The sequence below is a fragment of the Deltaproteobacteria bacterium genome, assembly GCA_016874755.1.
Lineage (GTDB): Bacteria > Desulfobacterota > Binatia > UBA9968 > UBA9968 > DP-20.
Window position 1 is genome coordinate 171312 of the sequence record VGTH01000001.1, and the last position, 56123, is coordinate 227434.

Below are 56123 nucleotides of genomic sequence, written 5' to 3' on the forward strand. Positions count from 1 at the left end.
TGGCGCGGCGCTTGGGATTGACGCGCCAACAAGATCCGGTCAAAGTCGAACACGACCTGAGTAAGATTCTGCCGGCGCAAGAGTGGACCGACTTCTCACACCGGCTCATTCTCCACGGACGACAGGTTTGCTACGCCAGAAAACCCGCCTGCGAGCGGTGCGTGTTGAGCGACCTGTGTCCGTCGAGCGGCGCCAGCGACCGCTAACCATTGCCATGAATGTTCAACCAACCGCTGCCCAGCGGCTCGCCCAATTTATTTGCCAGCTCAAGTATGGCGAGATTCCGGCTGCGGCGGTGTCGCGCTGCAAAGACCTTTTGTTGGATCAGCTCGGCTGTCAGTTAATCGGCTCGCTCATGCCGTGGAATCAGCCGGTCTATCGGTTTGTCAAAGCGAACAAATCGGGCGGGCCAGCGCGGATTGTGAAAACCGGCGAGCCGGTGCCGCTCGACGACGCCGTGTTGGTCAACGGCACCTACGCGCAGGGTTGTGAGCTTGACGACTACTACGATCAGGGCGGCGGCCATCCTGGGGCGGCGTCGGTGCCGGTGATTCTTGCTTTGGCGGAGCAGCAGCCGGTGAGCGGTCAAGAACTGGTCACAGCGCTGGTCGCCGGCTGCGAAGTCGGCTGGCGCGTCGGCCGCGCGCTCTTGCCGGAGCTGATGCGGCGCGGCTATCACGCGCAAAGCGCTGTGGGTGTTTTCATTGCCGCTGCTGCGGCGGGAAAAATTCTTCGGCTCGATGCCGAGCAGATGACCCATGCGCTGGCCATTGCCGGCAGTCACGCCGGCGGGACGATGGAATATGATCAGAGCGGCGGTGAGGTCAAGCGCGTGCACAACGGCATGGCCTGCTGCGGCGGGCTGCGCTCGGCCATGTTGGCGCAGGTCGGGCTGACTGGGCCGCCGACGATTTTCGAAGGGGAGCGCGGCATTCTCAAAGTGATGTCCGGCGCGTGCAACGTTGAGCCGCTCGTCAAGGATTTGGCCGTGGGCGATCATCTGGGCATCTACCACGCGGCGATGAAACGCTTTCCGGTAAATGCGAGCCAGCACGCGCCCATCGAGCTGCTCGACAAGATAATCCGCGCCAATGGAATCGCTGCCAAACAAGTCGTCAAGATTACGGCCGGCGTCAACGAAGGGATCTTGCTGCACGGCGGCACGATTTACGAACCGCAGGAAGTCATCGAAGCGCAGTTCAGCTTGCGCTTTTCGCTCGCCTTAAGACTGTTGAAGGGCAACAACGATTTGCAGAATTATCTCGATGAAAAGCTCTGGCACGATGCCGCGATGTTGGATATTGGCAGAAAGATTGATTTAATCGCCGACCCGAACGCAGTCGGGCCGCGGCGCTTTGCCTGCGCGATGACAATCGATCTGAACGATGGACGACAAGTGAGCGACCAATTGGCCGCGCCAAAAGGCAACTATCGAAATCCGTTGACGAGGGAAGAGCTGGTGGACAAGTTTAATCGGCTCGGACGCGGGGCGCTGGGCCAAGACCGGCTCACCGGCATCGTAGAAAGCGTCGCTGTCATCGAGAACGCGCCCAACGTTGCTAGTCTTTGCGGAAGCATGGTTGCGGCTTGAGAGCCGGTGCAAGGGAGAGAAGGAAAATGGCAGGAACAACTTACGACGTGATTGTAGTCGGTGCCGGCAATGCCGGCTTGACCGCGGCGCTGGCGGCGCGTCAAGGCGGCGCACATGTGCTGCTCTTGGATAAATGTCCCAAAGAAGTACGCGGCGGCAATACGCGGTTTTCCGGCGGCGGCTTTCGCTTTACCTACAGCAGCATGGACGACATCCGGCCGATGGTGCCGCAGGTGACCGACGAAGAAGCCTCGCACATGGAGACGGGTACCTATTCGACGGCGGATTTTTTTGATGACGTCATGCAGGTGACCGAATATGCGGCGGACAAAAAGCTGACCAATATTTTGGTGGAAAATTCTTATGCTACCGCCCGTTGGCTGACTGACATGAACGTCAAATGGATTCTCGCGACGAGCACGCACGCGGTCAAGACTGGCGGCAGGATCAAGTTTCCGTCCGGCCGCGTGATCTCCGTCAACGACGGCGGCCTTGGTTTGGTGGAGATGTTGTTCCCCACAGCGGAGAAAAACGGTGTGGAGATTGTCTACGGTGCCAATGCCAATGGCTTTATCGCCGATGGCAAAGGCGCGCTCGCCGGTGTGCATGTGCGCAGGCGTGAAGGCATAGTCGATTTCAAAAGCAAGGCAGTGGTCCTCGCCGCGGGCGGCTTTGAGGCCAATCCCGAGATGCGCGCGCGCTACCTCGGCACCGGCTGGGATTTGGTCAAGGTGCGCGGCTCGCGTTACAACACCGGCGAAGCGTTGAATATGGCGCTGGGCCACGGCGCCCAGCCGGTCGGTCATTGGAGCGGCTGCCACGCCGTGTTGGTCGATGCCGAAGCGCCCGACGTCGAGTGCGCCTACGAGCACCGCTATTCGTACCCCTACGGCATCATGGTCGACATCAACGGCAAACGATTCGTCGACGAAGGCGAAGATTTTTTCAGCTACACTTATGCCAAGTGCGGGCGCGAAGTTCTTCGTTTGCCCTGGCGCACGGCGTATCAGATCTTCGATAGTAAAACTCGCCCGCTGCTCCGCTCGGAATACAATCGCGGTTTTCACGTTTCGGCTGACAGCATTGAAGCCCTGGCGAAGAAATTGCCAGGATTGGACTGGGAGAATGTCGTGAAATCGGTGAGCGCGTTCAACGATGCTGTCAGCGATGCGCCCTTCGATCCAGCCAAGCATGACGGCAAATGCACGAAGGGGATCACGCCGGTGAAATCGAACTGGGCGCAGCGTTTGGACACGCCGCCGTATTATTTGTTTCCCGTGACCTGCGGGATTACGTTTACTTTCGGCGGCATCGGCATCACCGAGAAGGGCGAAGTCAAAGATACGAGCGGCAACGTGATCAGCGGGTTGTTTGCCGCGGGCGAAATCACCGGCGGTTCGTTTTTTAACAATTATCCTGGCGGCTCAGGCTTAATGAAAGGCGCGGTGTTTGGACGATTGGCGGGAACCAGCGCGGCAGAATATGCCAAGGCGAAGAGAGTTTGATGCATTGATTCCGAGCCTCCTCTCCCTCTGGGAGAGGCTAGAGGTGAGGGTGCGTTGCTGAACGCAAGCGCGCGAAAAGCAGATCCTTCGCTTGCGCTCAGGATGACAAAACCGGCGATTTAAGCGTTGCGACACAGTTTCACAGGGCGAGGGAATAACTACGGAGTGATAGAAGGGGTTAGCGTGAATCAGCCAACAGCATCTTTGGTTTCTACGGTGATCATCGCGTTCGCGATTTTCCTGGCAGGCCGGCTCTCCGCCCAAGACCGCGACGCAATCATCGCCAAGGCTAGGCAGGAAAAAGAGCTGGTTTACTACAGCACCGCCGATATCCGCGATGGCACGGCGCTGGTGCACGCGTTTCAGAAGAAGTATCCCTTCGTCGAGCCGAAGTTGCTACGGCTCGGCAGTACTCAAGTGGTCACCAAGGTCTTGCAGGAGCACCGTGGCGGCGCACGCTTGTTCGACGTGATCTCGGCAACCAGTTTTCAATTCTACGAGATTCACAAGGAAGATCTGTTTCAGAAACACGAGTCGCCGGAGCGGCGTGCCTTTCACGATGACTTCAAAGATAAAGAAGGTTACTGGGTCAGTGCTTATCACAACGCCAGCGTGGTGGCCTACAACACCCACCTAGTCAAGCCGGTGGAATTGCCGAAAAGCCTAGACGACCTGCTCGATCCCAAGTGGAAGGGCAAGATGTTGATGGACAGCCGTGAGACCGAATGGTACGCCAGCATGATTCAAATTTTGGGGCGAGAAAAGGCGCTGCGCTTGATGCGCGGTTTGGCGAAACAAGATTTGAGTTTTCGCCCGGGCCGGACTTTGATCACTCAAGTGCTGGCCTCGGGGGAAGCGCCGCTGGCGGTGAACAATTACGATCACTTGGTCCAGGCGGCTAAGAAGCGCGGCGCGCCGGTGGAGTCGCTGCCCTTGACGCCGGTGGTGAGCCGGGTGACGCCGATCGCATTGGGCCGCTACGCGCCCCATCCGAACGTGGGCCGATTGTTCATCGATTTTTCGCTCTCCGAAGAAGGGCAAAAGATTCTCCGCGGCTTCGGGCGCAGCTCGGCGCGCCGGGGCATCGAGCCCGACGACTTGCAGCGCAAGGGCATTAAGCTCTACGTCAGCGACATCGCGCTGGCGAAGGACTACGCGCGTTACGACAAAGAGTTCAAAGAGATCTTTGGGCTGAGATAGGCAAGAGGAAACGCAGATGGAAACTGGCATCACGGCAAGGTTGGCACAGCATACTTCACACGTTCGCTACGAAGATATTCCGCCCGAGGCGATCGAAAGAGCCAAGGACTGCATCCTCGATCAGGTCGGTGTCGAGCTGATCGGCTCCACTCTCGACTGGAACAAGATCGCCTATCGCTATGTCACCGACATGGGCGGGCGCGGCGAAAGCACCGTAGTCAATTATGGCACCAAGGTGCTGGCGCAGGACGCCGCCTTCGTCAACGCGACCTTCGGTCAAGGCTGCGAGCTCGACGATGTCGGTTTCGCTGCCGGCGGTCATCTCGGCGCCGCCACCGTGCCGGCAGCGCTGGCGGTGGGCGAAAAGCAGCACTGCAGCGGCAAGGATTTTCTCGCCGCCGTGGTGGTGGGCTGCGATGTGATGTATCGCCTGCTGCGCGCGGTGCGGCCGTCGTCGGGCAAGCGCGGCTTTCATAGCCACGGCATCGGCTCGCCCTTTGGCGCGGTGGCAACCGCAGCGAGATTGCTGCGCTTAAGCGATGACCAAATGCTCCACGCATATGGCATCGCCGGCATGCATTCGAGCGGCACCATGGAATACGACCAGACCGGCGGCGAAGTAAAACGCGTGATCGCCGGCATCGGCGCGCGCGGCGGCGTGCAATCGGCCATGCTGGCCCAACTTGGCCTTACCGGGCCGCCGACGATCATCGAAGGCAAGCGCGGTTTCTTGAGGGTGTTTGCCGATGAGATCGAACCCGAGGAAATCACCAACGACCTTGGCAGCCATTTCAAGATCATGCGCGTCTGGTTCAAGCTCTACCCCTGCGTCGCCACGGTGCAGGGTGTTATTTACACGCTGACCAAGATGGCCGACGAGCACAAGTTTCGCGCCGAGGATATCGAAGAAATCCGCGTCGGTATTTCCGAGACCTCACTGTCTCACGGCGGCGCCATTTACGAACCGCACGATACGGCCAGCGCGCAGTTCAGCCTGCCGTTCTCGCTGGCGATCCGTTTGCTGAAAGGGGACAACGACCTGAGCTATTACATGGACTCGAAATTGTGGACCGATCCGAAAGTATTGGCGCTGGCGAAGAAAGTGAAAAGCTACGCCGATCCCAATGCCAAGAAAGATCAGAACTACAACACGACAATGGAAGTGAAGCTCACTAACGGCAAAAGCTACAAAGCCTTCGAAGCCTACCCGCCCGGCTCGCCGCTCAACATGGTGAGCCGCGACGTGCTGCGCGCCAAGTTCCGCAAGATGGCGCGCGCGGTGCTGCCAGATGAGCGCATCGACAAATTGATTGAAGCGGTCGACCGGCTCGAAAAAATAAAAGATGCCGCGCAGTTGTTGCCTTTGTTGGTGCGATAATTTGTTTTTAGCACGGAGCACCTAGCGCGGCATAGCCGCAACCGAACCAGGCAAGAAATTTTAACACAAAGAGCACAAGGGAGCACAAAGGCTGCTGCGCGCCGGATTCGGAATCGGACTCAAAGAATTTAACCGCAGAGAACGCAAAGGACGCAAAACTTCGGAGAGGAAATATTCACCACTCTAAGCGAGCTATTTCGAAGGAGGCCACGAAGGTAAGAAGCGAAATAAATGTTTTCTTCGAACTTCGCGCTCTTCGTAGCAATATCGGCGCAGTGAACTTCATGCAGGCTCTTCGACCAATGTCGCTCGTTCTTTGCCTTCTTCGCGGATCGCCAGGACCACCAGGTTGGCGACGAATACCGTGCCGGCGAGAAAATAGAAGGCGGTGAGAATCCCCCAACGGTCGGCGATGAAGCCGCAGAGCAGCGGCGCGATCGAGCTTAGCAAAGATTGAGCGCCGGAGAAGAAGCTCACGGTGCTGCCGCCCACTTCCTTTGGGCTCAGGTCGAGCACCCAAGCCCAGATCACCGGACGAACGGCGTAGAGGAAGAAGCCCATGACCGCGAGGCCCGTGATGAACAACCAATTCAAGCGAAAATAGGCGAGCACAATCAGGGCCAGGCTCGTGGAAATCAGTCCGGCGGAAAGGACACGCTTGCGACCGCTGCGATCGGAAATGCTGCCGGCAATGGGCGTGCCGACGAGTCCGGCGGTCTGAATCACGGATAGATAGAGCCCTGCCATGGCGCTGGAGAGTCCCAAATCATTGGTCAGATAGAGCGGAATAAACGTGTGCAGCCCTTGCTGCGTCATCGAGCGCATGCCTGCGACCAGGACCAGCATAAGAATGCTCGGGTTCTGCGCCAGCTTCTTCATTCCCGATAAGTATTCTTTGGCGGAGAGACCTTTTTTCGACTGGGCGCGGCTTTCGAGCTTGCCGAAAAGGAACTTCCACAGGACCAAGGCGATGACAATGCCAGGGATCAAATTGATAAACAGCACGTTGCGCCAAGATAGGTAGAGCAGCAGCACCCCGACAAAAAGCGGCGCCAGGCTTTCGCCGACGTTGGGCCCCATGGCATGGATCGCGATGGCGAAACCGCGCTTGTCGGGATACTTTTCCGAAAGCGTCGAGATGGCCGCCGGATGCCAAAGATAGTTGCCGACGCCGACAAAGGCCATGAAGAGGGCGATCCAAAAAAAGTTCTGGCTGACGCCGACGAGAAAATAGGGCACGCCGGTGGCGACGAGCGCGAGCGCCATGAGCAGCGCTTTTTTGCCGATCAAGTCGACGAGCATGCCTGCAGGGATGTTGATCAGCAGGTTGGCGGCGGCGCGGATGGTGACGAGAAAGCCGGCTTGGCTGTAGCTGAGCCCCATCTCTTTGACCAAAAACGGCAGCAGTAGATAGAAAGTCGCCGGGCACCAGTGTGTGAACGTATGGCCCAGGGCGATCATCCATAGAACCGAATCGGTTCGGCGCAGCTCGCGAACCTGATCTGAAAACTTTTGCGTGAGTGACATGGGAATGAGTTCTTGAATTCCAAGATTGATTTCCAGTCATAGTCCCGCCTGGTGACTTTTACAACTGGAAATAGCCACGCTACCAAAGGGCTTTGTCTTCGTGCTAAAAAAGATCGATGTTGCTGCTCTCCGAAAAAGAAGTTGCCAGCCTGATCGACGTTGACGAACTGATCGCCGCTCTCGAGCAAGCGCACGTGCAGTACTCCACCGGCAAGGCGGTGATGCCGGTGCGTTTGGTGGTGCCGCTGGCGCAGATTCAGGGGCGCATCACGAGCATGCCCGGCTACTTGAACGAGGACAAAGCGCTCGGCATGAAAGTCGTCACTTATTTTCAGGACAATCCCAAGCGGGGGCTGCCGGCGATACTTGCGACCATCATGTTGTTTAGCAGCGAGACCGGCAAAATGATCGCGGCGATGGATGGGACTTACATCACGACCATTCGCACCGCTTGCGCATCGGCGATGGCGACCAAGGTTTTGGCGAATGCCCAGGCGCCAGAGCTTGGAATTCTTGGCGCCGGTGTGCAGGCGCGTGCGCATATCGAAGCGCTGGCGCGCGTGCGGAAACTTGAACGGATCAAAATATACAGCCCATCTGGAACTAGCGCCGCAAAGATCAAGAGCGAAATGGAGCGTCAGGTCGGTGTTCCCATCGAGGTTGCCGCGAGCGCTGAAGCGGCGGTGCGTGAGGTTGATTTGCTCGTGACCGTGACAACGGCCAAAGAGCCGATCGTCAAAGCGGAATGGTTAAAGCCCGGCGTGCATATCAACGCGGTGGGATCGCACCGGCCTGATTTGCGTGAGTTGGACGGCGCGACGTTGGCGCAGTCGAAAGTCGTCGTCGATTCGCGTGAAGCGATCATGGGGGAGTGCGGCGATATATTGCTGGCGCTGAAAGAAAAATCGGTTGGCGAGAATGTCATCCACGGTGAAATTGGCGAGGTGCTGGCGGGTGCCAAGGCGGCCCGTGCCAAGGCGAGCGAGATCACGATCTACAAGTCGGTGGGCATCGCGATCCAAGACGTTGCTACGGCGCAGTTGGTTTATCGTAAGGCTTTGGAAAGCAAGACTGGTACAAATGTGGAGATATAACGGCGCCGAGGGTTTAGCGTCTCGCGTCTTGGGTTAATCCGAATCAACGCCAAACGTTAGACGCTAGACGCAGAACAAAATGACTTGGGATTTAACTACCTACTTTCCTGAATTTAATGGTCCGGCGATGCAGCAATTTAAAGCTGCGGTGCAGAGTGATGTGGATGCCTTGAAGCGCCAGGCAGCTACGTTGGGAGTCCTGCGAGCGGACAACGCGGATGCGTGGGAAGATGTTCTTTTACGCACCGAAGATGTGGCGCGCCGCTTGTCGCATCTGGGTTCTTACATCGGTTGTCTGGCTTCGTCCGATGCGCGCAACGAAGCCTATCAGCAGGAAGAAGCGGCGTTGGTTCGTTTGCGCGCCGAAGCGGGCAAGCTGCGCGTCGAGCTGTTGCGTGCCTTCAAAGAGAGCGACGAGCAGCTCTTCGGCTCGTTCATCGCGAGGCCGGCGCTCGACGGCGCGCAGCATTATCTCAAGCGGCTGCGCGAGGACGCGCGCCGTTCGATGTCGACGGAGAAAGAAATTCTCGCGACGGAATTGGGCATCGACGGCATTCAAGCCTGGGGCCGGCTTTACGACACGGTCTCGGCAAAGCTCGAGTTCGATATGGTGTTTCCCGACGGCAAGTCGGTGCGCACGCCGATGGCGCAGCGCCGCTCGCTGACGGAAAAACCCGATCGGCGTGTGCGTAAAGCGGCGTTCGAAGGCGGCAATGCGGCGTGGCAAACGGTCGAAGACACCGCCGCCAGCGCGCTCAATGCCATTGCCGGCGCGCGGCTGACGCTTAACCGGCATCGTGGCGTCGAGCATTTTCTCGATATCGCGTTGTTTCAGGCGTCGATCACGCGCAAAACGCTCGACGCCATGTTCGAAGCGCTGTTTGCCAACTTGGATATTCCGCGGCGTATTCTGAAACTCAAAGCGAAAGCGATGGGACGCGAAAACATCGCCTGGTATGACCTTGGGGCGCCGCTCGATTTGCCGAATCAAGAAAGACTCTCGTGGGGCAAAGCCAAGGCGACCGTGAGTGAATCGTTCGGTCGCGCCTACGCCGCCCTGGGAAAATTTTTCTCGGAGCAAGTGATTGGCAAGAATTGGGTCGATTGGGAGCCACGCCCCGGCAAACGGCCGGGAGCTTATTGCACCGGCTCCATGCTCAGCAAAGAGTCGCGGGTGTTCATGACCTTCAACGACTCTCTGGGGGACATGCTGACGCTGGCGCACGAGTCCGGCCACGCCTTTCACGGCGCCGTGATGCGCGAGCTGCGCCCCTATGCGCGCGCCTATCCGATGACGCTGGCGGAGACCGCGTCGACCTTCGGGGGAAATGTATTAATGAACGGCATACTCGACGACCCGACTGTGAGTGACGCGCAGAAGGCGATGATCCTCGACATCGAAGCCGGCCACGGCGCGGTCTATTTGTTGGATATTCCCGTGCGCTATGAGTTCGAAAAAGCTTTTTATGAAGAACGCAAAGCCGGGCCGCTGATTGTTTCGCGCTTGAAGGAGCTGATGGCACAGACGCAACGAAAAATTCTCGGCGACGTCCTCGAAGTCGGCGGCGAAGACCCGTACTTCTGGGCTTCGAAGCTGCATTTCTACATCACTGGAATTACTTTCTACAATTTTCCGTACACGTTTGGCTATCTGCTAAGTCGGGGACTGTACGCGATGTTCAAAGAGCAAGGCGCGAGCTTCCTACCGAAATACGAAGAGTTTTTGCGTCTAGCGGGTAGCGATACGGCCGAGAATGTCGTGAAGCGAACAGTTGGAAGTGATATCGAGAAGACAGCATTTTGGAGTGAAGCGATTCACAGCTTGCAGGAGCCAACGCGGCGGTTGGAGGAGTTGCTGCCTAAGGTGTTGCCTCAATAGTTTCGTTGTCGTTGTCGCGCCTGCAACAATTCTGCTGCGGGAGGCTTTATGTTGTCTCGACTGGCTCTGGTCGGTGTGGTCGCCACTCTGCTTGCGGGTTGTGTTCTCAATTGACCGAGCGGCCCAAACTTTTCACCGCACTCCGTCTCCGGCGCCGACATGGCGCTGGTCTATTTCTATAGACCGAGGGGCGAATCGTTTGGCTACGATCGAACCTACTTTCTCGGAGTCAACGGGCAAATTGTTACAGATCTTTTGCACGGTGGTTACTTTCCTTACGAGACGGCCTTGCGCAGCCTATCTCTCGTCTCGGACCTGAACCGATCCGTGAGAACCTATGTCGCCGGCACCTTGTTCGCGCTGCCGACCACCCCCGAAGCGGCCCGCCTCGAATTCCAACTCGAAGCTGGGAAAACCTACTATGTGCGCATGCGTCCTCAGGCAGGCGCACTGAATTTCACGCCACATTTGACCCTGGTACCGAAAGAGGTCGCCGAAAAAGAAATCGCAGATTGCAAATTGCTTGCGAGTAGAATGTGATCCCGCACGCTAGCCCCATATGCCCTAACCCGTCGGGGTCAGGCTTTTAAACACGACAATTTTCAAGATTGTCAATAAACCAAAGTCTGACCCCCTAGCGTGCCGAGTTGCTGAGATATTCCGACGGGACTACTTCATCCCTTCCAACAAAGCGGTTCTAAGCAAATCAATGGCATTCAGCGTCATACGTGAGCGGTCGTAGGCACCGCGGCCAGCGCTGATGCTTTCCCGGCGCAGAAAGTTGGTTCCATCAGTCAGCGAAACGTAGGTTTGGCCGCGCGCGAGATTCTGAATGCCGCTGCTCGCGGGGTCGGGGATGGCATGCAACGCGAGACCGAAGTCGCTGCCCGATTGTTTTCGGACCGCGAAGGCGAGTTCGTCGGTGAGCTCCACGGGATTCTTCAACAACGCGTCGGTGTTTTGTGGGGCGCGGCTGTTGGCGAGCAGGGCGCGCAGAGATTTCTCGCCGTTGGCGATGAAGCCGGCGCCGAAGTGATCCGTGCTCGCGGTTTGCATTCTCTCTGCCAATTGGCCGCAGGTCATGTCTTCGTAGACGGCAACGGTTTTATTTTTTTCGCGCAGCAATTTGCCGGTGACATGTTCCATGGTTTCTTCGTCGGCGGCGAAGATCGCGTTGCCGAGCAAGCCGCGCACTTCGGCTTCCACCGGGGCGATCATTTTGTTGGCTTCGTCTTTGTTGGCGGCTTTGGCGGCGATGCGCACGTCGACTTGGCCGGGTAGGGCGAGCACACCGACGGTGGGGTTGCTTGAGTTGGCGATCAGGTGGCCGACTTTGTCGTCCACTGCGCTTTCACCGATGCCGATGATTTTGAGCACGCGATAGTGGATGACTTCAGCGAGGTTGTATTTTTTGCGCAGGTAGGGCTCGACTTCGTTCTCAAACAGCCACTTCATTTCCACCGGTACGCCGGGCAGTGAAAAAATAATGCCGCGCTGATCTTCGACCACGAAGGACGGCGCGGTGCCGTTGGGGTTTTTCACCGGCGTGGCGCCTTCGGGCATGTAGGACTGGCGAATATTGTTCGGCGTCATCGGCCGGCCGCGGCGGCGGAAGTGCGCTTCCACTTGTTCCAACATGCCGGGGTCCTGGATCAGTTTCCGCCCCATGACTTCGGCGACGATCTCGCGCGTCAGGTCATCTTGGGTCGGGCCGATGCCGCCGCTGGTGATAACGATGTCGGCGCGCTCGTGGGCGCGCTGGATGACCTCTTTCATGCGCCCCGGGTTGTCGCCGACGACGGATTTAAAATAAAGATTCACGCCGAGCGCCGTCAGCCGCTGCGCCATCCACGCTGAATTGGTGTCGACGATCTGGCCGAGCAAAAGTTCCGAGCCGATAGCGACGATTTCCGCGTTTGCCATGAGTAACTCTCCTTGCGAGCAAGTGAAATTTATACCGCAGCTCGCGGCTCAGCCGCAACCAGGGAACTCGCTAGGCCTTACCGCGTGGTTTCGGCAAATCCTTCCTCGGATCGAAATTTTCGCCATAGAACTTGCGAATCAGCAAACGCAGATTGAAGTCTGTGTTCCGCGGGTTGGTATAGTACGCTCGCGCGGTTGCGTGCCGTCGAAGTAAAGTTGTTCTGCTGATTTTTTCGCCCCTTATCTTCGACATCGACCTGCTGAAATCTCGACAACTTGGAAATTGCCAAGTCCAACGGCGATAGCCGGTACACTCTGATTTGCGGCGGGAAGGAAAGTTCGCGCACATACTTACACGTGCGGCGATAATCCGGATGAAGGCAAAGAAACGAGTCGGCAACTGGCTGAATGGGAAACTTCAGTGCCCCAGCTCTCTGGAGACTCGCAAAGGTATTGGCCGAGGCTAGAATATCGAAATCTTGAGTGATCCGTTCGAACGCGTGGCTCAACAGTGCGGCGGCGCCGCCAATCAAGATTAATTCAAAAGGCTGTTCGACCTTCTGACGCGCATCCTGCAAAAGCTGGCGCAGAGATTCAAGCGGCTCGTCTAAAAGCTGCACCGAAGCGCTCCAAGCTATAGGCGCCGTAGACTCGCCATTTTTTCCCAAGCGCCGGCGTCTTTTTTAACGCCCATTCGCGCAACTCAGAATCCTGAGGAGCGGGGCCTTGGTAAGCCGCGTTTCGATGGGTTTGGGCTTTTCGCGGCCCTGCAGGGGGAGCAAGCCCTTCGCTTGTCGGCACTAAACAACTTTGTCACAATGCGCCAATGATCCTGTTGCTTTCCAACGACGACGGCATTCAATCCGAGGGGTTGATCGCGCTGGAGCGAAGCCTGGCCGCGCTTGGAGACATCTACACCGTCGCCCCCGATCGGGCGCAGAGCTCGATGAGCCACGCCTTGACGCTGCATCGGCCGCTGCGCGCGTTCGATGCCGGGCCGCGCCGGCTGGCGGTGGACGGCACGCCGGTGGATTGTGTCAAGCTGGCGCTCACCGGTTTGTTGCCGGTGAAGCCCGATCTGGTTGTCTCTGGCATCAACAAGGGGCCCAATCTCGGCGACGATATCCTTTATTCCGGCACCGTGTCGGCGGCGATCGAGGGGACGCTGCTCGGCATTCCGGCCATCGCCGTGTCGCTGGCAACGTTTGAGAACTTTGACTTTCGCGCCGCCGCCGAGTTTATGGCCGAGCTGGTGGCGCACATAGTGCGGCCGAAGATTCCGCCCGGAACCTTGCTTAACGTGAATGTTCCGCCATTGCCCAAAGATCAGTTGAAAGGCTGGAAGCTCACGCGCATGGGCAAGCGCCACTACAGCGAGAATATCGTCGAGCGCATTGACCCGCGCGGCGGGAAATATTATTGGATCGGCGGCGACGATCTTGGCTTCGACCACGACGACGGCACCGACTGCGTTGCGGTGCATGAAGGATTCGTTTCGGTGACGCCGCTGCAGGTCGATCTCACCAATTACAAACTTTTGCATGAGAGTCCGTTGGCAAGTTTCAACTGGCCGTGATTGTTATGAGTGACCACGAAAACGACGAAGAGATCCGCCTCGACAAATGGCTCTGGGCGGCGCGCTTTTTTAAGACGCGCTCTCTGGCGGCCGAAGCCATTGGCGGCGGCAAAGTTGAAATCAATGGCGATCGCGCCAAGCCAAGCCGCATTGTGCGCGCCGGCGACACGCTCAGCGTGCGGCGCGGTTCCTACGAGTGGACGGTGATTGTCAAAGAGGTTGCTCGGCTACGCGGTCCGGCGCCACAAGCGCAGCTGCTCTACGATGAAACCGAAGAAAGCGTGCGTAAGCGCGAAGCCGCCGCGGCGCAGATGAAGCTCGAACGGCCAGCCGAGTTCGACTCCTATGGCCGTCCAACCAAGAAAGACCGGCGCGACATCGCGCGCTTTAAAAGAGGCTGGTAATGATCGAAGACAAAATGGTCACCACAGTGCAGGAGCTGCCAGGCTATCGGGTCAAGACCAATCTTGGTGTGGTGCGCGGCATTGTCGTACGCTCGCGCAGCATCGTCGGCAACATCGGCGCCAGCATCCAAACCTTGTTCGGCGGCAACATCACGCTTTACACCGAGCTTTGCGAAAAAGCCCGCGCCGACGCGCACAAGCTGATGATCGACCACGCAACGCAGCTCGCCGCCAACGCCATCATCGGCGTGCGCTACGACGCCAACGAGATTGCGCCCGGTGTGACCGAAGTGCTCGCCTACGGCACGGCGGTCTATATGGAGCCCTATAGAGGTTAGGGTTCTCAGCGTTTCAATTCCCACAACCGCACTCTGCGACTTTCTGGCTAGCTTCTTGACTCCCAATCGGGGAACCGTTAGTGGGTTACGCACTCCCATATCGGTATAGGAAGGTGTAATGATCCTCAGACTGTTCTTTCTCTCCCTGTTCGCTGCGGTTCTCCTGGGGCCGGCGCAGCCTCGGCCGGCGAGTGCGCAATCGACGCCTTACTTTCAGGGCAAGACCATAATGTTGATCCAGGGTCGCGAGCCCGGCGGCACGGGAGCTTTGCGCGTCCAAGCGGCCATTCCATTCTTGAAGAAGTATCTGCCCGGCGAACCTATTATTGTCACCCAGTTCATGGCCGGCGGCGGCGGGCGCAAGGCGACCAACTTCGTCGCCCGCAACGCCAAACCGGATGGTTTAACCATTGGCAACGTCGGCTCGGGGCTGGTCGCCAACGCGATTCTCGGCTCCATCGGCGTCGAATACGACCTCGACAAACTCATCTATCTTGGGGCCTCCAACAGTACGGCACAATATGTTTTCGCCACAAGCGCCAAGTTGGGTTTGGATAATATCGACAAATTGCGCGTCCGGCCGGGGATTCGTGTCGGCGCCCAGACCGTCGGCCACGATATCTATATTAACGGTCGTTTGTTCTCTTGGATCCTCGGTCTCAAAGAGCCGCGCTTTGTCACTGGTTTCTCCGGTCCCGAGCTTGATCTTGCCATCGACCGCAACGAGCTCGACGCCCGCGCCAACATCCCCGACACTGTCTTACAGCGCAATGCCGATATGATTGAAAAACGGGCGCTCAATTTTCACGCGATCATCCAGATCCCCAAGGAGGATCGCCACCCCCATCCGCTGTTCAATAAACTCCCCGAGCTGGAAACGTTCGCCAAAAGCGATCGCGAGAAAAAGATCCTCACCATGTTTCGCACCTTCCGGATGGTCGGCTCACCCTACATTTTGCCGCCGGGCACTCCGCCGGAAGCGGTGCAGCACTGGCGCGAAGCGATGCGCAAAACCTTTCGCGACCCGGCGTTCCTGAAAGAGTTCAAACGATTGTCGGCTGACGACGCGACGCCGCTGACGCCCGAGGCACAGGAGAAGGCGATCAAAGAGATACCGCGTGATGCCGAAGCCATCGCGACATTCAACAAGATCGCCGGCGGCGATCCGTTACCGGCGCGGTAGGAAAATGAACGCGTTCAAACCGTTCCAGCCCTCTTTCGGAGGTTCACGGCTGGAACCAAAACAGGAGGGTTGGCATGAATCTACTCTTTAGCGTGCTCGCGACGTTGGCATTGTTCCTGTCACTGCCGCAATCGGTGGTTGCCCAGACGCCGTTTTACCAAGGCAAGACGATCACCATCGTTCAAGGCCGCGACCCGGGCGGCACCGGCGATCTGCGCGTGCGCGCGCTGGTGCCGTTTCTGCAAAATACATTCCGGGCAATCCGCAGATCATCATGGAGTTCATGCCCGGCGGCGGCAGCCGCAAGGCGGCCAATCATGTCTATCGAAGCGCCAAGCCGGACGGATTAACGATCGGCAACTTAAGCTCGGGGATGGTTTCGCTCGCCGTACTCGGTGAATCGGGCGTGTTATACGATATCGACAAATTCCATTATTTGGGCTCGCCCTATAGTACCTACCATTCGGTGTTCTTTACCCGCCGCGACGCTGGCTGGAACAGCCTGGGAAAACTACGCGCCGCCACCGGTGTCAAGATTGGCGGCCAGTCGCTGGGTTTTTCCACCTACAATGAAGGCCGGCTTTTTGGCTATATGCTGGGACTCAAAGATCCGCTGTTCATCGCTGCCTTCGGCGGCGCCGAGCTCGATCCGGCGGTTATGCGCGGCGAGATCGACGGTCGGGCGAGCGGTCCCGATACGGTGTTGCAGCGTAACCGTGATTTTATTGACAAGGGATTGGTTGATTTTCACGCCATCATGGAAACTCCCAAAGGCGACCGGCATCCGCATCCCTTCTTCGCCAAGCTCCCGGAGATCGAGACCTTTGCCAAGAACGACAAGGAACGCAAAATGCTCGCCCTGCAGCGCGGCTTTCGCGTCACTGGCACGCCGTTCATTTTACCTCCCGGGACGCCGAAGGACCGTTTCGACATCTTGAAAGACGCCTTCCGCAAGACTTATTTAGACCCCGAGTTCGCCAAGTCTTATCACAAAACCACCGGTGACGATCCGTCGCCGCTTTTGCCGGAAAACCACGAGAAGGCGATCCGGGAAATACCGCGGGATGCGGAGGCCATCGAGTTGTTTAAAATCATCGCGGGGCCGAAGAAGCTGCCGCCACGGTAGTTGGAAAAGGGGTTCAAACCGTTCAATCCGTTCAACCGCTGCCGCTCCGTTCAAGCCGTTGTCGGAGCGGCGGAGCGAAACCGATTGAACGAGTTACAGTCGCAATGGAGGCTCTATGATGAAAGCACTCGTGCTTGTCGGTTGCGTCCTCTTACTATTGATCGCACCCGCGCCGGCTCAATCCCAGGCCAACTTCTACGAAGGCAAGACTGTCACGCTGATCGCCACCACCGCCCCCGGCGGCAGCGGCGATCTGCGCATCAAGGCGATGGTCCCCTTCCTGCGCAAACATATCGCCGGCAATCCCAACGTCGTCATGGAGTACGTCGACGGCGGCGGCGGGCGCAAAGGCGCCAACCAGCTCTACAACAGCGCCAAACCCGACGGCCTCACCATTGGAGCGGCCAGTGGCGGCATCGTCGCCCTGGGCATCATGCGTGAGCAAGGGGTCAGCTACGACGTCGACAAGTTCACCTACCTGGGCACACCTGAGAATGAGAACCACGCGATCCTCTACACCCGAGCCGACCTCGGCCTCGACACCCTGGAAAAATTACGCGCTAAAGCCGGCATCCGCATCGGCGGCCAAACCGTCGGCCACACCTCTTACGTCGCGGGGCGCTTGTTTGCCCACTTGATGGACTTGAAGGATCCCAAATTCGTCGTTGGCTACACTTCCCCCGAAGTGGACGTGGCGCTGATGAGCGGCGAGGTCGACGCCCGGGCCAATTCCGCAGTCTCGGCGCTGCGCCGCAACCCGGAGTGGCTCGACAAAAAGATCATGCACTTCCACGCCATCATGGAAATCCCCAAAGGGTTAAAGTTCCCCAAGCTCGCCCACCTGCCCGAGATTGAAAGCTTCGCCAAGAACGACCGCGAGAGAAAAGTGCTCGCCGTCTGGCGCGCCTTTCGCGGCGTCGGCTCGCCCTATATCCTGCCGCCGGGCGTGCCTAAGGATCGCGTCGCCATCCTCGAAGAGGCGATGGGCAAGATTTTCAAAGACCCGGAGTTTCCGAAATATTTTCGCAAGCTCGTGGAGGACGAGCCATCGCCGATGGGCGGAGCGGAATTGACCCGGCTCGTGCGCGAGATGCCGCGTGACGCGGAGGTGCAGGATCTGCTGAGAAAACTATCCGGCGCCGGACCGTTGCCACCGCGCTAGCGCGCCGCGATCGAACCAGCACATAGGGTCGAACGCCCAGACAGGGCCGCGAGGAGGAGTTGTGCTGCGAAGATCACTCGCTGTTTTTTTCTTGTTGCTGGGAGTAGCGTCGGCACCGGCGCAAACCAGCTTCTACAAGGACAAGACCATCACGCTGGTGGCGGGAACAACCCCCGGCAGCCAGTACGACGCCCACGCCCGGCTGATCGCCCAGCATTGGGGCAAACATATCCCCGGTCATCCCAACATCATCGTGCAAAACATGCCGGGTGCCGGCTCGCTCATCGCCGCCAACCATCTCTACAACATGGCCAAGCCCGACGGTTTGACGGTCACGTCGATTGTGCCGAGCATCTATTTCAACCAACTGGCCGCGCGTCCGGAAGTGCGCTTCGATTTTGCCAAGTATAACTGGATCGGCAGCGTCGATCGCTCGGATGTCCTGATTTACGTGCGCTCCGACACGCCGTTCAAAACTATTTACGACGTGCGCCAACTGACGCCGCCGCCCAAATGCACCGCCACCGGCAGCGGCACCGTGGGCCATTACGTGCCCAAGCTTGTGAACGAAGCCATCGGCACCAAATTCGATCAGATCGTCGGCTATCCGGGCGGACCGGAAATGGATCTCGCCTTCGAAAAAAATGAAGCCCAGTGCCGCGCCAACACGCTGGCGGCGTGGTTCAGCGGCGAGCCCTATCGCGGCTGGCATGCCAAAGGCTTCGCCCATGTGCTGATTCAGACCGGTCGCAAGCGGGATGAACGCCTGGCGCAGGTGCCGACCTTGGGCGAGCTGATGGACGAGTTTAAGACTGACCAGATCACCCGCCGCTTCGCCAATGTTGCGCTCGCCTCCGGGGAGCTTGGCCGGCCTTATTTGCTGCCGCCTGGGATTCCCGCCGAGCGACTGCGAACGCTGCGCGAGTCCTTCGTGAAACTCATGGATGATCCGGCCTTTCGCGGCGATGTGAAGAAGCGCGGCCTCGAAGTCGAGCCCACAAGGGGTGAAGAGTTGGAGAAGCTCGCGCGCCAAGTGATGAGCCAACCGGCGGAAGTCATCGAGCGAGTGAAAGTGCTTATGGCGAAATAGAGCGTGCAGCGACGTTAGAAATAGTTTCACAGTCCTTCGGAGGTCGATCATGCATCGGCACAGGATGGTGGCAGTAATGTTGTCGGCGGCAACGATGTGCTTCGCGGCTGCCGCCTATGGCCAAGGCAATTTCTTCGAGGGCAAAACGGTGCGCTTTCTCGTCGGTTTTACGCCCGGCGGCTCCTACGATTTATGGGCCCGGGTGATCGCCACTCAGATGGGCAAGTACATTCCTGGCAACCCTACTTTCGTGGTGCAAAACATGAGCGGCGGTGGCTCGATGGTGGCGGCCAATTATGTCCACAACGTGGCCAAGGCCGATGGCTTGACCTTCGCAACCGTGACTCCCGGCCTCTACACCGAGCAGCTGCTCGGGCGCAAAGAGGTTCAGTACGATTGGTTCAAGCTGTCCTATTTGGGCTCGCCGGAGCGCACCGCGCGGATTTTTTACATCCGCGCGGATACACCCTACAAGACCATCGAAGATTTGCGCACAGCCGCTGAGCCGGCAAAGTGCGGCGTTACCGGCCTGGGCACCGCGAGCTACTATTGGCCCAAGTTGTTGGGCGAGATCGTCGGTTTCAAGCTCAATTTAATCACCGGCTATCAGGGCTCCAGCGATGTCAATTTGGCGCTCGAGCGCGGCGAGGTGCATTGCTGGGGCGGCACCGTGCAAGCGAGTTTCGGCAGTGAGCCGGGCCGCACTTGGATGAAAAACGGCTTTGTCCGAGTCCTCGCCCAGGGCGGCCCCAAGCGCGATCCTCGGCTGCCCGATGTGCCGACGATCTGGGAGCTCTTGGACAAACACAATAAGAATCAAGCCCTGCGCGGACTCACCCGAGTCTTGCTCGCGCCAGATGACATGGGCCGGCCGTTTTTCGGACCGCCCCGCATTGCGGTGGAGCGCATGAAAATTCTGCGCTCGGCGTTTACAAAAGTTTTGAGCGACCCCGACGTCCTGGCCGACGCCCGCAAGAAGGGCCTCGAAGCCGCGACCGTGAGCGGCGATGAAATGGACGCGCTGGTAAAAGAACTGGTTCAACCTGCGGAAGCGATTCAGCGGATGAGAGCGTTTTTGCAGAACTAACCAAGGAGGCTGTTATGACAGGGCGCACAATCGTTGTCGGATTATTGGTCGCCACGTGGGCGGCATGCAGCGTCGCGTGCGGCAGATTTGTAGCTCCGGTTTACGCCCAGGCCGATTTCTACAAAGGCAAGACCATCACGCTGGTGCACGGCCGATCCACCGGCGGCTCGGGCGACTTTCGCGCCCGCGCGGTGGTGCCGTTCCTGCAAAAGTATATTCCGGGTAACCCGAACATTGTGCAGGAGTACATGGACGGCGCCGGCGGGCGCAAGGCGGCCAACTATATTTACAACACGGCGAAGCCCGATGGTCTGACCATCGGCAGCGTTGGCGGCGGGGTGGTGGCGAGCGCCCTGCTTGGTGAGACCGGTGTGCAGTACGATCTCGACAAGCTGCACTTCGTCGGCACGCCGTATAGCGCCAGCCACTATGTGCTGATCACGCGGCGCGAATCCGGCTTAACGACGCTCGACAAGCTGCGTCAAGCGACCGGCCTGCGGATCGGCTCCCAAGCGGTCGGCCACAGCAATTACACCATCGGCCGCATCATGACTTGGCTCTTGGGCCTCAAAGACACCAAGGAAGTGATCGGCTTTACCAACCCGGAGCGGCGCGCCGCTTTGATCAACGGCGAGATCGATGGCTACGCGGTCTCCGATAGCGGCGTGCTGCCGGAGTGGCTGGAGAAGCGCTTGGTCGATGTCCAGGTCATCCTCGCGGTGCCGCGTGACTTGAAGCATCCGACTTTTCACAACGTGCCGGAGCTCGACGGATTCGCCAAAAACGAGCGCGAGCGCAGGATCGTCACCATGTACCGCAACTTCAGTTTGACCGGCGCGCCGTTTATTCTGCCGCCGGCCATGCCCAAGGAGCGCATCGAAATTATCAAGGAAGCGCTGCGCAAAGCTTTCAAAGATCCGGCCTTTGTCCAGGAGTATCGCAAGCTGGTGGGCGATGACCCGAGTCCGCTCATGCCGGAGGAAAACGAAAAATCGATCCGCGAATTGCCGAGGGATAAAGAGACCGTCGAGCTTTACAAAAAGTTCGCCGGGGCAGGTTCTATTCCACCGCGTTGAAACAACGTGGAAATTCCGGTATTAGCTTGCGACATTTATGATCGTCTAATGATCGTGACCCCATAACTCATCACAAGGAGCACTCGATGAATCCAAAGAGACTGACGTTGTTCCTGGGCCTGGCAATCGCCATGGCTTCCCTACCCCAGGAAGGGCTTACCCAAGCGCCATTTTATAAAGACAAGGCGCTGACCATCGTGCATGGCCGGGCCGCCGGCGGCTCGGGCGACTTGCGCGTGCGAGCGGTGGCGCCGTTTCTGAAAAAATATCTGCCCGGCAATCCGGCCATCGTGCACGATTTCATGGATGGCGGCGGCGGGCGCAAGGCGGCCAATTACATTTATAACAACGCCAAGCCGGATGGGCTGACCATCGGCAACGTCGGCGGCGGTGTCATCGCCAACGCGGCGCTGGGCGAATCGGGCGTGCAGTACGATCTGGGCAAGATGCCGTTTATCGGCTCGCCCTACAGCGCCACCCACTATGTCTTGATTTCTCGGCGCCAGGCGGGCTGGAATACCCTCGATAAGTTGCGCGACGCCGGCAGCGTCCGCTTCGGCTCGCAGAACGTCGGCCACACCAACTATAATATCGCTCGCATCGTCAGTTGGCTCATCGGCACGAAAAACCACAAGGACGTGACCGGTTTCTCGATTCCTGAGCGCGACGTGGCGTTGATGCAAGGGGAGATCGATGCGGTGGTGTCATCCGATGATTTGCTGGCGCGCAACAAAGAATGGCTCGACAAAAAGCTCGTCGACTTGCACGTGATCGTGGCGATACCGCGCGAGGTGAAGCACCCGCAATTTTCCTACTTGCCGGAGATCGACGGTTTCATAAAGAACGAGCGGGAGCGCAAGCTCCTGACCATGTTCCGCACTTTTCGCCTCGCCGGCTCGCCGTTTATCCTGCCTCCGGGGACGCCGCCCGAGCGCATCGCGATGCTCAAAACTGCATTGGTCAGAACCTTCAACGACAAAGAATTTTACAAAGAGTATAACAAAGTGGTCGGCGAAGATCCGACGCCGTTGATGCCGGACGCCAACGAAAAGGCGGTCCGCGAACTGCCGCGCGATCCGGAAACGATCGAGTTGTTCAAGAAATTTGCTGGGGCGGGGCCGTTGCCGCCGCGCTAACGGCTGGAAATTTGCGCTAAGGTAGAAGAGGAAACATGTTCCGGCTACTTGTTATCAGTGCGGTGCTATTGTTCTCGAACAGTTCCGTCGTTGCCCAGCAGCCTTTTTACCAAGGCAAGACCATCACCATGATCGCCAGCACGGCGCCGGGCGGTACCGGCGATTTGCGTGTCAAAGCTCTGGTGCCCACGCTGAAGAAACATATCCCCGGCAACCCGACGATCATTATGGAATACATAGACGGTGGCGGCGGGCGCAAGGGAGCGAACTATCTCTACCGCAACGCCAAGCCGGACGGTTTGACGATAGGCGCGCTGAGCGGCGGCATCGTTGGCCTGCAGGTGATGGGCGAGAGCGGCGTCCTGTATGACATCGACAAGTTCATTCAACTGGGCTCACCGGAGAGCACCAATCACTACACGATCTATAGCCGTAAAGAGTTGGGCGCGACCAGCGTCGAGAATCTGCGCGCGATCAGCGGCATCCGCATCGGCGCGCAGTCGGTGGGCCATGTTTCTTATATTGCCGGGAGGTTATTCGCGTATCTGTTCGGTTTGAAGCAGCCGCAGTTCATCGCCGGGTATACGGCGCCGGAGGTCGACGCGGCGCTGATGCGCGGCGAGCTCGACGCACGCTCTAATAACGCTTCGTCGGTGCTGCGGCGCAATCCGGATTGGCTCGACAAAGGCGTGATGAATTTTCATTCGATCCTGGAAGTGCCCAAAGGAGTGAAGCATGACAAGCTCGGCCACTTGCCGGAGATCGAAACCTTCGCGAGAAACGCCAAGGAGCGCAAGCTGGTCAACATGTGGCGCGTCTTTCGGCTGGTCGGCTCGCCCTACATGCTGCCGCCGGGCACGCCGAAGGATCGCGTCGATATTTTGCAGGAGGCGTTCCGCAAGACCTACAAGGACCCGGAGTTTCATAAAGAATTCTTGAAACTGGTCGGCGATGACGCCGAACCGCTGATGCCCGAGGATTTGGCGAAGGCGATCAAGGACATGCCGCGCGATCCGGAAGTGGTTGCTTTGTTAAAAGACCTCGCGGGGGCGCGGCCATTACCGTCGCGCTAGCGCGCGACGGGGTTCAAATAGTTCAAACCGTTCAATCGCTTCGCGCCGTTCAAGCCCCCCTACCACTGCGTCGCGGGTGAAGAGACAAAGAGCGTTGATTTTAAATCCGAAGTACCTGATGCATCTTCCCGCCGGATTTGATATGGGAGATGAGCCGCGAAACGGCCAGGTGGCCGCCGCACAATTGTAAAGGACAACTCCCATGGAAGCTTCGTTATTCGACGCCGCTATCAAAGGCTTCATGAACATCCTGCAGTTGAAGGTGTTCCTGGCCATGATGATTGGCGTCAGCATCGGCACCTTCACCGCCGTCGCGCCTCAGGGCTTGGGTATACCGCTAGTCTACGCCATTCTTCTACCTGTAGTGATCAAATGGGAGCCGCTCACCGGCATCGCGCTGTTGATCGGCGCCAGCTCGGTGAGCGCGATCTGCGCGGCCTATTTGCCGATCCTATTTGGCATCCCCGGCGGCTCCGGCTCGCAGGCCACCGTGCTCGACGGTTATCCGATGGGCAAGCGCGGCGAAGCGCGGCGCGCCTTGGGCGCATCGTTCATGGCCGGCGGCCTTGGTTGTCTGATCGGCACGGCGACACTCATCGTCGCTGTCCCGGCGGCAAAGCCGTTGATCTACCTCATGGGCTCGCCGGAGCTGTTCGTCATCATGCTCTGGGGCTTGAGCATGGTCGCCGTGCTCGCCGGCAAGCGGCCGCTGAAGGGATTAATCGCTACGGCGTTGGGCTTGCTGCTCGCCACGGTCGGCCAACAGGCGCAAAGCGGCGTCATGCGTTTTGTCTACGATCAGCCTTACCTGCTCGACGGCATGTCGATCAGCATCATGGCACTGGCGCTCTTCGGCGTTCCTTCCGCGCTCGATCTCGCCTTGACCAAATTGGGCGTCGAACAGCAGCCGGCCCCGCTCAAGGGCAGCTTGTTTGACGGCGTCAAAGACACAATTAAAGAATGGTGGCTCGTGGTACGTTGTAGTTTCGTTGGTGTCTGGGTGGGCATCGTGCCTGGCTTGGGCTCGCAGGTGGTCGATTGGCTCGCCTACGGCCATGCGGCGCAGAGCTGCAAAGGCGGGCGGCAGACTTTTGGCACCGGTGACGTGCGCGGCGTCATCGCCCCGGAAAGCGCCAACGACGCCAAGGACGGCGGCGATCTTGTGACGACGCTGCTGCTCGGATTCCCCCAGGGCGTGAGCACCGCGCTATTCATCGTCGCCCTGCTCGCCTGGGGCTTTGTGCCAGGTCCCGAGATGATCAAGAAAAATCCCGAAGTCATCTATAGCGTGATCTGGATCCAGGGCATCGCCGGCATCGCCGGCACCCTCGTCGGGTTCTGCTTGGCCGCCCAACTCGCCAAGCTTGCCGAGGTCCGTTACAGCTTCATGGTGCCGATCATGTTCCTGTTCATCTTGATGGGTGCCTATAGTGTTAACCGCGACCCCTTGGATCTGCTGGTGGTCGTCGGCTTCGGCTTTTTGGGCTATTTCATGCGCCGCGCCGGTTATCCGCGTCCGGCGATGATTCTGGGTTTGGTGCTTGGCGACCTGATGGAAAAATATCTCTACCGCTCGGTGGCGAGCTACGGCTTTACCTGGCTCGCCCGGCCGGGCGTCATCGTGATCTTCATCATCGCCGCGGTGTCGCTGTTCTTCACACTGCGCGGCAAGATGCGAGCGAGCGAAAAAGACTCGGAAGCAACTTTTAGCGGTGCGGTGGGGAGGTCGGGCGATGAGAACTAATTTTGCGCTATTTCTCTTGGCGATTTTCGCCATTGCGACGGTGAGCGGCTGGGACTGGCCGAACATCGCCAAGATCATGCCGGTCTACGTTGCGGCGATACCTGGGTTGATCATGGTGATCGTTCAGCTCTACCGCGAGTTTACTGGATATGAGCGAAGGGTCGCTACTTCCGGCGTTGAAATGGACGATACCGGCAGCGCCGATCTGGACGAAGCTACCGAGCGGCAGCGCACCATCGCCTACTTTGCCTGGTTCATCGGCGGCGCGATTGGTATCTGGCTCATCGGTATTGTCTACGCATTGCCGTTGTTAGTATTTCTCTACGCCCTCATCGAAGGTGGCGAAAAATGGTACACCTCGCTGATCCTCGGTGTCTGCGCCTACGCCATGCTCTGGGGGTTGTTTGAGTATATGCTCGAGACGCGCTGGCCGGCGGGAATCCTCTTTGGATAAGACAATTTTGGATTTTCGATTTTGGATTGTCGGATTACTGATCTCCCCTTTATGTCTCACACTCCCTAGTTGAGTCGATCTTGACTGGCCCCTTCCGACAATCCAAAATCCAAAATAGAAAAGGCGCTTGCATGGTCCCACTGACGCATCAACTCAAACTAGTCACATTCACATTACTCCTTGTCACTTTTCCAATCCCCGCCTTTTCCCAAACGCCCTACTTCCAAGGCAAGACCATCAAGATCATTCGCGGCGGTGAGCCGGGCGGCACCGGCGACATGCAGGCGCGGGCGCTGATTCCCTATTTGAAAAAACATATTCCCGGCAACCCGACGATCATCGTGGAGAACATGCCGGGTGCCGCTGGGCGCAAAGCGGCCAACTATATCTATTTGACAGCGAAGCCCGATGGCTTGTCGATCGGCGCCGTGGGCGCGGGCCTGGTCGCTGGCCATATTCTCGAGTTGGCCGGCACGCAATACGACATCGATAAATTGGTGTACTTAGGCTCCACCGAAAGCGGCGACCCCTACGTGTTTGTCAGCCGCAACAAGGGTGGCTTTCAAACTATCGACAAATTGCGCGCTGCCACCGGTGTGCGCATCGGTGCCCAGGCGGTGGGCCATCCGATTTACGTGAGCGGGCGGCTGTTCGCCTATGTGCTGGGTTTGAGAGAACCGCGCATGGTCTTGGGCTACGGCGGGATTGAGCTGGATGCCGCGTTGGCCAACGGCGAAGTCGATGTGCGCGCTAACGGCGCGGACACGATCCTATCGCGCAGCCGCGGTGACATGGACAAGGGCGAGCTGCAGTCTCATGCCTCCATCAGCATCCCCAAAGGCCGCTATGCGCAGGGGTTACCGAAAGCGCCGGAGCTCGACACCTTCGCCAAGAGCGACAAGGAGCGCCAGTTGATCGACTTGTTTCGCACCTTTCTCTACCCACGCTGGCCTTACCTTTTGCCGCCGGCGACGCCGAAAGACATCGTTGCGACGCTGCGCGGGGCGATGGCCAACGCGTTGAAAGATCCGGAGTTTCATAAGGAGTTCAAAAAGCTGATGTCCACGGATGCTACGCCGTTAACCGGAGAGCAATTGGATAAGGCGATCCGTAGCCTGCCGCGTAATCCGGAAACCGTGGAGCTCTACAAGAAATTAGCGGATCAGGGACCATTACCGCCGCGCTAAAAATCGTGCTCGTTGTTCGTGCTCGTTTCTCGTTATCGGAGTTTGGGCGATCGCGGGTCACGAACACGAGCCTGGGCCTGGGCGCCAAGGAGGTTTTATGTTGTTGAGACTGCCTCTCGTGCTCATTGTTCTCTGCTCGGTCAGTTCGGCACTGGGCCAGACTCCTTTCTACAAAGACAAAACCATTACCATCGTGCAGGGCACCGAGCCCGGCGGCAGCTCGGACGTGATGACCCGGGCGCTGATGCCGTTCATGAAAAAGTACATGCCGGGCGAGCCCAACATAATTTCCGAATACATGCCGGGCGGCGGCGGCATGAAAGCAGCCAATCATATTTACAGAAACGCCAAACCCGATGGTCTAACCATAGGACGGATCGGCGGCGGCCTGGTCGCCAATGCCCTGCTGGGCGAAAAAGGCGCGCAGTACGATTTAGGCAAGTTCATCTATCTCGGCTCGCCACACAGCACCTATCACTGGGTTTTCATCACCCGCAAAGATGCCGGCTTCAAGAACATCGAAGCGCTGCGTTCGGCCACCGGCGTGCGGATCGGCGCGCAGACCGTCGGCCACTCCAACTATTTCGTCGGCCGGTTATTCGCCATGCTCATGGGCTTTAAAGATCCGAAAATGGTGGTCGGCTACTCGGGTACCGAGCTCGACCTGGCGCTTGAGCGCGGTGAGATCGACGGCCGTATCAACAATCCCGACACGCTGGTGATCCGAAACGCCGAATGGCTCGCCAAGGGATTGATCAACATTCACGCCATCATGGAAGTGCCGCGCGGTTTGAAACAGCCGGGGTTCGACAAGCTCCCTGAGATCGAAGAGTTCGCCAAAAACGAGCGCGAGAAGCGACTGCTGGCGATGGTGCGCGCCTTTCGCCAGGTGGGAACGCCGTCGCTGCTGCCGCCTGGAACCCCGGCCGAGCAGGTGAAAACCCTCCGTGAAGCCACGGCGCGCATGTACAAAGATCCGGAGTTTCAAAAAGAGTACAAGAAAATGGTCGGCGAAGAACCTTCGCCCATTCTCGGCGAGGACATGGAACGGACAATTAGAGAGCTGCCGCGAGATCCGGAAATCGTCGAGCTGTTCAAGAAGCTAAACGCCGCCGGCCCGGTGCCGGCGCGGTAGCAATAAATGGTCTAAGCCGTGCCAATGATTCGTCCCGCGGTGTCCTGCGCACAGCGGGCTAAACCCCATCCCCATCTTGATACTCCCCCACCACGCGAGGTAGGAAATTAGTAATGGCAGAAGTTCAAACCTCCGGTTCCGGCAGAGCCAGGCGGTTGAATTGAACGGAGCGCCAGGGTTGAACGGTTTGATCCCCCAGGAAGGACCCATGACAAAAATTGTGTTGCTGCTGTCCGCTGCTATTTCCCTCTATGCGGCGCCTGGCTTTGCCCAAGCCAATTTTTACCAGGGCAAGCATCTCCTGTTGATCGTCGGCTCCGGCCCTGGCGGCATGGGTGATCTGCGGGCACGGGCGCTGGCCCTTGGGCTGACCCGCCATATCCCTGGCAATCCGCCCGTTGTGTTTCAGTACATGGGCGGCGGCGGCGGGCGGCGCGCGGTCAATCACATTTACAACAACGTCAAACCCGATGGACTGACATTGTTGCGCGTTAGCAGCAGCATCATCCCCTATGCGGTCCTGGGCGAGACCGGGGTGCAGTACGACATCGATAAGTTGAATTACTTGGGCGCCACCGAGCATCAGCTTTTTTATATGTTTGTGACCCGAAAAGGCGCGGGTATTAATAGCTTGGCCAAGCTGCGCAGCACCCCTGGCATTCGCATCGGCAGCAACCCGGTGGGCCACACCGGCTATTTGCAGAGCCGGATGGCCGCCTACTTTCTCGACATGAAGGATCCCCGGATCGTTCCTGGCTTCGAAGGCAAAGACCTCGACGTGGCCATGGCGGCGGGTGAGGTCGATGCGCGCATCGCCTCCACCGGGACGGTGACACAAAACGACTTGCTATCGAAGAACCTCGCCGACTTTCACTTCACCATCGAGATTCCGCGGGGCAGGAAAGACCCGCGGTTCACGCATCTGAAGCTGCCCGAGCTGTCGACTTTTGCCAAGTCGGATCGCGAGCGAAAAATCATCGCCATGGCCGAGGGCTTTCGCGTTGTCGGGACTATCTTGATGGCACCGCCAGGGACGCCTAAAGACCGGCTCGATATATTGCGTGACGCAGTGCGCAAGACTAATGACGACCCGCAATTTGCCGCCGACTACAAGCGGCTCACCGGCGGCGACGATCCAACTCCGCTCGATCCCGAAGAGCAGGGAAAGTTCGTGCGCAACATCCCGCGCGACCCGGAGATCATCGAGTTTTTCAAGAAATTTGCCGCGACGGCGCCGCTGCCGCCGCGCTGAGAACGACCGCCGACCGGGCGGATTCCAGTTCAACCACAAGCAAGAGGCGATTTATCAATCGCCCCTTGCTTGTGGTTTATCGAATACTCGCTACAATGCGTTCATTTCTCATTTAGGAGAGATCGAACCCTATGGCTACTGCCTTTTCGGTGGTGATACTCGCGGTTTGCTTCGCGCTGCCGGCGTCCGTCACGGCACAAACGGACAGAGCTGCGCCTGAGGACGTCCGTATCTTGGAGGTGGTGGATCGGCTGCGGGAAATCATCCAGCAGGCGGAGCGCAACCGCAGCACCGATCGGGCGACCCTGGGCGCGCTCAGAGACGTGGTCAACACCTACGATTGGCCTTGGCGAAGGAAGCTGTTGTTCGACGACTTCGGCGACGGCAATTTCACGGCCAACCCGGCTTGGACGGTGAGTCGCGGCGACTTTCGGGTCGTGCGCGGTTTGGGGCTGCAAACCTCCGGCAGAGGCGATGCCGTTGTGAGTCCTGGCCCAGCCGATGGCGGCACTGGTCCTGGGTCTGGCGGTCCCTCCGTCATTGAAGGAATTCTCGGCGGTATTTTAAAGGGCGTGTTCGAGCGCGGCCCGTCAACTCAATTCCGAGCCAACACCGTAGCCGCTGAGATTTTCACGCCGGTGGCCATCGGCAACGCGTTCGCCGTGCGCGTGCGCATGGCAAGCCGCGAGCTCAATCCGAGCGGCTCGCGCATCGAGTTTGGACCCTTTCGAGGTACAGACAGGGATTGGGGTTATCGTCTGGCGCACAATCCCGGACAGCGACCAGGCTGGGAATTGATACGGCTCTCGCCTGGCCGCTCGGCCATCGTCGAAAAGTTTAACGGCGCCGCCGGCATGGGTGACGGCAAAGCACGTAACGTCGAATGGCGCCGCGACCGCGACGGCAACATGCAGGTGCTAGTCGATGGCACTGAAATTTTTCGCACCGTGGATCGCGGCAACGACGTGTTCGATGGCTTTGCCATCGTCAACAGCGGCGGACAGTATAACTTCGAGCGGATCGAGGTCTTCGGCGCCGAGCGTTGAATTAATTAACCGCAAAGAACGCAAAAAAATCGCATGTAGGGTTGCGATTAATCGCGCCCGCCTGTGCCGGCCCGGATTATTCATCGCTGCGGCGCGATCGAAGTGAAACTCTTCCGGAGCGAAGGCAACAGATATCCGCTTCGACGCCGCCTTGTAGGGGCGACCGGCGGTCGCCCTGCTCTGCGAATCGCAGTGAAAAGGTCGAAGAGATGCCCAGCATCGGCGAATCAAACCGAACGATTTGCGCTGATGCCTGCGCTCCTCCAGAGTTCCACTTCGATCGACACAGTGTCACGGGTTTTCCCCGTCGCATGAATAATTCGGGCTAGTGATCGACCTTGCCAGTGCCAATGACGCGCTCTAGCGCGTTGGCGCTAATTTCACCTTCGCGAATCATCTTGATGTGGTCCGCCGCAACTTCGATGACGGTGGAGCCGCGCTGGGAGGTCAGCGTGCCGCCGTCGACGAAAACGTCTACTGTGGCGCTGAAATATTGCTTTGCTTCGCTTAACGTTCGCGCGGGTTCTTTGCCTGAGGGGTTGGCGCTGGTGGCGGTGAGCGGGTGGCCGAGCAATCTGACTAGCGCTCCGGCGATGGGCTGGCTGGAGATGCGCACGCCAATGCCGCCGGTGCGGCTCACCAGCGGGCGGGGGATGTCTTGGCGCGCTGGTAAGACGATCGTCAACGGACCGGGCCAGAAGTAGTCCATGAGCCGTTGGGCCAACGGCGGCACGCTGGCCACCAACCGGTCGAGCATGGCGATATCACCGACGAGCACTGGGAAAGGGTTGTTTAAGTCGCGGCCTTTGAGTTGAAACACCTTCTCGACCGCCGCAGGGTTCAGTGCGTCGGCGCCCAAGCCGTAGAGGGTTTCAGTGGGGAAAACGATGACATCGCCGCGCTTCAGTGCGGCGATGGTATTGGTGAGTTCGTTACTTCTGTCGTTCACTTTGCAGCTTGCGGTCCGGTTCCTCAATGCAGGGTTTAAACGCCAGACGCTAGACTCGAAACGCTAGACGCTCTGTAACGCCCTTTTCGCGATATCTTTCCGATAGTGCATGCCGTCCCAAGAAATTTGGCCAACGGCGCGATAGGCCTCCTCTACGGCGGCGGCGACGGTGGCGCCGCGCGCGGTGACGCCCAAGACGCGGCCGCCGTTGGTCTGCCAGGAGTCATTTTGTTTTGCCGTGCCAGCGTGGAAGACAAAGCCGCGCTGCCAATCTTTTAACTGAGCCAAGCCGCTGATGGTTTTGCCTTTGTCGTAGCTGCCGGGATAGCCCTGGGCACAGAGGACGATGCAGACCGCCGGCTCGTCGTGCCATTCGGCGTTTACTCGGTCGAGCTTGCCATCGATGGTGGCTTCGAGCAGCGGCACGATGTCGCTTTTTAAGCGCATCACGATCGGCTGACACTCGGGGTCGCCGAAGCGGGCGTTGAATTCCAAAACCTTGGGGCCGGTTTTGGTGATCATCAAGCCGGCATAGATCACGCCTCGATAGTCAATGTTTTGCTTTTTCAAACCGCCGAGCAGCGGCTTTAAGACTTCGGCGATGATGCGCTGATGCATCGCCGCCGTGATCACCGGCGCCGGCGAGTAGGCGCCCATGCCGCCGGTGTTGGGGCCCTGATCGTTGTCGAAAACACGCTTGTGGTCCTGCGACGAGGCGAGCGGCAATATGTGCGCGCCGTCGGTCAAGACCATAAATGATGCCTCTTCACCGTCGAGAAATTCTTCAATGACCAGTTTGTTACCGGCGTCGCCAAAGGATTTTTTGACGAGGATCTCGTCGATGGCCGCTTCGGCTTCATGCCGGTTTGCGCAGATGAGCACGCCCTTGCCAGCGGCGAGGCCGTCGGCTTTGACGACATAGGGCGGCTTTTGTTGGGCGAGATAGGCTTTCGCGCTGGCCGCATCGGTAAATGTGCCGAAGGCCGCGGTGGGGATACCGTTGTCGTCGAGGATCGCTTTGGCGAAGGCTTTGCTGCCTTCCAGCTGCGCGGCGGCTTTGTTCGGGCCGAAGATTCGCAGACCGCGTGATCCGAACCAGTCGCTGATTCCCAACGTCAGTGGAACCTCGGGACCGACGACCGTGAGGTCGATTTTTTCTTTGACGGCAAAATCGGCAAGCTTGTCGATTTGCTCCACGGCTATTGCAACGTTTTCGGCGATTTCGCCGATGCCGGCGCTCCCCGGCGCGCAATAGATCTTGCTCACGCGTGGGCTCTGGCTGATTTTCCAGACCAGGGCGTGTTCGCGGCCGCCGGAACCAACAACCAAAATTCGCATAATTAAAAGTTCAAAATTAAAAATTAAAAAAGCCGACACCGGAGCGCTTGGAGCTGATATCGAATGCTCGTTGAGCCCCTCCGTTTTCTTACTTTTTAATTTTGAATTTCTTCCTAGTGTCGAAAGTGCCTCATTCCAGTAAAAACCATCGCGACGCCGTGTTCATTGGCCGCGGCGATCACTTCTTCGTCTTTGATCGAGCCGCCGGGTTGGATGACTGCTTTAGCACCGGCGTTGGCGGCTTCATCCAAACCATCGCGGAAGGGGTAGAAAGCGTCCGATGCCACGGCCGAGCCTTTGAGGTCGAGGCCGTGGGTGGCGGCGCGCAGCACAGCGATCTTGGTCGAATCGATGCGGCTCATTTGCCCGGCGCCGACGCCTAAGACTTGATCGGGCGAGGCGAAGACGATGGTGTTCGATTTTACGTGACGGCAAACCCGCCAGGCGAAATCCAAAGCTTGGTACTCCGCTTCGGTCGGCACTCGTTTGGTTACGACCTTGCACTTGCGCACGTCCACGGTGCCGGTGTCCCAGTCTTGCAAAAGCACGCCGCCGCGCACGCGGCGGACGTCGTAGCCGCCGCCTTGGGGTTGGCTCATGTCGAGTTCTAGGAGCCGAATGTTGAGCAAGCGCTTTTGCGAGGAGAGGACAGCCTTGGCTTCGGGCGTATAGCTCGGCGCGATGACGATTTCGAGGAAAATATCTTTCAGCTCCTTGGCCAGCTCTTCGTCGACAGGGCGGTTGAACGCGAGCACACCGCCAAAGATCGAGACCGGGTCGCAAGCTTTGGCTTTGCGGAAAGAGTCGACGAGCGAGGTTTTCGAGAGCGCCACGCCGCACGGGTTGTTGTGCTTAATCGCTACCGTGGCGATGTCGGCAAATTCCATCACCGTGCTCAGCGCCGCGTCGGCGTCGAGAATATTATTAAAGGAGAGTTCTTTACCCTGGAACTGCTTGGCTTTGGCAATGGCCGGGCCGGTGTCGCCGCTGGTGCCGTAGAAGGCGGCGCTTTGGTGCGGGTTCTCGCCGTAGCGCATGTCTTGAAGTTTGTTGACTTGAATATTGACGGTGCTGCCCCAGCGCTGCGGCTGCATTGCATCGTCCAATGACGAGAAGTAGTTGGAGATCGCGCCGTCGTAGCGCGCGGTATGCTGAAACGCTTTACAGAAGAGCCGGAAGTGGGTTTCGGGCGCCAGCGAGCCGTTGTTGGCTTTTAGTTCGTTCAGGATCGGCTCGTAATCGGCCGGGTCGACGACGATGCCGACATGTTGATGATTTTTCGCCGCCGCGCGCACCATGCTCGGGCCGCCGATGTCGATGTTCTCGACGATCTCTTCAAAGCTCGCGCCGCGCGCCACGGTGGCTTCGAAGGGGTAGAGATTGACGACGACGAGATCGATGGGCGCGATGCCGTGCTCTTTCATCTTGGCAACATGTTCAGGATTGTCTCGGAGGGCGAGAATGCCGCCATGGATTTTTGGATGGAGCGTCTTGACCCGGCCGTCCATCATTTCCGGAAAGCCAGTCAACTCAGAAACGTCTTTGACGGGAATCTTGTTCTCGCGCAGCAGCGAAGCGGTGCCGCCGGTGGAAACCAATTCGATGCCGAGCTGGGAGAGCGCGCGGGAAAACTCGACGATGCCTTGTTTGTCTGAAACGCTAATGAGGGCGCGTTCAATCCTGCCCACAGTAGGAATCCTCCTAAGTATTGATGTGAATACGGGGAACGCGAGCGCCGACGAAAGTGAAGACCTCGTATGAAATTGTGCCGGTCCATGCGGCCATCTCGTCGGCAGTGATTTCCCCGCCGCCTTGACGACCGAGAAGCACAACTTCATCTCCCGATTGCACGTTGGCTATATCGGTAACATCCAGCATAGTCAAATCCATGCAGACGCGCCCAGCAACTCTGGCGCGTTGGCCGCGCACCAGCGCTTCGCCGCGATTGGAAAGCAGGCGCGAATAGCCATCGGCGTAGCCGATGGGCAGCGTGGCGATCAGACTCTCTCGCTCGGTAACGAAGGTTTGGCCGTAGCTAATGCTCGATCCGGGCGGGACTTTCTTGAGCTGCAGAATGCGTGTTTTCCACGCCATCACCGGTTTTAGAGTAACCTGTGCGGCCATCTCGCGCGACGGATAGCCGCCGTAGAGCATGATACCGGGGCGAACCATATCGAAATAGGCCGCCGGCTGCGTGATCGTCGCCGCGCTGTTAGCCAGGTGACAGTATTGCGGCGCGATGCCTTGTGCGCGCAGCTGTGCCACCAAATCAGCGAAGACCGCCAGTTGTTTTTTGGTATAAACGCCTTCGACGCTCTCCGCCGTGGAAAAATGGGAAAAGAGGCCTGCGATTTTAAGTGCGTTGAGTTTTTTGAGCTTGGGCAGCCAGTGAGCAACGTCACCGGCCGGCAGGCCGATGCGGCCCATGCCGGTGTCGACTTTTAGATGGACATGCAACGTTGTGCCACGCCGCTGGATCTCGACGTCGAGGCGCTTCATCGCATCGACGTCATGGACGACGGGTGTGAGTTTGTTGGCGAGAAGCTGATCGACTTGCTCAAGATAAACGCCGGCGAGAACGAGAATCGGCGCCGCGATATTGGCGCGACGCAGCTCGGTACCTTCTTCGAGCGTGGCGACGCCAAAGGCGTCACTACCAGCGCTCGCTAAGGTCTGCGCGACGGCCACGGCGTCATGGCCATAGCCGTTGGCTTTGACCATCGAGAGAATTTTTACTTTGTCGCCGACTTTGTCGCGGACTTGGCGTAGGTTCCAGCGCAGCGCATCGTGATCGATGAAACAAAGCGTCGGGCGTCCTGGCGGTGTGTGGGTCATGCAGGCTGACAACTATTTTACTTGAGAACCTGAGTTAGCGGGCTTGTCGGGGGTTAGCAGAATCACTTGTTCGCCGCTCGACGCCGCCAGCAGCATGCCTTGGCTTTCCAGGCCGCGCAGTTTGGCGGTTTCCAGATTGGCCACGACCACGATTTGTTTGCCGACCAGCTCTTGCGGTGTGTAGTGGCTGCGAATGCCGGCGCAGATTTGCCGCTGTTCATCGCCCAGATCGATCTGCAAAACCATCAGCTTGTCGGCGTTGGGATGGGGCTCGGCCGACTTCACGGTCGCGACCTTGAGCTCAACTTTGCGGAAATCTTCGATCGAGATCATTCACGTTCCTTCCAGGGCAGTTCTTGAAAGCTATCAGAATCATCTAGGCAAGAAAAGCAAAGCGCGGCGTGTCTTGACAAGCGCGAGAGCGATTTCGTATTAACAGTAACAGTTACTAATACAAAGGGAGGAGTTTTTATGGCAAAGCCATTAAATGGAACCAAGAGTCACGACAACCTCAAGGGCGCTTTCGCCGGCGAGTCGCAGGCGAACCGGCGTTACCTGTACTTTGCACGGGTGGCGGACATTGAAGGTTATCCCGATGTCGGCGGTCTGTTCCGCGACACCTCGGAGGCGGAAACCGGCCACGCCTTCGGTCATTTGGATTTCTTGAAGGAAGTCGGCGACCCCTGCACCGGCGTGCCGATCGGCACCACGGCGAAGAACCTGAAATCGGCCGTCGAAGGCGAGACCTACGAGTACACTGAAATGTACCCGGGCTTTGCCAAGACCGCGCGCGACGAGGGCTTGCCGGAATTGGCCGAGTGGTTTGAGACTCTCGCCAAGGCCGAAAAATCCCACGCTGGCCGCTTCCAAAAAGGGCTCGACACCCTGGGCTAAGCGGATTGTCCTGTGGAGCCCGGCATCGACGCGTGGGGGTACTCATACGTCGATGCTGGGAACCACCTTGGTCGAACGTTCCTCTCATACCTGCACTGTTCGAACGCGAACTGATTTCACTATGGCGGTCAGAACTTAAAATGAAACCTGTGGGGCTCGACGATATCCTGGGCTTTAGCGCTTACGAGAAAGTGCGCCAGGAGTTTCGCCAAAAGATTATCGAACTCAAGCAGAAGCGGCGGGTTTCGGTGGGGGATAAGGTCTCACTCGTGTTTGAAAACCGTGACACGGTGATCTTTCAAATCCAAGAAATGCTGCGCGCCGAGCGGATTACCGATTTGGACAAGATTCGCGAAGAGATCTCGGTTTACAATCAATTCCTGCCGGTGGGATCCGAGCTCAGCGCGACGTTATTTCTCGAAATCGAGGACCAATCCCATTTGCGCGACGATCTGCTCAAGTTCCAGGGCATCGATGAAGCGGTTTATTTGAAAATCGGCGCGCACAAGATACCGGCGCAGTTCGAAGAAGGCCGGAGCAAGGAAGACAAGATCAGCGCCGTCCAATATGTGCGTTTCCCGTTTAGCGCCGAGGAACGCAAGGCCTTTCTCGAAGGACAACCGAGCGAGTTGTCGGTGGACCATCCCAACTACAAGGCGGCGATCTTGCTCAAGCCCGAAGTGCAAAAGGCTTTGGCGGCCGACCTGATGGAGCCATAAGATGGCGCACGTGAGCAAGCAGGCAAGAAACACCAAGCAACTGGAAGTCATCTGGGCTGCCCTCCGGCATGACAAGTCGCACCCGACCGCCGACCAGGTCTACCAGAAGGTGCGGCGCAAGCTGCCGAACATCAGTCTCGGCACGGTCTATCGCAATTTGCAGAAGTTGGTGGCTGAGAACCGGCTGCAAGTGTTGATCTTGGGGCGCAGCCAGCATTTCGATCCGCTGGTGGAGCGCCATCAACATTTTATCTGCGAACGATGCGAACAGGTTTACGATGTGCTGGTCGATCACCAAAAAGAAATCAAGCCCGCCAAACTGCCCCACGAAGGTTTCAAAGTCACGTCCCACCAACTGGCTTTCTACGGCACCTGCAAAGAGTGCTCGCGCTAGACCGGCTGTTAGCAGCGAACTTTAATCTTGAACCGAACCCGGCGCCGCGATAAGTTCGGGCTTCGAGGCGCGCTATGACCGAGGTTTACCTACCTGCCGAGTCGCAAAAGCGTTTGCTTGAGATTGCTCGCATGACGCTCTGCCGATTCGTTTGCCACCAGCCGCTCGACATCGAGAGCCCCGACGATCTTTATCTCACCAGCGACGACTACGGCGCCTTTGTCAGCCTGTTCAAAGGCGAGGAGCTGCGCGGCTGCGTGGGCACGTGCACGCCGCATCACCCGCTCTACGAAACCGTGATCGACATGACCCAAGCGGCGGCGTCGCGCGATAGTCGCATGGCGCCGATTGGCGCGCAGGAGCTCGGCGAGATTCAACTGGACATCACGGTGATCTCCCGGTTGGTCAAAGCCGAAGCGCCGCTCAAGCTTGTGGTGGGCAAGCATGGACTGCACGTCGCCAGTGGCCGGTCGCGCGGCGTGTTATTGCCGCAGGTGGCCAGTGAACGGGGCTGGGACATGGAGACTTTTCTCGCGCAGACTTGCGTGAAGGCGGGTTTGAAAAGAGAAGCTTGGCTTAGTCCCGACACGGAAGTTTCGTCATTTACGGCATTGATCATCGAGGAGCATGTATGAAGCGGCGCAATTTTGTCGGCCTGTTGGCGGGCGGTCTATTGCTGCATCTGCGCGATGCCGCCCAGGCGTTTTGCAATCCATCGTTGGTGCAGCTGATTGGCCAGGGGCGTAAGCTGGTGCAAGCTCGTCCCGGCGCCAAGGGGCTTTCGCTCGGCAACTATTTCATTCAATGGTTCGGCCATTCGAGTTTTCTGATTCACTCCGGTAGCCAAACCAAGGTGGTGGCCGATCCCAATTTCGACGTCACGCCCGGCATTCAGGCCGACGCCATCACCATTAGCAACGACCATTTTACGCATAACAACACCGGCGCCGTGACCGGCGATCCGGTGATTCTGCGCGGAATTACGTTTAAGCAAGCCTGGCAGCCGATCCGCACCAGCATCAAAGACATCACCATCGTCAATATCCCGAGCCAGCGCAGCGCCAACTGGGGAGCGATCGCTAACTCGATCTTCATTTGCGAAATGGGCAGCCTGTGCATCGCCCATCTCGGCAACATCGGCCACTTGCTGACGCCGGAGCAGGAAAAAGTCATGCAGCGGGTCGACGTCATGATGGTGCCGATCGATGCCATGACCAATCTAGGCTTCGAAGACATTCTAAAAGTCATCGATCAGGTCAAGCCACCGATCGTCATTCCCATGCATTATGATATTGCCCGCCAGGGCGAGCTGTTCGCCGCGTTTGCCAAAGAGCACTACCCGATTCGCAAGCTCGATGACTCCCAGTTGACGCTTAATCGGTCGATGCTGCCGAAGAACACGGAAGTGTTTGTGCTGAAACATCCGCGGCCGTCGCGGTTTGCGGATTGAGGGCGACCAGCCCATCGCCCTGACCGCGCACGATTGCAAACCGCTGCGGTTTACCGGCGACAGTTTGACGCCGGCGGTAGTTGCCTTTTTGCTTGTCCCTCCTATAATACTTCTTTACTTCTCGAGACGACATAACTCGCGCGAGGGGCATGTGAACCAAAACGAAGTCGAATATTTTCGCAGCTTGCTGACTCAACGGATCATGGAGCTGCGCTCGGAAGCGGGCAAGACCGTCGAAGATATGGACGGCGAGACAAATTTCCCCGATCCGACCGACCGAGCGGCGCTGGAGTCGAATAGGAACTCGGTGCTGCGCATCCGCGACCGCGAGCGCAAACTGATTATCAAAATGCAGGAGGCGTTGCAGCGGTTGGAAAACGGCGAGTACGGCGTTTGCGAAGAATGCGGCGAGATGATTGGCGTGGAGCGGTTGAAAGCGCGTCCCGTGACGACGTTGTGCATCGAATGCAAATCCAACCAGGAAATCGAGGAGAAAAAGGCTAAACGAGCCGTTTAACCCCGTTCCTGTTGACCATTTCCCTATGAAAGTTCGAAAAGCAGTTATCCCGGTGGCCGGCCTGGGCACACGCTTTTTGCCGGCGACCAAAACCGTTCCCAAAGAATTGTTGCCGATCGTCGACATTCCGTCGATCCAATACGTCGTGCAAGAAGCGGTGGACTCGGGCATTCAGGAAATTATTTTTGTCACCGGCCGCGGTAAGGACGGCATCGAAGATCATTTCGATGAAGCCCCGGAACTGGAGCAGGTGCTGCAAGAGCGCGGTCAAACCGGCATGGTGGCGATGCTGCGCAAAATTGCCGAGATGACCGAAGTCGTCTCGGTGCGGCAGAAGCGGGCGTTGGGCTTGGGTCACGCCGTGTTGTGCGCGCGCGATCTGGTCGGCAACGAGCCGTTTGCGGTGTTGTTGGCCGACGACCTGATCGACAGCCGCACGCCCGGCGTGCGCCAGCTGCTCGATGTCTTCGAACAGAAAAATGAATCGGTGATTGCGCTCATGAAGGTTGCGCCGAGCGAAGTGTCGGCCTACGGCATCATCCGCGGCAAGGAGATCTCCAATCGGTTGTATTCGGTGCAGGCCACGGTCGAGAAGCCGGCGCCCGCCGATGCGCCGTCGCACATGGCGATCATCGGCCGTTACGTTTTGCGGCCGGAGATATTTACGATTCTCGAAAGACAGACACCTGGCCGGGGTGGCGAGATTCAACTCACCGACGGGCTCAACCAGTTGGCGCAAAGGCGCAATATGTTCGGTTGCCAATTCCGCGGCGAGCGTTACGATATCGGCGACAAGTTCGGTTTTGTCCGCGCGACCATTGCGTACGCATTGAAAAGGCCCGATTTGGAGGATAAGGTTAGGCACTACATGCGATCGCTGGTCGCGAAATCATAGACATATGGGGCTGTAGCTCAGTTGGGAGAGCGCCTCGTTCGCAACGAGGAGGCCGTGGGTTCGACTCCCATCAGCTCCACCAATTTTGCAAAGGCGGGTCAGTGACCCGCCTTTTTTTGTTGGAGGCATTGACAACGGCTGTCACGGTGCCGAACATTGAATAAATTTCGGCTGCGAACCGTCTTTGAGCTAATCGGAGGTTTTGCGCGATGGCGATTAATCCTAGCATCGTAATCAGAAATTTGGGCTGGCGCGGCTTCTTCCAGCTGCTGACCCATCTCCCCAGTTTCGTAAAATTGTTTGCGCGGCTGGTGAAAGATCCGCGGGTGACGGCGCTGCCCAAGCTCGTTGTGCTTGGGATACTGGCCTATCTGGTGCTGCCGACGGATTTGGTGCCGGATTTCATTCCTGGCCTGGGCCAGGCCGATGACCTGGCGGTGATTGTGGCGGGGTTAAAGCTCTTTTTGCGCCTGTGTCCGGCGGACGTGGTGCAGGAACACTTGAAAAGAATTTCTGCGGGAAAGTAAGCGGAAAATCGACCGGCTCGGGCGCTAATGTTTGGCGCCGGCTTTTTCTTCTTTGATGTTTTCGTGGATCATGCGCGGCACTCCGCCGCAGCTAAAGCAGCGCGGCGGCTCGTGCTTGGTCTCGCCTTCGGGGTAGCGCATGAACCGTTTGTAGAAGGGCTTTTCGGTGCCGACGTAGTCGTCGTAGTAAAAAGCCAGCTTGCCGCACTCACTGCACTGTAAGTATTTTGCCATTGCGTCCCCGTTCCCGCCTGTCGAGCACTCGTCGGCCAGAATACGCGTGAAGCCGGTGCAGGTCAATAATCGCGCCGCTTGTTGCATGGCAACGCAAAGTTCCATTATATTCGGACCCGTCCCGAAAAGCATTGCATTCACAATAGGAGGAGCTCATGGCGATCAAGCTTTATCAATCTCAAACCTCGATGTTCTGCGAAAAAGTCCGCATCGTTTTCGCACTCAAGAAAGTTCCCTACGAAGTGGTCGACGTGCGCAAGGACGAGCGCAAATCGTTGGTCGAGTACACCGGCCAGCGCAAAGTCCCCTCGACCAATTACAACGGCGAGATGGTCATCGATTCGACCGTGATCTCGGCGCGGCTGGAGAAAGATAATCCGGCGCCGAGCATCTACCCGGACAAAGCGGCAGACAAAGGGCTGTGTTTGGCGCTGGAAGATTGGTCGGATGAAATCTTGATCCACGCCAACCATGCGATGCGCCGTGCCGACACGCCGGAGGCGAAGCAGAAAGCCGAAGCCGAGTTAGGGGTTCATCTAAACACCCTCGAGCAAATCTACTCGGGCAAGAAGTTTGTCTTCGATCGCATGACCATCGCTGACATCTCGATCTTTTCCCAGCTCCACTATCTCTACACCACCGTCAAGTACGACATCCCGGCGCAGTACAAGAACGTCAACGCGTTTATGGAAAACATGAAGCAAACGCTCAAGTTGAAGTCTTTGGCGGATAGCTTCGACGCCGCTTCGCTCTAGGCTGCCGCCGCTCATGAACAAAGAAGTGATTGTGCCCCGTCTGGGCTCGAGTGACGAAAGCGACGAAGTCAAAGTGCTGCGTTGGTTGAAACAGCCCGGCGCGGCGGTGAGAAAGGGCGAAGGGTTGCTCGAAGTCGAGACCGACAAAGTCAACGTCGAAATCGAATCGCCCGGCGACGGCGTGCTGAAAGAGATTAAAGCCCAAGAAGGCGACACGGTGAAGTTCAGCGCCGTGGTGGCGATCATTGAAGGTTAGGTCGGAATGTCTCCCGCAAAGGCGCAAAGCCGCAGAGTTTCGGAGAGGAAATATTCACCACGAAGACCACGAAGCTCACGAAGGTAAGAAAAGAAAATAAAAATTTCTTTCCGAACTTCGTGAGCTTCGTGAGCTTCGTGGTGAAAGAATCCCGATGGAGGCGCACTTCTCGGGGCTTTTGTTTCGCACCAGCCTGGTGGGTGTTTTGCTTGGCTTGGTGGCGACGGTTTATCTGTTCTTTGGTCTTGCCGGTTTCGTTGCTCATCCACTCTTTAACAGTTTAGTTGCGGCGTCCCTTGGTGCTGCCGCACTGTTTTTTCTTTATGTTTTTGTTTCTTCTTGGCGCACCGCCCACTGGGTCGGGCGGCTGATCTGGCTGGCGCTCCTACTGATTCTTTTCGGCGAAACGCTCCTCGGGCTGACGCCGCCGACGGCGCGCGACGAGCTCACTCATCACCTAGCGATTCCCAAGCTCTACGCGCGTGCCGGGCGCATCGTCGAAGTGCCGATCGCCTACTACGCCTACTACCCGATGCTCCTCGACATGCTCTACACGCCCTGGCTGGTTTGGGGTTGGGACTTTGTCCCGAAGCTGATTCACGCGCTCTACGGCTACTTGACCGGCCTGTTGCTCTACGCCTATTTGGCGCGCCGGATGAACGGCATCTACGGGCTTTTGGGATTTTTCTTTTTCATTGCGACGCCGGTGGTGCTGCGCTTGAGCCACTGGGGCTATGTCGATCTTGGCGTGACGTTTTATACGACCGCCGCTTTGCTTTGCTTGCTCTCCTGGCGCGAGGAAAAGACCCGGCGCGGTTGGCTGGTGTTGGCGGCGCTGTCGCTCGGCTTGGCGATGGCGACCAAACCGAACGGCTATCTCGTGGCGGTGCTCGTGTCTGGGTTTTTTTTGTTCATAGCAGCGGGCGAGCCAGGGCGCGGCGCACGCAAGGTCGTCACCGATATGGTTTGTTTTGGTCTGCTCACGGCGCTGCCGCTGCTGCCCTGGCTGGGTAAGAACTGGCTGCAAACCGGCAATCCGTTTTACCCGCTCATGGGGCGCTACTTTCACTCCAGCGTGCCGAGCCCAGGCGGTGCTGCCGAGAGTTTTGTCGAGTTCGGTGTGTTCGCCAAGCGCGCCTTGCTCTACGGCGAGAGCGGCTGGCAAATCGCCGCGCTGCCCTTGCGGTTGTTTTTTTTCGGCCAGGACGACAACCCGCAGTATTTCGACGGAGCATTAAGCCCGCTGCTGATTTTGCTTCTGCCCTGGGCGTTTAAAGGCAAGTGGCGTGAAGAAAAGCAATTGCTCTTTGGCTTCGCCGCGCTGCTACTCGCTTTTGCCGTTGTCATGGTCGACATGCGGGCGCGCTATGTCTTGATGATCGTGCCGCCGCTGGTGATTTTGCTGGCCTACGCTGTGTTCAATATCTACCTGAGCATCAAACGGCCGGGTTACCTGTATGCGATTTTGATCGCTTTCGCGGCGTGGCAGGGGAGCTACCTGTGGGGCTACTTTCGCGAAGTCGCGCCGTGGCCCTATGTCATGGGTCGGGAGGGTCGAGTCAACTTCTTGACGCGCTCGCTGGCGGAATTTCCAGTGTTCCAGTACGTCAACCGGGAACTGCCGGCGGACGCGAAAGTGTACCTGATCTTTGTCGGGCGGCGCGTTTATTACTGCGAGCGGGACTATTTTCACGACCCCGGTGAATTACCTGGATTCTTGTTAACTACTCTGCGCGGTGCGCAAAAGCCGGACGATGTTGCCCAAGCGTTACAGCGAATGGGCATTAACCACCTAATGGCCCATGTCGACCTGCTGGGCCGTTATTTGCAAAATAATTTGACGCCGCCCCAAGGACTGCTTTGGAATGACTTCGTGGCACGACACCTGCATTTGAGCTTCCAGGATCGTGGCTACGCACTCTACAGAATCAGCCGCTGACCGCTATCACGTTTCGATCATCATCCCGGTTTTCAACGAAGCGGAAAATCTCGGCCCATTGCTCGACAAGATCGCTGCGCTTAGCTTGCCGAGCCACGAGATTATCGTTGTCGACGATGGCTCCACCGATGGCAGTGGCGCAGTAGCGGAGCAGGCCGGCGTCAAGATCGTGCGCCACCCGTACAACATCGGCAACGGCGCCGCCGTCAAAAGCGGCATACGCGCTGCTAGCGGCCGCTGGCTGGTATTGATGGATGGCGACGGCCAACACCAGCCGGAAGACATCGAAAAGCTGCTTGCCGAAACCGACAAATATCACATGATCGTTGGCGCCCGCGCCAAGGGCTCCAAGCTGCGCTTCCATCGCTATGTCGCCAATCAGTTTTATAATCTTTTTGCTTGCTACGTGACGCGCTTTCGCATCAAAGATCTAACCTCCGGCTTCCGCGTGCTGCCGCGGCGCGAGGCGCTGCGCTATATCGATCTCTTGCCCAACACGTTTTCCTATCCGACGACTATCACGATGGCTTTTTTGCGTTCGGGACTAACCGTGAAGTATGTGCCGATTCAAACGCTGTACCGCGCCGGCCACTCGAAGATCAAGTTGGTCAAAGACGGTGTGCGCTTTTTGTTGATCATCGCCAAGATCGCCACCCTGTTCGCGCCTTTTCGCGTTTTCATGCCGGTGAGCTTGGGGTTTTTCTTCACCGGCTTAGGCTACTATGGCTACACTTTTTTTCACTACGGCCGTTTCACCAACATGTCGGTGCTGCTGTTCGTGACTTCAGTGATTATTTTCATGCTCGGTCTGATTTCCGAGCAGATCGCCGCACTGCGCATGGAACGGCACTGGAGTAGGCCGGAGCCGATTTCCGTTCGAACAAATGAAGTCGTATTCGAAGAACAGCCTTTCGTGGTGGGCGATGTGGCCGGGGTGCTGCAGCGCAATCCGGAATTTGTCGAGCAAGAGATGCTGGCGCGCTAGGTTGCGAAACGGAGAGGCTGCTGATGGCACGCACGGCGCTAAAGCTCGACGAATCCAGCCAGGAAACTCTGCGGCGGTTCTACGATGAAGTTTATCACCGTGATGCAGGCACCGTTGCGCAGCCTTCGCGCCATCTGTGTGCCCTGGCGCGGCGGGTGGGATCGCTCTGGGAGCGTAAGCTGCTTGACGTCGCCTGTGGCAGGGGCGATTGGTTGATGGCCGCCGCTGCCTGCGGCGCCGTGACCGCCGGTCTCGATCTCTCGCCGATTGCCCTGGATGCCTGCCGTCAAGCGCTGCCGAGCGCTGATCTCAAGCAAGGTTCGGCCGAGGAGTTGCCGTTTGCGGACGGGCAATTCGACGTTGTCTCTTGCCTGGGCGCGCTGGAACATTTTCTCGATCCGCTGCGCGCTTTGCGGGAGATGAAGCGCGTGGCCAAAGCCGATGCCAAGTTTTTGCTCTTGGTGCCCAACGCCGATTTCTTGCCGCGCCGTTTAGGTTTGTACGGCGGCACTGAGCAAACCGCCGCGCGCGAAGAAGTGCTAACGTTGTCGCAATGGCGCAGCCTGTTCGAGAGTGCCGGTCTAGAAGTGGAGCAGCGCTGGCGTGATTTGCACGTTCTATCGGCGGATTGGATCTTTCGCGGCGCGCTCCATGCCTGGCTGCTGCGCGCTGCCCAAGCTTTGGCGCTGCCGCTCTGGCCGTTGTCTTGGCAGTATCAAGTTTATCATCTGTGCAGGGTGCGAGGTTGATCGACGTGGACATTCTCGTACTTACTTGGAACTATCCGCCGCGCCGCGGTGGGATTGAAAATGTCATGGCTCATCTGTGCGCCGGGCTAGCACACAATCATGCTGTGTCCGTTATCACTGCGCATACGATGGATCGCTCGGCGGATGAGAAAAACGTCTATCGCGGGCCGTTGGCTGGGCTGCTGCCCTTTGCGCTCTACGCACTCATGCGCGGCGCGCTGCAGCTGGTACGTAACCGGAGCCCGATCATCTTCGGCGGCAGCGCCTTGGTAACTCCCTTGGTGTTGCTGCTTGCACGGCTATTCGGCCGCAAAGCAGTTGTGCTCGTCCACGGGCTCGATGTGATTTACCCGAGCCCGCTCTACCAGCATCTCTGCGTGCGCTGGCTGCGCTTTTGTGACCAAGTTATCGCCAACAGCTCTTACACCGCAATGCTCGCGCGAGAAAAGGGTGTCGTTCCAAACTCGATCACCGTGATTGCTCCGGGTGTCGACAGCGACCGGTTTGCGGGCGCGGCCAACGATGAAACGACCGAAATGCTTGGGCTTGCCGGTAAGCGAGTTATTCTCTTTGTCGGCCGCTTGGCCAAGCGCAAGGGCGTGCGCGAATTTATTGCTCATGCGTTGCCGCGCATTGTCGAGAAAATTCCCAACGCCTGCTTCGCCGTCGTGGGCGCCAATCCCCATGCATCGCTGGCGCACCGCAATGACACGTTAGGGGAGATACGCGCCGAAATTGCCCGCCAGGGATTGCGTGATCATGTGCGGCTATTGGGCGCGCTGTCGGACGAAGCGCTGGTGCAGCTCTATCACGCCAGCGAATTGGTCGTCTTGCCAGTGCTCGCCGGCGGCGACGATGTCGAAGGCTTTGGCATCGTGCTCTTGGAAGCAGGCGCCGCGGGTAAGCCCGCAGTGGCCACTCGGGTTGGCGGTATTTCCGATGCCATTGACGACGGTCGAAGCGGTGTGCTGGTCGAGGCGGAAGATCATGACTCAATGGCGGATGCAGTCATCGCATTGTTGCAGGACGACGCCAGGCGACGCAGCATGGGGAACATTGCCCGCCGCCGCGCCCAGACGGCTTTTAGTTGGGCGCAAATCGTGCCGCGCTATGAAAAATTATTCCAATCTTTGCTCGCCGCGAGCGTGAGCGAAACCGCCATCGAGCAAAGCGCGCGATCTTAAGCGCATGAGCCTGCCCACTTCACCACGCCACGACGAGATCGTCACCGTCTATAGCGCGGCATCGCAGCTGCGCCAGCCGCTCCAGCTGGTGCGGACGATGATGCAGGATGCGTTCGCGGCGCGCTGGCTTGCTTGGCGCTTGCTGGTGCGCAATCTAAGCGCCCGCTACCGGCAAGCCTTGTTGGGTCACGCCTGGGGCCTCTTGCCGCCGCTGTTAACCACATTGGTTTTTGTTTTCCTGCAGGACGCCGGTTACTTCTCGGTGGAAAAAACCCCGGTGCCCTACGGCATCTTTGTCTTGACCGGCATGACGTTTTGGCAGGTGTTTGCCGATGCGCTGCAAGCGCCCATGCGGCAGGTGTCGCAGTGTCAGACGATGTTAACCAAAGTACAGTTTCCGCGCGAAGCGTTGATCATCGCCGGTGCCGGCGAGGTCCTCTATTCGTTCGCGATTCGTTTGCTGCTTTTGTTTGTTGTGGTGCTTTGGTTCGACGTGCCGTTGGCGAGCTCCCTTGTATATGTGCCCCTTGGCGTCTGCGCTTTGCTCGCTTTAGGACTAGCGCTGGGACTTTGGTTAACGCCGATTTCGATTCTCTACCAGGATGTGAATCACGGCTTGCCGTTCTTGGTTTCGCTTTGGATGTTTGCCACTCCGGTGCTTTATCCCGCACAGGCTAGCAGGGGAGGGTCTTTCTTCGTCAGGATCAATCCGGTGACTGCTTTGCTCGACACCACGCGCAGCTGGATGCTCGGCGGCGCGTCGCCATGGAGTCCTAATTTCTTTTGGATCTTTGGGCTCGTCATCTTGGCGCTGCTTTGCGGCTGGCTGCTTTACCGGTTGGCGTTGCCGGTCTTGATCGAGCGCATGAGCGGATAGACCGATGACTGGCCCAGCCGCATTGCAGGTCGAGCATGTCTCGAAGAAATTTTGCCGCAGCCTGAAGCGCTCGCTTTGGTACGGCCTGCAAGATTTGCTCGCCGAAGTGGCGGCGCAGGACGGCAGCCGTGGCTTGCATTTGCGCCCTGCAGAGTTTTTGGCCCTCGACGATGTGTCGTTTCAGCTCCAGCGCGGTGAATGTCTAGGACTGCTGGGCGCCAACGGCGCCGGCAAGAGCACGCTCTTGAAAATGCTCAACGGGCTGGTGCGGCCCGATGCTGGGCGCGTGGAAATTCACGGGCGGATTCGCGCGCTGATCGAGCTTGGCACCGGCTTTAGTCCGGTGCTGACCGGCCGGGAAAATATCTATATCAACGGCGCGATCCTTGGCTTTTCAAAAAAGGAGATCGAGAGCAAGTTCGATGAGATCGTAGAGTTCGCCGAGCTCGCCGATTTCATCGATACGCCGGTGCAAAGCTACAGCACCGGCATGCAGGTGCGTCTCGCCATGGCCGTGGCGGCGCATATGCAGGCTGAGTTCTTGTTGGTCGATGAAGTCTTGGCCGTCGGCGATATCGCTTTTCGCATGAAGTGCTTTCAGCACTTTCTCGATCTCAAAAACGCCGGCAAGACAATCGTGGTCGTGTCGCACAACATGGTCGACATCCATCGCGTCTGCGACCGCGTGATCGTCTTGGACCGCGGTAAGAAAATCTACGATGGCGCGGTCGCGAGCGGCATCGCGGCTTACGAGGAGCTGCTCTCCAAACGCGGCAGCTTGACCGATCAACGCAGCGCCGATGCGCCGGCGTCGATCGAGCGGGTCGAGCTGTTCGACGAGGACGGCAAGCCGTGCAGCGACTTTAACACCGGTGAAAATCTGACCGCAGCGGTGACGATCAGGTCTCAGCGCAAGATCGCCAACGCGCGCTTGATCGTTCACGTGCTCACCCCATCCTTGGGTCTGCTCGGTGCCTTTGCTTCGCCGCACAAGGGGTTTCGTTTCGATGTCGAGCCAGGGACGACGGTGGTGCATTTTTCCATACGCAAGCTGCCGTTGCTCGTTGGCAGCTACAGTCTGCGGCTCTATCTATACGGGCCTGACATCAAAGACTTTTATCACGAGGTCAGCCAGGCCGCGCTTTTCAAAATCGTTGGCCCGCCTGTGGATGCCTTCGGTTACGGTGTCTGTCACACGATTCACTTCGACCACAAGTGGGAAATCGCGGAACCAAGCCCAGGGCGGGAAAGCGCACTGACGCAGGGCCACTACAACGGGCTCTGAGCTGCGGCCGGCCTCCTTTCATCGAGCAGCAGGCCGAAGAAGCGCTCAAGCTCTCCAGCCATTGCCTGCCAGGTCGGCACGGCCCCATCGGGGATGCGATGGTGCGTTAATTGAAAAGAAACCGCGCGGGCCAGATCTATAGGATTTTTCGGCTCGAACAGACACTGCGGCAGTTCTCGCATCACTTCTCGCGCGCACCCAACGGCCGCCGCGACCAGCGGTGTGCGGCAGGCCAGCATTTCATAGAGTTTTTGTGGGAAGCTGAAACGCCCTTGCGGTGAGTTCTTGTAGCTGACGACTCCGACATCGAGGCTGCCCATGAGTAGCGGCACTTTATCGTGCGGCAGTTGCTGCAAGTCATGGATGCGCGGGCCGCTCGGAATGCGCAGCCCTTTTTCGCGTGGTCCCGCAAGCGCCAGATGCAAGTCTTCATCGGTTTGCGCCAGCATGGCGTAGGCGTGAAAGAGACTTTCGATATCGCGGCTGCGATGCAGCGCACCGGCGGTGCCGATGATTCTTGAGCCCACAGGCAGCCCGAGCTGTTGGCGGCACCAGGCGCGATCGCGCGGGTAAAATAACTGCGGGTCGAAGCCGGACTCAATCACCGTCGTGGCTTTATCGCGAGGGTAGCTGCTAACGACATAGTCGGCGAGTGGTTGGCTAAAACAGCTGACACCATCGGCCTGCCTGACGGCATGACGAAAGCTTTGTCGCAGCCCGGGAATGTTCGTGACACCAAACGCTTCAAAGTTATCGTAGAGGTCGATCACACACTTGGTCCGGTACGCCGCGGCCAACCGATAACCGAAGATGGCGTGCAACGCATCGGAGCAGGCCCAAATCACATCGGGTTGAAAATTGTTGAGCAAAGACCGCGCTTGCGCGAGATAGCTGAACAAGCCGGGTCGAAGGCCGCGCACCAGGGCACGTTACAAGGCGCGTATTCCCACCTTCCATATAGACTAGTACAAGACTATTGGCGTATGGTCAGTCCTTAAGCGACCGAGTAAACGGAACGGTAAGATAAGTTTACAACTCCGGAGCAAGATGGTACACTTCGCTAACTAAAGATAAATTTCGTTTGCGTGAATGGGTCAGTGGCGCATTTTTTGCTTTCGCTCACCCAAGGTTTTTGCTTTCGCAACGTGGCAGGGGGTCGTATGGCAGACAAGAAAAACCATTATGGTCGTCGACGATAATCCAGACATTATCACGATCGTCAAGACCATATTGGAGGGCAAAGGATACACCGTTTGGAGCGCCTCGAGCGGTCTGGAGCTGCTCAACCATTTGAAAAGTCAGAAACCCGATCTAATCATTCTCGATATTATGATGCCCGAGATGGATGGACTCGAAGTGTTGGGACGATTGAAGGGGGCGCCGGATTGGGCGACTATTCCAGTCATTCTATTGACAGCCAAAGTGCAGTACGAAGACGTGCTGGGCGGTTATAAGCTCGGCGCCGACTATTACATCACCAAACCCTTTACTAGCACCCAACTGGTGAACGGCATCAATCTGCTGCTCGGTGAAGCGAAAGTTTCGTAGCCCAATCAAATGCCGCAAGCAGGCCCCCTCCTTTAGATAGATCTTGACGAATCCTGCCCGCCGTTGTGGCGGGTTTCGATTTGCGTCGCACCTTTCGCTCATGTCATCGTGTTTTGAATGGTTCGTTTTATCACCTTCGAAGGCGGCGACGGTTCCGGCAAGACCACGCAGCTCAAACGGCTCGAAGCTTGGCTGAAGTCTCAAGGCCGTCGCTGTGTTGTCACACGTGAGCCCGGCGGCACCGCGCTTGGGCAAACGCTGCGCAAAGTCTTGCTGGAAGTCGGTGAAACGCCCGTGGTGCCGGCGGCTGAATTGTTGCTTTACCTTGCTGACCGCGCGCAACATGTTCAGGAGGTGATCAGGCCCGCGTTGCTGCGCGGCGACGTCGTGCTGTGCGATCGCTACACGGACTCGACGCTGGCCTATCAAGGCTACGGCCGGGGCATCGATCTGGCGGTTTTGCGCCAACAGAACGCGATTGCCAACGGCGGGCTGGCGCCGGATCTCACTTTGTTGTTTGACTGTCCCGTCGAAGTAGGGCTGGGGCGAACAGTACGACGCCAAACTGAAGCGGGCGCAGCGGCAAACGCCGAGGATCGCTTCGAGCGCGAGCACAAACAGTTTCACGAAAAGCTGCGCGCCGGATTTCTTGAAATGGCCAAGGCAGAGCCAAAGCGATTTCGCGTTATCGACGCGACCCAGTCGATTGAAGCGATTGCCGAGCAAGTCAGAACCATCGTCGAACGGGAACTGACCCCATGAGTTTTGCTGAAATTATCGGCCAGCCAAAGCCGTTGGCAATTCTCCGCAGCGCTTTGGCCAATGGCAGGCTGCATCACGCCTACTTATTTCTCGGTCCCGAGGGTGTGGGCAAGCGAGCGATTGCGTTGGCTTTGGCCAAGGCGATTCACTGCGCCGGCGCCAACGGTGACTTCTGCGGGCAGTGCGTCAATTGCAAGCGCATCGGCGATGGCAACCATCCCGATGTGCGCCTGGTCGAACCTCTGGCAGGCAGGAAAGAGATTGCGATTCAGCAGATTCGCGACATTGAAAAGGAGCTCAACTACCAGTCGTTTACCGGCGGGCGCAAGATCGTCATCTTCGATCGCGCAACCTTGATGAATCTCTCGTCGCAAAACGCGCTGCTCAAGACGCTAGAGGAGCCGCCGGCCGATTCGCTGCTGATTCTCATCGCCGCCAACGGCGGCGCGCTGCTGCCGACGCTGCGCTCGCGCTGTTTGAAAGTAAGTTTCGGCCCGTTGCACCGACCGGCGGTGGCTCAATACTTGGAACGCAACAAGCAGGTCAAAACCGAAGAGGCGCAATTCCTAGCCGCGCTCTCCATGGGAAGCCTTGGGCTGGCGCTCAAATTAAATGACCGCAAGCTGTTCGAAAAACGGCGCGAGTGGGCGGCGCTGCTCGGTTCTTTAGGCAAAGGCGATTACCGCAGCGGCAGTGACGCGGCGGAGAAGCTCGCCGGCAACAAGGACGATGCGCTCAAGTTTCTCGAATGGGCGGAGACGTTTTATCGCGATCTGCTGGTCTTCGCCGCGGTGCACAGCGGCGATGAATTGATCAATCTCGACTTGCTGAAACAGACTCAGCAGCTGGCTGGCGCGGTCACAGTTGAGAAATGGCTCGCGCTCTTCGAGCAAGCCGTCGGCGCTGGGGCGCGCATTCAGCGCAATTTGAACCGGCGCATGGTGCTCGAAGATCTGTTATTCAATGTTGTGGGAGCACGCTGATGGACCCGGTCTACATCACCACGCCGCTTTATTATGTGAATGGCGAGCCGCATCTGGGCAGCGCCTACACGATGATTATCACCGATACTCTGACGCGCTACTACCGGCAGAGCGGCCGCGAGACTTTCTATCTGACCGGCACCGACGAGCACGGCGACAAGATCGCTCAGGCGGCGGCGCAGGCCGGCAAGACGCCCAAGAAATTCACCGATCAGATCAGCGCGACTTTTCAGGCGGCGTGGGATAGCTGCGGTTTTGCCTACGATCATTTTATTCGCACCACGGATCAAGCGCATATCGATTTCGTCAAAGGGCTGCTGCAGCGCGTGCATGACGCCGGCGACATCTACTTTGACCGCTACGGCGGCCTCTACTGCGTTGGCTGCGAGCGGTTTCTGACTGAGAAAGAGTTGGTCGACGGCAAGTGTCCGGATCATCGCACCGAGCCCCAGCGCATCGAAGAAGAAAACTACTTTTTTCGCATGGGGAAGTATCAAGAACGGCTGCTGCAGCATATCGAGAGCCATGCGGATTTTATCCGCCCCGAAGGTTTTAAAAACGAAGTCATCGCCATGCTGCGCGAGCCGATTGGCGATTTGTGCATTTCGCGGCCGAAGAGCCGTTTGACCTGGGGCATCGAGTTGCCCTTTGACGCCAATTACGTGACCTACGTGTGGTTCGACGCATTGATTAACTACGTCAGCGCGCTCAAAGGCAAAGGCGATGCATTCTTCGAGAAGTTCTGGCCACAGGCGCAGCACTTCATCGGCAAGGACATCGTCAAACCGCACGGAGTTTTCTGGCCGACGATGTTGATGGCAGCAGGCTTGCCGCTCTACAAACATCTCAATGTCCACGGCTTTTGGACCAGTGAAGGGCAGAAGATGTCAAAGAGCTTGGGCAATGTCGTGGCGCCGTTGGAGCTAAAGGAAAAGTTCGGCATGGATGCGTTTCGCTATTTCGTGCTGCGCGAAAGTGTCTTTGGCCAGGATGCGGACTTCCGGCAAGATAATTTGATCGGCCGCTTTAACTCCGACCTGGCCAATAATCTTGGCAACTTTGTCAGCCGTGCGCTGGCGATGCAGCAGAAATACTTCGCCGGAATTATCCAGCCCCTGAGTGGCAATTGGCCAGACGAAGATCGCGAGCTGCAGAGCAAGTTCGCCCAGGTCGAAGCCGAACAGGAAAAGTTCATGGCGGAGTTGCAATTCCACCGGGCGCTGGAGGCGATCTGGGCGGCGCTCGATCATGCCAATCGCTACGTCGTCCAGACGGCGCCGTTTACGCTATACAAAGACGAAGACAAACGGCCGCGCGTGGGGGCGATCTTGCACCAATTAATGGAGGTCATTCGCTCGCTCGCGCGTTTGTTGGCGCCGTTTATGCCGGATACGGCCAAAGAGCTGGGAGTTTTGCTCGATCTCTCCGCTGCTACAGCGCGGCCGCAAGCCGCTTGGGGAAAATGTTTTACCGACGGCCATGCCGTAAAGACCACCAAGGGGTTATTCCCGCGCATCGAGACGGATAAAAAGAAGTAGGGGCGACCGGCCGGTCGCCTTCTTTCTATCATGCTGATCGACAGCCACTGCCATATTCAAGGCAAAGAGTACATCGGCGAGGCTGACGCGGTGATCGCGCGGGCACAAAACGCCGGCATTACCAACCTGGTCGTTGTTGGCGGCGCCGGCGATATGTCGAGCAACAGTGCAGCAGTAGCTTTGGCTCAGCGCTGCGATAATGTTTATGCCACGGTGGGCATGCATCCGCACGACGCCAAGGACGTCGGCACGGATGAATTGCAAACACTGCGCGAGTTGGCCGCCCAGCCGAAAGTCGTTGCCATTGGCGAAACCGGCCTGGACTACTACTACAATCACTCGCCGCACGAAGTGCAGCGCCGCGTCTTTGCCCAGTTCATCGGCATGGCGCGTGAAACCAAGCTGCCGATTGTGGTCCACGAGCGGGATGCGGCCAAAGAAGCCGCCGACTTATTGAGCACAGAAGGGCAGGGCGCGCTGCGCGGCGTGATTCATTGCTTCACAGGCGATTACGCCGCGGCGTGTGCCTACCTGGACCTGGGTTTCTATCTTTCCTTTACCGGAGTCATCACATTCAAAAACGCCGAAGCGCTGCGCGACGTGGTGCGCCGCGTGCCGCTGGAACGTATGTTCGTCGAGACCGATTCGCCCTATCTCACACCCGTGCCGCACCGCGGCAAACGCAACGAGCCGGCGTTCGTGCGTTTCGTTGCCGAGACCATGGCACAGATCAAAGGCGTTTCGCTCGACGAAGTGGCGCGCGTGACCACGGAAAACGTGCGCGCGTTGTTCGGCATCAAATAGGAGCCAGGGTTCTCGCAAACTACGGGAGGAGTCCAAAGTGCGCAAAGTTGCAATCTTTGTTGGAACTTTTTTTGTCTTGCTGCATTGGCACGAATCGATTTGCTTGGCCCAAGAGCGCGTGCGCATTGGCTGGGCGGCGATGACGGCGTCGCATACGCTGCTGTGGGTGGCGCAGGAGAAAGGGCTGTTCACTAAGCACGGGCTAATCCCTGAATCGATTTTTTTCGGCGCCGGGCCGCCGGCCATGCAGGCGCTGGTCGCTGGCGATCTCGATGCCGCCGATCCACGGTCGTTTGTCGACGGGAGCTTTGTCCAGGAGATGGAGAGTTCGGGTTTTATCAAGCAGCTAAAGCGGTAGCGAAACGCCGCGTGATGTCTAAACTCGCACCGTTTGCAGATTAGGAAGCAGTCGACTGAGGACCGATAGAAGGGTGTAGTCGACACACGCGTCGAGGATTCCTAAGACGTCGTCCAGGTTTTTAGTTTCTGACTGTCGTGACGACACAATCTGGAGCTCATTCAATGAAAGTAAACCGCCTCGCCGGTTTGTTGTTGTTGCTTTCGATCATCATTCCGTCTTTTGAAATCCACTCCCAATCATCCCCGGCAATTGAATTGTTCTCGCCGGAGAATACCGTCAAAGATGTCCGCCAGGTTTCTGTTAGATTCACTGAGCCGATGGTGCCGTTTGGTGCGCCCAATGTCGCAACGGAAATCTTCGACATTTCCTGTTCCGAGAAGGGCGCGGCGCGCTGGGCGGACGAACGAAATTGGATTTACGATTTCGATCGCGATCTGCCCGCCGGGGTGCGCTGCGAGTTTCGGCTCAAGCGCGGCATCAAAGCGCTGTCTGGCCGTGAGTTGGGTGGAACGCAGAACTATGCGTTTTCTACTGGCGGACCGGCCGTTCGCCAATCGTTTCCCTACGAAGGCGATAACACCATCGACGAAGAGCAAATCTTTGTCCTCCAGCTCGACGCCGAAGCGACCGACGATTCGATAGCCAACAGCGTCACGTTTTCCGTCGAAGGTCTAGTCGAGCGCGTCGGCGCGCGGGTTATCACTGGCCGGCAGCGCGCCGACCTGCTCAAAGCCAAATATCCGCGCGGGCTGCCCGCCGATACACCGATCGTTCTTGTCCAAGCTCGGCAGCGTTTTCCCGCCGATAGCAAAATCAGTCTAGTTTGGGGCAAAGGCGTGCGCTCGAAGAGCGGTGTGGCCACCGACAGCGAACAAATCTTGCCGTTCAAAACGCGCCCGGCGTTTAATGTGACCTTTCGCTGCCAGCGGGAGAATCCACAAGCCAATTGTATTCCGCTCTTGCCGATGACGTTGGGCTACGGCGCGCCGGTGGCGCGCGCCCGGGCGCTGCAAGCAGTCTTGCGCAGCGGCAATCGCAGTTGGCGCGCCGAGACCGGCAGCGCAGATAGTAAGGACGAGTTTCTCCAGTCGATCACTTTCAAAGGCCCGTTTCCCGAGAAGGCGAGCTTCTCGGTCGAAATTCCCAAAGATCTCGTCGACGACGCCGGACGGCGGCCGA

General features: G+C 58.1%; 58 protein-coding genes, 1 tRNA gene and 1 pseudogene (2 of these 60 cut by a window edge). 50 read left to right on the forward strand and 10 right to left on the reverse strand.

Annotated features, from left to right (window positions below; translation table 11 throughout):
* From nth to FJ145_00820, 5 genes are all read left to right on the forward strand, one after another.
* Nucleotides 1-206: the end of an endonuclease III gene (gene nth, locus FJ145_00800; protein ID MBM4259962.1), read on the forward strand. The gene continues 496 nt to the left of window position 1, outside the view; only the last 206 of its 702 coding nucleotides appear in the window; its start codon lies off the left edge, out of view; its stop codon occupies nt 204-206.
* Between the two features lie 8 nt (nt 207-214).
* Entirely contained in the window at nt 215-1591 is a 1377-nt protein-coding gene (locus tag FJ145_00805; protein ID MBM4259963.1) for an MmgE/PrpD family protein, read from the forward strand.
* Nucleotides 1592-1617: 26 nt separating this feature from the next.
* Nucleotides 1618-3096: an FAD-dependent oxidoreductase gene (locus tag FJ145_00810; protein ID MBM4259964.1), complete on the forward strand. Its 1479-nt coding sequence runs from the start codon at nt 1618-1620 to the stop codon at nt 3094-3096.
* 126 nt (nt 3097-3222) lie between these two features.
* A complete protein-coding gene (locus FJ145_00815; GenBank protein ID MBM4259965.1) occupies nt 3223-4296 on the forward strand; it encodes an extracellular solute-binding protein in 1074 nt (357 codons plus the stop codon).
* Between the two features lie 16 nt (nt 4297-4312).
* Nucleotides 4313-5674 (forward strand): MmgE/PrpD family protein, encoded by a 1362-nt coding sequence (locus tag FJ145_00820; protein MBM4259966.1) that lies wholly within the window; start codon nt 4313-4315, stop codon nt 5672-5674.
* Nucleotides 5675-5956: 282 nt separating this feature from the next.
* Here FJ145_00820 and FJ145_00825 read toward each other — a convergent pair whose 3' ends face one another.
* Nucleotides 5957-7201, reverse strand: a complete 1245-nt coding sequence (locus FJ145_00825) for an MFS transporter (GenBank protein MBM4259967.1) — start codon at nt 7199-7201, stop codon at nt 5957-5959.
* 116 nt (nt 7202-7317) lie between these two features.
* Here FJ145_00825 and FJ145_00830 point away from each other — a divergent pair, with 116 nt between their 5' ends.
* From FJ145_00830 to FJ145_00840, 3 genes are all read left to right on the forward strand, one after another.
* Nucleotides 7318-8295 (forward strand): ornithine cyclodeaminase family protein, encoded by a 978-nt coding sequence (locus tag FJ145_00830; protein ID MBM4259968.1) that lies wholly within the window; start codon nt 7318-7320, stop codon nt 8293-8295.
* A 79-nt stretch (nt 8296-8374) separates the two neighbouring features.
* Nucleotides 8375-10174: a M3 family oligoendopeptidase gene (locus FJ145_00835; protein MBM4259969.1), complete on the forward strand. Its 1800-nt coding sequence runs from the start codon at nt 8375-8377 to the stop codon at nt 10172-10174.
* Between the two features lie 159 nt (nt 10175-10333).
* On the forward strand, nt 10334-10714 hold the full coding sequence (locus FJ145_00840; GenBank protein MBM4259970.1) for a hypothetical protein: 381 nt from the start codon (nt 10334-10336) through the stop codon (nt 10712-10714).
* Nucleotides 10715-10843: 129 nt separating this feature from the next.
* Here FJ145_00840 and FJ145_00845 read toward each other — a convergent pair whose 3' ends face one another.
* Both FJ145_00845 and FJ145_00850 read right to left on the reverse strand, forming a co-directional pair.
* Nucleotides 10844-12097: a CinA family nicotinamide mononucleotide deamidase-related protein gene (locus tag FJ145_00845; GenBank protein ID MBM4259971.1), complete on the reverse strand. Its 1254-nt coding sequence runs from the start codon at nt 12095-12097 to the stop codon at nt 10844-10846.
* A gap of 77 nt (nt 12098-12174) precedes the next feature.
* On the reverse strand, nt 12175-12717 hold the full coding sequence (locus tag FJ145_00850) for a hypothetical protein (GenBank protein ID MBM4259972.1): 543 nt from the start codon (nt 12715-12717) through the stop codon (nt 12175-12177).
* 206 nt (nt 12718-12923) lie between these two features.
* Here FJ145_00850 and surE point away from each other — a divergent pair, with 206 nt between their 5' ends.
* The 18 genes from surE to FJ145_00940 all read left to right on the forward strand — a co-directional run bounded on the left by surE (nt 12924) and on the right by FJ145_00940 (nt 30166).
* Complete coding sequence (gene surE, locus FJ145_00855) at nt 12924-13673, forward strand: 5'/3'-nucleotidase SurE (GenBank protein MBM4259973.1); 750 nt, start codon at nt 12924-12926, stop codon at nt 13671-13673.
* Nucleotides 13674-13678: 5 nt separating this feature from the next.
* A complete protein-coding gene (locus FJ145_00860; GenBank protein MBM4259974.1) occupies nt 13679-14077 on the forward strand; it encodes a hypothetical protein in 399 nt (132 codons plus the stop codon).
* Nucleotides 14077-14415 (forward strand): YbjQ family protein, encoded by a 339-nt coding sequence (locus tag FJ145_00865; GenBank protein ID MBM4259975.1) that lies wholly within the window; start codon nt 14077-14079, stop codon nt 14413-14415. Before FJ145_00860 ends, FJ145_00865 begins: the two co-directional genes overlap by 1 nt.
* Nucleotides 14416-14533: 118 nt before the next feature.
* Complete coding sequence (locus tag FJ145_00870) at nt 14534-15598, forward strand: hypothetical protein (protein MBM4259976.1); 1065 nt, start codon at nt 14534-14536, stop codon at nt 15596-15598.
* Nucleotides 15599-15672: 74 nt separating this feature from the next.
* Nucleotides 15673-15948 (forward strand): hypothetical protein, encoded by a 276-nt coding sequence (locus tag FJ145_00875; protein MBM4259977.1) that lies wholly within the window; start codon nt 15673-15675, stop codon nt 15946-15948.
* Nucleotides 15873-16724, forward strand: coding sequence for a hypothetical protein (locus tag FJ145_00880; protein ID MBM4259978.1), 852 nt, complete (start codon nt 15873-15875; stop codon nt 16722-16724). Before FJ145_00875 ends, FJ145_00880 begins: the two co-directional genes overlap by 76 nt.
* 115 nt (nt 16725-16839) lie before the next feature.
* On the forward strand, nt 16840-17886 hold the full coding sequence (locus FJ145_00885) for a hypothetical protein (protein ID MBM4259979.1): 1047 nt from the start codon (nt 16840-16842) through the stop codon (nt 17884-17886).
* Nucleotides 17887-17908: 22 nt separating this feature from the next.
* Entirely contained in the window at nt 17909-18976 is a 1068-nt protein-coding gene (locus FJ145_00890; GenBank protein MBM4259980.1) for a hypothetical protein, read from the forward strand.
* Nucleotides 18977-19025: 49 nt separating this feature from the next.
* Entirely contained in the window at nt 19026-20063 is a 1038-nt protein-coding gene (locus tag FJ145_00895) for a hypothetical protein (GenBank protein ID MBM4259981.1), read from the forward strand.
* 14 nt (nt 20064-20077) lie between these two features.
* Nucleotides 20078-21139, forward strand: a complete 1062-nt coding sequence (locus tag FJ145_00900; protein ID MBM4259982.1) for a hypothetical protein — start codon at nt 20078-20080, stop codon at nt 21137-21139.
* 86 nt (nt 21140-21225) lie between these two features.
* Nucleotides 21226-22275, forward strand: a complete 1050-nt coding sequence (locus tag FJ145_00905) for a hypothetical protein (GenBank protein ID MBM4259983.1) — start codon at nt 21226-21228, stop codon at nt 22273-22275.
* A 35-nt stretch (nt 22276-22310) separates the two neighbouring features.
* Nucleotides 22311-23348 (forward strand): hypothetical protein, encoded by a 1038-nt coding sequence (locus FJ145_00910; protein ID MBM4259984.1) that lies wholly within the window; start codon nt 22311-22313, stop codon nt 23346-23348.
* 202 nt (nt 23349-23550) lie between these two features.
* Nucleotides 23551-25092, forward strand: a complete 1542-nt coding sequence (locus tag FJ145_00915; GenBank protein ID MBM4259985.1) for a tripartite tricarboxylate transporter permease — start codon at nt 23551-23553, stop codon at nt 25090-25092.
* A complete protein-coding gene (locus FJ145_00920) occupies nt 25082-25546 on the forward strand; it encodes a hypothetical protein (protein MBM4259986.1) in 465 nt (154 codons plus the stop codon). Before FJ145_00915 ends, FJ145_00920 begins: the two co-directional genes overlap by 11 nt.
* A 131-nt stretch (nt 25547-25677) precedes the next feature.
* Nucleotides 25678-26733, forward strand: coding sequence for a hypothetical protein (locus FJ145_00925; protein MBM4259987.1), 1056 nt, complete (start codon nt 25678-25680; stop codon nt 26731-26733).
* Between the two features lie 97 nt (nt 26734-26830).
* Complete coding sequence (locus FJ145_00930; GenBank protein ID MBM4259988.1) at nt 26831-27868, forward strand: hypothetical protein; 1038 nt, start codon at nt 26831-26833, stop codon at nt 27866-27868.
* Between the two features lie 208 nt (nt 27869-28076).
* Nucleotides 28077-29120, forward strand: coding sequence for a hypothetical protein (locus FJ145_00935; GenBank protein MBM4259989.1), 1044 nt, complete (start codon nt 28077-28079; stop codon nt 29118-29120).
* 131 nt (nt 29121-29251) lie between these two features.
* Nucleotides 29252-30166, forward strand: a complete 915-nt coding sequence (locus tag FJ145_00940) for a hypothetical protein (GenBank protein ID MBM4259990.1) — start codon at nt 29252-29254, stop codon at nt 30164-30166.
* A gap of 325 nt (nt 30167-30491) precedes the next feature.
* Here FJ145_00940 and FJ145_00945 read toward each other — a convergent pair whose 3' ends face one another.
* The 5 genes from FJ145_00945 to metG (FJ145_00965) form a co-directional block, all read right to left on the reverse strand.
* Nucleotides 30492-31142, reverse strand: a complete 651-nt coding sequence (locus FJ145_00945; GenBank protein ID MBM4259991.1) for a threonylcarbamoyl-AMP synthase — start codon at nt 31140-31142, stop codon at nt 30492-30494.
* A gap of 36 nt (nt 31143-31178) precedes the next feature.
* Nucleotides 31179-32453, reverse strand: coding sequence for a phosphoribosylamine--glycine ligase (gene purD, locus FJ145_00950; GenBank protein ID MBM4259992.1), 1275 nt, complete (start codon nt 32451-32453; stop codon nt 31179-31181).
* Between the two features lie 113 nt (nt 32454-32566).
* On the reverse strand, nt 32567-34141 hold the full coding sequence (purH, locus tag FJ145_00955) for a bifunctional phosphoribosylaminoimidazolecarboxamide formyltransferase/IMP cyclohydrolase (GenBank protein ID MBM4259993.1): 1575 nt from the start codon (nt 34139-34141) through the stop codon (nt 32567-32569).
* Between the two features lie 13 nt (nt 34142-34154).
* Nucleotides 34155-35288 (reverse strand): alanine racemase, encoded by a 1134-nt coding sequence (alr, locus tag FJ145_00960; protein ID MBM4259994.1) that lies wholly within the window; start codon nt 35286-35288, stop codon nt 34155-34157.
* A 12-nt stretch (nt 35289-35300) separates the two neighbouring features.
* Nucleotides 35301-35621 (reverse strand): methionine--tRNA ligase subunit beta, encoded by a 321-nt coding sequence (gene metG / locus FJ145_00965; GenBank protein ID MBM4259995.1) that lies wholly within the window; start codon nt 35619-35621, stop codon nt 35301-35303.
* Between the two features lie 138 nt (nt 35622-35759).
* Between metG (FJ145_00965) and FJ145_00970 the strand changes: the two genes are divergently transcribed.
* From FJ145_00970 to FJ145_01010, 9 genes are all read left to right on the forward strand, one after another.
* A complete protein-coding gene (locus tag FJ145_00970; protein MBM4259996.1) occupies nt 35760-36182 on the forward strand; it encodes a rubrerythrin in 423 nt (140 codons plus the stop codon).
* Nucleotides 36183-36322: 140 nt separating this feature from the next.
* Nucleotides 36323-36901, forward strand: a complete 579-nt coding sequence (locus FJ145_00975; GenBank protein MBM4259997.1) for a DUF3501 family protein — start codon at nt 36323-36325, stop codon at nt 36899-36901.
* A gap of 1 nt (nt 36902) precedes the next feature.
* The gene (locus FJ145_00980) at nt 36903-37295 is read left to right on the forward strand and encodes a transcriptional repressor (protein ID MBM4259998.1); all 393 of its coding nucleotides are present in this window, start codon (nt 36903-36905) and stop codon (nt 37293-37295) included.
* 74 nt (nt 37296-37369) lie between these two features.
* Nucleotides 37370-37930, forward strand: a complete 561-nt coding sequence (gene amrA / locus FJ145_00985; protein ID MBM4259999.1) for an AmmeMemoRadiSam system protein A — start codon at nt 37370-37372, stop codon at nt 37928-37930.
* Entirely contained in the window at nt 37927-38745 is an 819-nt protein-coding gene (locus FJ145_00990) for an MBL fold metallo-hydrolase (GenBank protein MBM4260000.1), read from the forward strand. Before amrA ends, FJ145_00990 begins: the two co-directional genes overlap by 4 nt.
* 151 nt (nt 38746-38896) lie before the next feature.
* Nucleotides 38897-39262, forward strand: a complete 366-nt coding sequence (gene dksA / locus FJ145_00995) for an RNA polymerase-binding protein DksA (protein ID MBM4260001.1) — start codon at nt 38897-38899, stop codon at nt 39260-39262.
* A gap of 25 nt (nt 39263-39287) precedes the next feature.
* Complete coding sequence (gene galU / locus FJ145_01000) at nt 39288-40157, forward strand: UTP--glucose-1-phosphate uridylyltransferase GalU (protein ID MBM4260002.1); 870 nt, start codon at nt 39288-39290, stop codon at nt 40155-40157.
* A 6-nt stretch (nt 40158-40163) separates the two neighbouring features.
* Nucleotides 40164-40239: transfer RNA gene (locus tag FJ145_01005), tRNA-Ala, on the forward strand.
* Nucleotides 40240-40366: 127 nt separating this feature from the next.
* The gene (locus FJ145_01010; GenBank protein MBM4260003.1) at nt 40367-40684 is read left to right on the forward strand and encodes a DUF1232 domain-containing protein; all 318 of its coding nucleotides are present in this window, start codon (nt 40367-40369) and stop codon (nt 40682-40684) included.
* Between the two features lie 24 nt (nt 40685-40708).
* On the opposite strand, the gene FJ145_01015 is transcribed toward FJ145_01010, so the two are convergent.
* Nucleotides 40709-40918, reverse strand: a complete 210-nt coding sequence (locus tag FJ145_01015; protein ID MBM4260004.1) for a hypothetical protein — start codon at nt 40916-40918, stop codon at nt 40709-40711.
* A 155-nt stretch (nt 40919-41073) separates the two neighbouring features.
* On the opposite strand from FJ145_01015, the gene FJ145_01020 reads away from it, so the two are divergent.
* The 8 genes and pseudogenes from FJ145_01020 to FJ145_01055 all read left to right on the forward strand — a co-directional run bounded on the left by FJ145_01020 (nt 41074) and on the right by FJ145_01055 (nt 48372).
* Nucleotides 41074-41673: a glutathione S-transferase family protein gene (locus FJ145_01020; protein ID MBM4260005.1), complete on the forward strand. Its 600-nt coding sequence runs from the start codon at nt 41074-41076 to the stop codon at nt 41671-41673.
* Nucleotides 41674-41686: 13 nt separating this feature from the next.
* The gene (locus FJ145_01025) at nt 41687-41929 is read left to right on the forward strand and encodes a hypothetical protein (protein ID MBM4260006.1); all 243 of its coding nucleotides are present in this window, start codon (nt 41687-41689) and stop codon (nt 41927-41929) included.
* Nucleotides 41930-42083: 154 nt separating this feature from the next.
* Entirely contained in the window at nt 42084-43868 is a 1785-nt protein-coding gene (locus FJ145_01030) for a hypothetical protein (protein ID MBM4260007.1), read from the forward strand.
* Nucleotides 43837-44853 carry a glycosyltransferase family 2 protein gene (locus FJ145_01035; GenBank protein MBM4260008.1) on the forward strand — a complete coding sequence of 339 codons (1017 nt, stop codon included), beginning with the start codon at nt 43837-43839 and terminating at the stop codon, nt 44851-44853. Before FJ145_01030 ends, FJ145_01035 begins: the two co-directional genes overlap by 32 nt.
* 23 nt (nt 44854-44876) lie before the next feature.
* The gene (locus FJ145_01040; protein ID MBM4260009.1) at nt 44877-45602 is read left to right on the forward strand and encodes a class I SAM-dependent methyltransferase; all 726 of its coding nucleotides are present in this window, start codon (nt 44877-44879) and stop codon (nt 45600-45602) included.
* A 5-nt stretch (nt 45603-45607) separates the two neighbouring features.
* Nucleotides 45608-46786 (forward strand): glycosyltransferase family 4 protein, encoded by a 1179-nt coding sequence (locus FJ145_01045; GenBank protein MBM4260010.1) that lies wholly within the window; start codon nt 45608-45610, stop codon nt 46784-46786.
* Nucleotides 46787-46790: 4 nt separating this feature from the next.
* A complete protein-coding gene (locus FJ145_01050; GenBank protein MBM4260011.1) occupies nt 46791-47663 on the forward strand; it encodes an ABC transporter permease in 873 nt (290 codons plus the stop codon).
* A 4-nt stretch (nt 47664-47667) separates the two neighbouring features.
* Nucleotides 47668-48372: pseudogene (locus FJ145_01055) on the forward strand (ABC transporter ATP-binding protein).
* A 560-nt stretch (nt 48373-48932) separates the two neighbouring features.
* Here FJ145_01055 and FJ145_01060 read toward each other — a convergent pair.
* Nucleotides 48933-49868 (reverse strand): glycosyltransferase family 4 protein, encoded by a 936-nt coding sequence (locus FJ145_01060; protein MBM4260012.1) that lies wholly within the window; start codon nt 49866-49868, stop codon nt 48933-48935.
* A gap of 169 nt (nt 49869-50037) precedes the next feature.
* Between FJ145_01060 and FJ145_01065 the strand changes: the two genes are divergently transcribed.
* The 7 genes from FJ145_01065 to FJ145_01095 all read left to right on the forward strand — a co-directional run.
* On the forward strand, nt 50038-50496 hold the full coding sequence (locus tag FJ145_01065; protein MBM4260013.1) for a response regulator: 459 nt from the start codon (nt 50038-50040) through the stop codon (nt 50494-50496).
* Between the two features lie 117 nt (nt 50497-50613).
* Nucleotides 50614-51258 (forward strand): dTMP kinase, encoded by a 645-nt coding sequence (locus FJ145_01070; protein MBM4260014.1) that lies wholly within the window; start codon nt 50614-50616, stop codon nt 51256-51258.
* Nucleotides 51255-52241 (forward strand): DNA polymerase III subunit delta', encoded by a 987-nt coding sequence (holB, locus tag FJ145_01075; GenBank protein ID MBM4260015.1) that lies wholly within the window; start codon nt 51255-51257, stop codon nt 52239-52241. The genes FJ145_01070 and holB overlap by 4 nt, the downstream gene beginning before the upstream one ends.
* Nucleotides 52130-53779, forward strand: a complete 1650-nt coding sequence (gene metG / locus FJ145_01080; GenBank protein ID MBM4260016.1) for a methionine--tRNA ligase — start codon at nt 52130-52132, stop codon at nt 53777-53779. Before holB ends, metG (FJ145_01080) begins: the two co-directional genes overlap by 112 nt.
* A 30-nt stretch (nt 53780-53809) precedes the next feature.
* Nucleotides 53810-54583, forward strand: a complete 774-nt coding sequence (locus FJ145_01085; protein ID MBM4260017.1) for a TatD family deoxyribonuclease — start codon at nt 53810-53812, stop codon at nt 54581-54583.
* 37 nt (nt 54584-54620) lie between these two features.
* Entirely contained in the window at nt 54621-54941 is a 321-nt protein-coding gene (locus tag FJ145_01090; protein MBM4260018.1) for a hypothetical protein, read from the forward strand.
* 164 nt (nt 54942-55105) lie between these two features.
* A protein-coding gene (locus FJ145_01095) for an alpha-2-macroglobulin (protein MBM4260019.1) crosses the window boundary here: on the forward strand, nt 55106-56123 show its beginning. 4622 nt of this gene lie beyond the right edge of the window; only the first 1018 of its 5640 coding nucleotides appear in the window; the start codon lies at nt 55106-55108; its stop codon lies beyond the right edge, outside the window.

What these genes read in the sequence shown, in the direction of transcription:
- FJ145_00865 (MBM4259975.1), top strand. Translation starts at nt 14,077, where the DNA reads ATGATCGAAGACAAAATGGTCACCACAGTGCAGGAGCTGCCAGGCTAT.
- FJ145_00920 (MBM4259986.1), top strand. Translation starts at nt 25,082, where the DNA reads ATGAGAACTAATTTTGCGCTATTTCTCTTGGCGATTTTCGCCATTGCG.
- alr (MBM4259994.1), bottom strand. Translation starts at nt 35,288, where the DNA reads ATGACCCACACACCGCCAGGACGCCCGACGCTTTGTTTCATCGATCAC.
- FJ145_00910 (MBM4259984.1), top strand. Translation starts at nt 22,311, where the DNA reads ATGTTCCGGCTACTTGTTATCAGTGCGGTGCTATTGTTCTCGAACAGT.
- FJ145_00825 (MBM4259967.1), bottom strand. Translation starts at nt 7,201, where the DNA reads ATGTCACTCACGCAAAAGTTTTCAGATCAGGTTCGCGAGCTGCGCCGA.
- galU (MBM4260002.1), top strand. Translation starts at nt 39,288, where the DNA reads ATGAAAGTTCGAAAAGCAGTTATCCCGGTGGCCGGCCTGGGCACACGC.
- FJ145_00810 (MBM4259964.1), top strand. Translation starts at nt 1,618, where the DNA reads ATGGCAGGAACAACTTACGACGTGATTGTAGTCGGTGCCGGCAATGCC.
- FJ145_00820 (MBM4259966.1), top strand. Translation starts at nt 4,313, where the DNA reads ATGGAAACTGGCATCACGGCAAGGTTGGCACAGCATACTTCACACGTT.
- FJ145_01040 (MBM4260009.1), top strand. Translation starts at nt 44,877, where the DNA reads ATGGCACGCACGGCGCTAAAGCTCGACGAATCCAGCCAGGAAACTCTG.
- FJ145_00830 (MBM4259968.1), top strand. Translation starts at nt 7,318, where the DNA reads ATGTTGCTGCTCTCCGAAAAAGAAGTTGCCAGCCTGATCGACGTTGAC.
- FJ145_01020 (MBM4260005.1), top strand. Translation starts at nt 41,074, where the DNA reads ATGGCGATCAAGCTTTATCAATCTCAAACCTCGATGTTCTGCGAAAAA.
- FJ145_01010 (MBM4260003.1), top strand. Translation starts at nt 40,367, where the DNA reads ATGGCGATTAATCCTAGCATCGTAATCAGAAATTTGGGCTGGCGCGGC.
- FJ145_00935 (MBM4259989.1), top strand. Translation starts at nt 28,077, where the DNA reads ATGACAAAAATTGTGTTGCTGCTGTCCGCTGCTATTTCCCTCTATGCG.
- FJ145_01065 (MBM4260013.1), top strand. Translation starts at nt 50,038, where the DNA reads ATGGGTCAGTGGCGCATTTTTTGCTTTCGCTCACCCAAGGTTTTTGCT.
- FJ145_00970 (MBM4259996.1), top strand. Translation starts at nt 35,760, where the DNA reads ATGGCAAAGCCATTAAATGGAACCAAGAGTCACGACAACCTCAAGGGC.
- FJ145_01070 (MBM4260014.1), top strand. Translation starts at nt 50,614, where the DNA reads ATGGTTCGTTTTATCACCTTCGAAGGCGGCGACGGTTCCGGCAAGACC.
- metG (MBM4259995.1), bottom strand. Translation starts at nt 35,621, where the DNA reads ATGATCTCGATCGAAGATTTCCGCAAAGTTGAGCTCAAGGTCGCGACC.
- FJ145_00940 (MBM4259990.1), top strand. Translation starts at nt 29,252, where the DNA reads ATGGCTACTGCCTTTTCGGTGGTGATACTCGCGGTTTGCTTCGCGCTG.
- FJ145_00870 (MBM4259976.1), top strand. Translation starts at nt 14,534, where the DNA reads ATGATCCTCAGACTGTTCTTTCTCTCCCTGTTCGCTGCGGTTCTCCTG.
- FJ145_00835 (MBM4259969.1), top strand. Translation starts at nt 8,375, where the DNA reads ATGACTTGGGATTTAACTACCTACTTTCCTGAATTTAATGGTCCGGCG.
- FJ145_00880 (MBM4259978.1), top strand. Translation starts at nt 15,873, where the DNA reads ATGGAGTTCATGCCCGGCGGCGGCAGCCGCAAGGCGGCCAATCATGTC.
- holB (MBM4260015.1), top strand. Translation starts at nt 51,255, where the DNA reads ATGAGTTTTGCTGAAATTATCGGCCAGCCAAAGCCGTTGGCAATTCTC.
- FJ145_01050 (MBM4260011.1), top strand. Translation starts at nt 46,791, where the DNA reads ATGAGCCTGCCCACTTCACCACGCCACGACGAGATCGTCACCGTCTAT.
- FJ145_01085 (MBM4260017.1), top strand. Translation starts at nt 53,810, where the DNA reads ATGCTGATCGACAGCCACTGCCATATTCAAGGCAAAGAGTACATCGGC.
- FJ145_00900 (MBM4259982.1), top strand. Translation starts at nt 20,078, where the DNA reads ATGACAGGGCGCACAATCGTTGTCGGATTATTGGTCGCCACGTGGGCG.
- surE (MBM4259973.1), top strand. Translation starts at nt 12,924, where the DNA reads ATGATCCTGTTGCTTTCCAACGACGACGGCATTCAATCCGAGGGGTTG.
- FJ145_00980 (MBM4259998.1), top strand. Translation starts at nt 36,903, where the DNA reads ATGGCGCACGTGAGCAAGCAGGCAAGAAACACCAAGCAACTGGAAGTC.
- FJ145_00990 (MBM4260000.1), top strand. Translation starts at nt 37,927, where the DNA reads ATGAAGCGGCGCAATTTTGTCGGCCTGTTGGCGGGCGGTCTATTGCTG.
- FJ145_00930 (MBM4259988.1), top strand. Translation starts at nt 26,831, where the DNA reads ATGTTGTTGAGACTGCCTCTCGTGCTCATTGTTCTCTGCTCGGTCAGT.
- FJ145_00875 (MBM4259977.1), top strand. Translation starts at nt 15,673, where the DNA reads ATGAATCTACTCTTTAGCGTGCTCGCGACGTTGGCATTGTTCCTGTCA.
- FJ145_00840 (MBM4259970.1), top strand. Translation starts at nt 10,334, where the DNA reads ATGGCGCTGGTCTATTTCTATAGACCGAGGGGCGAATCGTTTGGCTAC.
- FJ145_01015 (MBM4260004.1), bottom strand. Translation starts at nt 40,918, where the DNA reads ATGGCAAAATACTTACAGTGCAGTGAGTGCGGCAAGCTGGCTTTTTAC.
- metG (MBM4260016.1), top strand. Translation starts at nt 52,130, where the DNA reads ATGGCTCGCGCTCTTCGAGCAAGCCGTCGGCGCTGGGGCGCGCATTCA.
- FJ145_00915 (MBM4259985.1), top strand. Translation starts at nt 23,551, where the DNA reads ATGGAAGCTTCGTTATTCGACGCCGCTATCAAAGGCTTCATGAACATC.
- FJ145_00860 (MBM4259974.1), top strand. Translation starts at nt 13,679, where the DNA reads ATGAGTGACCACGAAAACGACGAAGAGATCCGCCTCGACAAATGGCTC.
- FJ145_01030 (MBM4260007.1), top strand. Translation starts at nt 42,084, where the DNA reads ATGGAGGCGCACTTCTCGGGGCTTTTGTTTCGCACCAGCCTGGTGGGT.
- FJ145_00885 (MBM4259979.1), top strand. Translation starts at nt 16,840, where the DNA reads ATGATGAAAGCACTCGTGCTTGTCGGTTGCGTCCTCTTACTATTGATC.
- FJ145_00905 (MBM4259983.1), top strand. Translation starts at nt 21,226, where the DNA reads ATGAATCCAAAGAGACTGACGTTGTTCCTGGGCCTGGCAATCGCCATG.
- FJ145_00805 (MBM4259963.1), top strand. Translation starts at nt 215, where the DNA reads ATGAATGTTCAACCAACCGCTGCCCAGCGGCTCGCCCAATTTATTTGC.
- FJ145_00895 (MBM4259981.1), top strand. Translation starts at nt 19,026, where the DNA reads ATGCATCGGCACAGGATGGTGGCAGTAATGTTGTCGGCGGCAACGATG.
- FJ145_00845 (MBM4259971.1), bottom strand. Translation starts at nt 12,097, where the DNA reads ATGGCAAACGCGGAAATCGTCGCTATCGGCTCGGAACTTTTGCTCGGC.
- amrA (MBM4259999.1), top strand. Translation starts at nt 37,370, where the DNA reads ATGACCGAGGTTTACCTACCTGCCGAGTCGCAAAAGCGTTTGCTTGAG.
- FJ145_00975 (MBM4259997.1), top strand. Translation starts at nt 36,323, where the DNA reads ATGAAACCTGTGGGGCTCGACGATATCCTGGGCTTTAGCGCTTACGAG.
- FJ145_00925 (MBM4259987.1), top strand. Translation starts at nt 25,678, where the DNA reads ATGGTCCCACTGACGCATCAACTCAAACTAGTCACATTCACATTACTC.
- purD (MBM4259992.1), bottom strand. Translation starts at nt 32,453, where the DNA reads ATGCGAATTTTGGTTGTTGGTTCCGGCGGCCGCGAACACGCCCTGGTC.
- FJ145_01025 (MBM4260006.1), top strand. Translation starts at nt 41,687, where the DNA reads ATGAACAAAGAAGTGATTGTGCCCCGTCTGGGCTCGAGTGACGAAAGC.